At 41.3% G+C, this 57,671-nt stretch carries 44 protein-coding genes and 3 pseudogenes (1 of these 47 running past the window's edge); 36 read left to right on the forward strand and 11 right to left on the reverse strand.

The window, feature by feature from the left end:
- Both PAENI_RS30240 and PAENI_RS30245 read left to right on the forward strand, forming a co-directional pair.
- Positions 1-420, forward strand: a pseudogene (locus PAENI_RS30240) (Gfo/Idh/MocA family protein); the annotation flags it as partial.
- Positions 421-866: 446 nt separating this feature from the next.
- A complete protein-coding gene (locus PAENI_RS30245) occupies positions 867-5,549 on the forward strand; it encodes an S-layer homology domain-containing protein (RefSeq protein WP_188114752.1) in 4,683 nt (1,560 codons plus the stop codon).
- Between the two features lie 422 nt (positions 5,550-5,971).
- On the opposite strand, the gene PAENI_RS30250 is transcribed toward PAENI_RS30245, so the two are convergent.
- Positions 5,972-6,103, reverse strand: a complete 132-nt coding sequence (locus tag PAENI_RS30250) for a helix-turn-helix domain-containing protein (RefSeq protein ID WP_149647805.1) — start codon at positions 6,101-6,103, stop codon at positions 5,972-5,974.
- 174 nt (positions 6,104-6,277) lie between these two features.
- Positions 6,278-6,481: a hypothetical protein gene (locus PAENI_RS30255; protein ID WP_149647806.1), complete on the reverse strand. Its 204-nt coding sequence runs from the start codon at positions 6,479-6,481 to the stop codon at positions 6,278-6,280.
- Between the two features lie 167 nt (positions 6,482-6,648).
- Between PAENI_RS30255 and PAENI_RS30260 the strand changes: the two genes are divergently transcribed.
- The 5 genes and pseudogenes from PAENI_RS30260 to PAENI_RS30280 all read left to right on the forward strand — a co-directional run.
- On the forward strand, positions 6,649-8,157 hold the full coding sequence (locus tag PAENI_RS30260; RefSeq protein WP_149647807.1) for a thiol-activated cytolysin family protein: 1,509 nt from the start codon (positions 6,649-6,651) through the stop codon (positions 8,155-8,157).
- Positions 8,158-9,115: 958 nt separating this feature from the next.
- Positions 9,116-10,090, forward strand: a complete 975-nt coding sequence (locus PAENI_RS32125) for a hypothetical protein (protein WP_188114753.1) — start codon at positions 9,116-9,118, stop codon at positions 10,088-10,090.
- A 111-nt stretch (positions 10,091-10,201) separates the two neighbouring features.
- Entirely contained in the window at positions 10,202-10,369 is a 168-nt protein-coding gene (locus PAENI_RS32440; protein WP_223179042.1) for a hypothetical protein, read from the forward strand.
- A gap of 319 nt (positions 10,370-10,688) precedes the next feature.
- A complete protein-coding gene (locus tag PAENI_RS30275) occupies positions 10,689-12,062 on the forward strand; it encodes a GTP pyrophosphokinase (protein ID WP_188114754.1) in 1,374 nt (457 codons plus the stop codon).
- 85 nt (positions 12,063-12,147) lie between these two features.
- Positions 12,148-12,414: pseudogene (locus tag PAENI_RS30280) on the forward strand (sigma factor); the annotation flags it as partial.
- A gap of 38 nt (positions 12,415-12,452) precedes the next feature.
- Here the strand turns inward: PAENI_RS30280 and PAENI_RS30285 are convergent.
- Positions 12,453-12,740, reverse strand: a complete 288-nt coding sequence (locus PAENI_RS30285; protein ID WP_149647810.1) for a transposase — start codon at positions 12,738-12,740, stop codon at positions 12,453-12,455.
- A 188-nt stretch (positions 12,741-12,928) separates the two neighbouring features.
- Positions 12,929-13,846 carry an AraC family transcriptional regulator gene (locus PAENI_RS30290; RefSeq protein ID WP_149647811.1) on the reverse strand — a complete coding sequence of 306 codons (918 nt, stop codon included), beginning with the start codon at positions 13,844-13,846 and terminating at the stop codon, positions 12,929-12,931.
- A 219-nt stretch (positions 13,847-14,065) separates the two neighbouring features.
- On the opposite strand from PAENI_RS30290, the gene PAENI_RS30295 reads away from it, so the two are divergent.
- Both PAENI_RS30295 and PAENI_RS30300 read left to right on the forward strand, forming a co-directional pair.
- Positions 14,066-15,004, forward strand: coding sequence for an ROK family protein (locus PAENI_RS30295; protein WP_149647812.1), 939 nt, complete (start codon positions 14,066-14,068; stop codon positions 15,002-15,004).
- A 4-nt stretch (positions 15,005-15,008) separates the two neighbouring features.
- Positions 15,009-16,757: a class I mannose-6-phosphate isomerase gene (locus tag PAENI_RS30300; RefSeq protein WP_223179043.1), complete on the forward strand. Its 1,749-nt coding sequence runs from the start codon at positions 15,009-15,011 to the stop codon at positions 16,755-16,757.
- 175 nt (positions 16,758-16,932) lie between these two features.
- On the opposite strand, the gene PAENI_RS30305 is transcribed toward PAENI_RS30300, so the two are convergent.
- A complete protein-coding gene (locus PAENI_RS30305; RefSeq protein WP_149647814.1) occupies positions 16,933-18,159 on the reverse strand; it encodes a response regulator transcription factor in 1,227 nt (408 codons plus the stop codon).
- Positions 18,137-19,948: a sensor histidine kinase gene (locus tag PAENI_RS30310; protein ID WP_262495800.1), complete on the reverse strand. Its 1,812-nt coding sequence runs from the start codon at positions 19,946-19,948 to the stop codon at positions 18,137-18,139. The genes PAENI_RS30305 and PAENI_RS30310 overlap by 23 nt, the downstream gene beginning before the upstream one ends.
- 169 nt (positions 19,949-20,117) lie before the next feature.
- Here PAENI_RS30310 and PAENI_RS30315 point away from each other — a divergent pair, with 169 nt between their 5' ends.
- Together PAENI_RS30315 and PAENI_RS30320 are read left to right on the forward strand one after the other, a co-directional pair.
- Positions 20,118-20,495 carry a polysaccharide deacetylase family protein gene (locus PAENI_RS30315; protein ID WP_149647816.1) on the forward strand — a complete coding sequence of 126 codons (378 nt, stop codon included), beginning with the start codon at positions 20,118-20,120 and terminating at the stop codon, positions 20,493-20,495.
- Positions 20,496-20,636: 141 nt separating this feature from the next.
- Positions 20,637-27,002, forward strand: coding sequence for a LamG-like jellyroll fold domain-containing protein (locus tag PAENI_RS30320; protein WP_149647817.1), 6,366 nt, complete (start codon positions 20,637-20,639; stop codon positions 27,000-27,002).
- Between the two features lie 839 nt (positions 27,003-27,841).
- Here PAENI_RS30320 and PAENI_RS30325 read toward each other — a convergent pair.
- Positions 27,842-28,252 (reverse strand): sensor histidine kinase, encoded by a 411-nt coding sequence (locus PAENI_RS30325; RefSeq protein ID WP_149647818.1) that lies wholly within the window; start codon positions 28,250-28,252, stop codon positions 27,842-27,844.
- A gap of 315 nt (positions 28,253-28,567) precedes the next feature.
- Here PAENI_RS30325 and PAENI_RS30330 point away from each other — a divergent pair, with 315 nt between their 5' ends.
- From PAENI_RS30330 to PAENI_RS30355, 6 genes are all read left to right on the forward strand, one after another.
- Positions 28,568-29,494, forward strand: coding sequence for an ABC transporter permease (locus PAENI_RS30330; protein ID WP_149647819.1), 927 nt, complete (start codon positions 28,568-28,570; stop codon positions 29,492-29,494).
- 53 nt (positions 29,495-29,547) lie between these two features.
- The gene (locus tag PAENI_RS30335; RefSeq protein ID WP_223179044.1) at positions 29,548-30,390 is read left to right on the forward strand and encodes a carbohydrate ABC transporter permease; all 843 of its coding nucleotides are present in this window, start codon (positions 29,548-29,550) and stop codon (positions 30,388-30,390) included.
- A 56-nt stretch (positions 30,391-30,446) separates the two neighbouring features.
- Positions 30,447-31,967, forward strand: a complete 1,521-nt coding sequence (locus PAENI_RS30340) for an extracellular solute-binding protein (protein ID WP_149647821.1) — start codon at positions 30,447-30,449, stop codon at positions 31,965-31,967.
- A gap of 72 nt (positions 31,968-32,039) precedes the next feature.
- Positions 32,040-34,130 (forward strand): DUF5054 domain-containing protein, encoded by a 2,091-nt coding sequence (locus PAENI_RS30345; protein ID WP_149647822.1) that lies wholly within the window; start codon positions 32,040-32,042, stop codon positions 34,128-34,130.
- 722 nt (positions 34,131-34,852) lie between these two features.
- On the forward strand, positions 34,853-37,225 hold the full coding sequence (locus tag PAENI_RS30350; RefSeq protein WP_188114755.1) for a glycoside hydrolase family 38 N-terminal domain-containing protein: 2,373 nt from the start codon (positions 34,853-34,855) through the stop codon (positions 37,223-37,225).
- A gap of 286 nt (positions 37,226-37,511) precedes the next feature.
- Positions 37,512-39,698, forward strand: coding sequence for an alpha-galactosidase (locus PAENI_RS30355; RefSeq protein WP_149647824.1), 2,187 nt, complete (start codon positions 37,512-37,514; stop codon positions 39,696-39,698).
- On the opposite strand, the gene PAENI_RS32865 is transcribed toward PAENI_RS30355, so the two are convergent.
- A complete protein-coding gene (locus PAENI_RS32865; RefSeq protein ID WP_262495785.1) occupies positions 39,695-39,838 on the reverse strand; it encodes a hypothetical protein in 144 nt (47 codons plus the stop codon). The genes PAENI_RS30355 and PAENI_RS32865 overlap by 4 nt on opposite strands.
- On the opposite strand from PAENI_RS32865, the gene PAENI_RS33155 reads away from it, so the two are divergent.
- From PAENI_RS33155 to PAENI_RS30420, 13 genes and pseudogenes are all read left to right on the forward strand, one after another.
- Positions 39,785-39,946, forward strand: a complete 162-nt coding sequence (locus PAENI_RS33155) for a GH36 C-terminal domain-containing protein (RefSeq protein ID WP_410477501.1) — start codon at positions 39,785-39,787, stop codon at positions 39,944-39,946. The two genes, PAENI_RS32865 and PAENI_RS33155, sit on opposite strands and share 54 nt — an antisense overlap.
- A 348-nt stretch (positions 39,947-40,294) precedes the next feature.
- A complete protein-coding gene (locus tag PAENI_RS32870) occupies positions 40,295-40,552 on the forward strand; it encodes a tyrosine-type recombinase/integrase (RefSeq protein WP_262495801.1) in 258 nt (85 codons plus the stop codon).
- On the forward strand, positions 40,522-40,782 hold the full coding sequence (locus tag PAENI_RS32875) for a tyrosine-type recombinase/integrase (RefSeq protein WP_262495787.1): 261 nt from the start codon (positions 40,522-40,524) through the stop codon (positions 40,780-40,782). Before PAENI_RS32870 ends, PAENI_RS32875 begins: the two co-directional genes overlap by 31 nt.
- A gap of 360 nt (positions 40,783-41,142) precedes the next feature.
- The gene (locus tag PAENI_RS30370) at positions 41,143-43,176 is read left to right on the forward strand and encodes a DUF5054 domain-containing protein (RefSeq protein WP_149647825.1); all 2,034 of its coding nucleotides are present in this window, start codon (positions 41,143-41,145) and stop codon (positions 43,174-43,176) included.
- 289 nt (positions 43,177-43,465) lie between these two features.
- A complete protein-coding gene (locus PAENI_RS30375; protein WP_149647826.1) occupies positions 43,466-43,858 on the forward strand; it encodes a hypothetical protein in 393 nt (130 codons plus the stop codon).
- Positions 43,859-43,927: 69 nt separating this feature from the next.
- Positions 43,928-44,269 (forward strand): hypothetical protein, encoded by a 342-nt coding sequence (locus PAENI_RS30380; protein WP_076284375.1) that lies wholly within the window; start codon positions 43,928-43,930, stop codon positions 44,267-44,269.
- A 127-nt stretch (positions 44,270-44,396) separates the two neighbouring features.
- Positions 44,397-45,239: a nucleotidyltransferase domain-containing protein gene (locus PAENI_RS30385; RefSeq protein WP_149647827.1), complete on the forward strand. Its 843-nt coding sequence runs from the start codon at positions 44,397-44,399 to the stop codon at positions 45,237-45,239.
- Positions 45,240-45,381: 142 nt separating this feature from the next.
- Positions 45,382-45,753: a hypothetical protein gene (locus tag PAENI_RS30390; RefSeq protein WP_076300643.1), complete on the forward strand. Its 372-nt coding sequence runs from the start codon at positions 45,382-45,384 to the stop codon at positions 45,751-45,753.
- Positions 45,754-46,148: 395 nt separating this feature from the next.
- On the forward strand, positions 46,149-46,685 hold the full coding sequence (gene sigK, locus PAENI_RS30395) for an RNA polymerase sporulation sigma factor SigK (RefSeq protein WP_149647828.1): 537 nt from the start codon (positions 46,149-46,151) through the stop codon (positions 46,683-46,685).
- A gap of 837 nt (positions 46,686-47,522) precedes the next feature.
- On the forward strand, positions 47,523-48,506 hold the full coding sequence (locus tag PAENI_RS30405; protein ID WP_262495802.1) for a Gfo/Idh/MocA family protein: 984 nt from the start codon (positions 47,523-47,525) through the stop codon (positions 48,504-48,506).
- A gap of 9 nt (positions 48,507-48,515) precedes the next feature.
- Positions 48,516-48,841 (forward strand): annotated as a pseudogene (locus PAENI_RS30410) (TIM barrel protein); the annotation flags it as partial.
- A 143-nt stretch (positions 48,842-48,984) separates the two neighbouring features.
- Positions 48,985-49,617 carry a carbohydrate-binding family 9-like protein gene (locus PAENI_RS30415; RefSeq protein ID WP_149647830.1) on the forward strand — a complete coding sequence of 211 codons (633 nt, stop codon included), beginning with the start codon at positions 48,985-48,987 and terminating at the stop codon, positions 49,615-49,617.
- Positions 49,618-50,055: 438 nt separating this feature from the next.
- Positions 50,056-50,451, forward strand: a complete 396-nt coding sequence (locus tag PAENI_RS30420) for a hypothetical protein (RefSeq protein WP_149647831.1) — start codon at positions 50,056-50,058, stop codon at positions 50,449-50,451.
- Positions 50,452-50,777: 326 nt separating this feature from the next.
- Here the strand turns inward: PAENI_RS30420 and PAENI_RS30425 are convergent, their stop codons facing one another.
- Complete coding sequence (locus PAENI_RS30425; RefSeq protein ID WP_076284369.1) at positions 50,778-50,981, reverse strand: hypothetical protein; 204 nt, start codon at positions 50,979-50,981, stop codon at positions 50,778-50,780.
- Between the two features lie 118 nt (positions 50,982-51,099).
- Here PAENI_RS30425 and PAENI_RS30430 point away from each other — a divergent pair, with 118 nt between their 5' ends.
- Positions 51,100-51,738, forward strand: a complete 639-nt coding sequence (locus tag PAENI_RS30430; protein WP_149647832.1) for a YczE/YyaS/YitT family protein — start codon at positions 51,100-51,102, stop codon at positions 51,736-51,738.
- Positions 51,739-51,810: 72 nt separating this feature from the next.
- Here the strand turns inward: PAENI_RS30430 and PAENI_RS30435 are convergent, their stop codons facing one another.
- Complete coding sequence (locus PAENI_RS30435; RefSeq protein WP_149647909.1) at positions 51,811-52,227, reverse strand: MerR family transcriptional regulator; 417 nt, start codon at positions 52,225-52,227, stop codon at positions 51,811-51,813.
- Positions 52,228-52,347: 120 nt separating this feature from the next.
- On the opposite strand from PAENI_RS30435, the gene PAENI_RS30440 reads away from it, so the two are divergent.
- Both PAENI_RS30440 and PAENI_RS32130 read left to right on the forward strand, forming a co-directional pair.
- On the forward strand, positions 52,348-53,397 hold the full coding sequence (locus tag PAENI_RS30440; protein ID WP_149647833.1) for an NAD(P)-dependent alcohol dehydrogenase: 1,050 nt from the start codon (positions 52,348-52,350) through the stop codon (positions 53,395-53,397).
- Between the two features lie 69 nt (positions 53,398-53,466).
- Positions 53,467-53,739 carry a hypothetical protein gene (locus tag PAENI_RS32130; protein ID WP_188114757.1) on the forward strand — a complete coding sequence of 91 codons (273 nt, stop codon included), beginning with the start codon at positions 53,467-53,469 and terminating at the stop codon, positions 53,737-53,739.
- A 141-nt stretch (positions 53,740-53,880) separates the two neighbouring features.
- Here the strand turns inward: PAENI_RS32130 and PAENI_RS30450 are convergent, their stop codons facing one another.
- Positions 53,881-54,918: a LacI family DNA-binding transcriptional regulator gene (locus tag PAENI_RS30450; protein ID WP_149647834.1), complete on the reverse strand. Its 1,038-nt coding sequence runs from the start codon at positions 54,916-54,918 to the stop codon at positions 53,881-53,883.
- Between the two features lie 491 nt (positions 54,919-55,409).
- Between PAENI_RS30450 and PAENI_RS30455 the strand changes: the two genes are divergently transcribed.
- From PAENI_RS30455 to PAENI_RS30465, 3 genes are all read left to right on the forward strand, one after another.
- Positions 55,410-56,303, forward strand: coding sequence for an ABC transporter permease (locus tag PAENI_RS30455; protein ID WP_081382700.1), 894 nt, complete (start codon positions 55,410-55,412; stop codon positions 56,301-56,303).
- Between the two features lie 17 nt (positions 56,304-56,320).
- Positions 56,321-57,202, forward strand: a complete 882-nt coding sequence (locus tag PAENI_RS30460) for a carbohydrate ABC transporter permease (RefSeq protein ID WP_042125286.1) — start codon at positions 56,321-56,323, stop codon at positions 57,200-57,202.
- A 61-nt stretch (positions 57,203-57,263) separates the two neighbouring features.
- Positions 57,264-57,671: the 5' end (the start) of an ABC transporter substrate-binding protein gene (locus tag PAENI_RS30465; RefSeq protein ID WP_042185869.1), read on the forward strand. Its footprint extends 1,203 nt past the window's final position; the window shows 408 of its 1,611 coding nt (coding positions 1-408); its start codon is at positions 57,264-57,266; its stop codon lies off the right edge, out of view.

The raw sequence follows: 57,671 nt of genomic DNA on the forward strand, positions 1-57,671 counted from the left end.
CGTAACGACTATTGCGGCTTTGCGGTAGACACCGGTAACGAAGACTCCGGCAGCATGATTGTGAAATACGAAAGCGGCATGCACGTCATGTATTCGCAGAACTTCTTTGCCCGCAAAGGGGCTGCACGGCGAGGGGCTAGGTTATATGGCTATAAGGGCACCGTGGAATTCGATTTCACCACCAATGAAATCAAAGTATTTGACCATATGAGTGACAAAGTAACCACCGTGCGGCTTGATGACCAAGGCTCGCGTCATGGCGGCGGTGATATTGTACTCATGCGGAATTTTGTACACCTGATGCAGGGCAGAACCACCGAATCTGTTGCCCCACTAAAGGACGGGATTCGTAGCGCCCTTGTATGTCTGCAAGCCAAAGCGTTTTCCGAAAGCGATCAATTTTATTCTGTTACGTTTTAATTGGTAGAAGTCGAAGTCAAATCGTAATCCTAATGCATAAGGCAGATAAGGAATATACCTTATCTGCCTTTATTAACGAACTAATCTAACTTAATCGGCCGATACAACTGGACGATTTCTTCTAGCCTTTTGGTTCAAAAAGTCCACCAAGTAAGTTTCTTTTCTCTATTCTAGCGAATAAACAATTCGGATACTATTTAAAGCGTGAATTAATTAAATATAAACAGAAGTATGAATTTTTTTGCAATGAAATGAAAGCGATTCCAAAATAAAAGAGAGGGATCCGGTAACTGATTTAAGCGATGAGAGGAGGTGGTGTATATGTGATTGCTAAAAAACAGTTAGGAGACGTTTTTAATTTGCAGTTCATTATTATGAATCTATGAAACATGCCTTTTGTTCAGTTAGTCGCTTTGAATGATGACAACATGAAGGGGGAAAACAATATGAATAAAGTTAGAAAAGCTGCTTCTAGCTTGCTTGTGTTTTGTTTGATAGCCACTAGCTTTGCGTTTCCAAAAGATATACATGCTGCTCCTCAGATAGATGAACAATCAAAAGCCGAGGCAGAGTGGGCGGAAGTAAGTTCCATAATAGATAAGTATCCTATCATTTACACTCAATTGCCAACAATTAGCAATGAAACAACTGTATCTCCAGATGGACCTCTAATGGGAAATGGGACCGTTAATGCTTTCATGGGAGGAGATAAGAACAAGCAACAAATTTATATCTCGCATGCAGATTCTTGGGAAAAGAGCTATAGTCTTAGTGCCTTTTCTACTACGACCCATGGGAAAATTACGTATGAGAGACTGGATGAAGGTACGGGTAATAAGCCATTTAGATACGATCAAAGTATGAAAGATGGAATTGTTAAGGCGGTTTCAGAGAAAGGCTTTGAAACCAGCACCTGGCTATCAGCTACAGAAAATTTGATTGTAACTGAAATTACCAATACAACAGATGCAAATATGGAAATTGGTGTAAGTACGGTTGTTCCTACCCATAAATCTGGGACTGTAAGCTCCCATACTACATCAATTGATCCAGTTAACAAGCTGATCTCCTTTAGCAAGCATTTACGTACCGAAGAAGGGTTCGATTATGCTGTAGAACTTTCTACCGTATTGAAAGTTATGGATAAAGATCCTGTATTTAGTCAGGTTGATGACAAAACCTGTATGGCAAAATTTGAACTAGCTGCAGGCGAAACTGTAACTGTTATCGCAGCAACAGAAGGCGGTAAGAGCTCCACGACATCGTTGGAGGAAGCTAAGGCGCATGTTTTAGGCATTGATTCAGAAGCTGCACTGTATACGGTGAAACAGAAGCATCTGGATTGGTGGAAAGAATACTGGTTAAAATCGTACATTAAGCTGGCAGATGAATCCTCTTTAATGGAGAGAATCTATTACGGTCAACTTTATGCTACAGGGGCAGCTTTGGAAGCTCAAAGTGATAATCCTGCAGAAGTATTTGGTGGCAATTTATTTCCTTGGACAGGTAGTACTAACACAGCGTGGAGCGGTGGATTCTTTATGAATATAGATGTTCAACGGGCACCAAATGCAGCCATTGTAGCGAATAGGGTGAATCAAATTGCGTCTTATACCAAATTAATTGATGATTACTGGGAAACGGGGCGGAATATGGCATCCGATCCTAAAGAATTAAATAGGGTTATTGGTAATTCGAATTGGTATCCCAAATTTACTGAAGGAATAAGAGGCGTCTTGTTCCCAACATTTATGCCACCATGGGGATATGCATCTGCCCCTGCTTATGATAGTGCTCCAATCCATGCGGCCATGGCATTAGTTCCAATGGTTAAATACTGGGAATATACGTGCGACGATGAATATTTAGAACAATTCTTATACGACAAGTTGGTCGATTTAACTGAGTTTTTTGAAGACTTTGCTATTGTAGATGAGGTAACAGGGAAATACGTTATAGGCGGATCTACTATTGAAAGCGGAACTCTGTATAAGAATGCGTTTCAGGATCTAGCTGGTACTTACTTTGTATTTGATAAAGCGATTAAGGCGAGTAAGGAACTAGGTATGGATGCTGATAAGCGAGTGAAGTGGCAAGAGTTTCGTAACAATTTATCGCCATTGCCAACGTATGTTATTCCAGAGGGCCAACCTGGCGGAGGACTAACGGTATTCACGGAAGCAGAAGGGGTACCTGCTGTTCCAAGAAACGCTCCAATCATTCATACGACTTACCTTACTGATCTAGTAGGCATGGCAACTGATTCTGAATTGCTCGAGTATACTCGGAATTATCTTAAATATATTGCACCATGGTATGAAGGCCATGACAAAGAAGATCGCACAACAATGATTGCAACTAATGTTGGTTATGACATTGACAAGATTACTGACTTTTTGTCTAAAGGACTTCTTGATCGCCCCGCCGGTGAATGGGTTGGAATACGAAATAATCATACAGTGGGAGCATCCGTTCAGGCTTCTCTGATCTATAATACAATTACCCATTCTCTGATGCAGAGCAATCAAGACTTCATAAATGTATTTGCGAACTGGCATAAAGATCAGCCAGCGGAGTTTACACGGTTGAGAGCGAAAGGTGCATTCTTGGTGGATGCAAAGCAGAATGAGAATGGAATAACGACTTATGTAAATATATTCAGTGAAAAAGGTAAAGATTGCACTGTTCTGAATCCATGGAAAGGTCAAGAATTGGAGGTTTATGAGGACGGAAATCTAATTGAGACTGTTAAGGGTACGAATATATTAGGGGATACTTATAAGTTTGCTACGAAGGCTAATGCATCCTATGAGCTGAAGCCACAGGGTGGTGTGCAAAATCCCACACTTGTAAACATTATAATCCCTGAAGCAGTAACTGATTTTGAAATTGGAATTTCAAAGACAGATTTGATTCCCCAATTGCCGGAATCTGTAAAGTTAGAGACAAGTACACATAATATGAAGGCTGAAGTAATATGGGACATTAGTAACATAAGCTATGATCCTACAATGAAAGAAGGACAGACATTCTTGGTACCTGGTACAGTGACTCTTCCAGAAGTATTAGACAATCCCAACAATGTATCCTTGCAAACATCTATAAATGTAATTGTAAATAAAATCCCACAGTCCAGCATGACAGCAACGGCAACAAGTGAAGAGACAGGAAAAGATGAAGCGCGTTTTGCGATTGATGGAGATCCGCTAACCATGTGGCATACCAAGTGGGATAAGTCTGATGTTCTGCCTCAATCTATTACTTTGAATTTGGGGGATGTTTACAAGGTTAATAGACTTTCCTATCTCCCAAGAAGCACAGGAGGAACAAGCGGCATTATAACTAAGTATAACGTTTATGTCAGTATGGACGGAACTAACTTTACCAAAGTGACAAGTGGAACTTGGCCATTTGATACTAGACTGAAGCAAGTGACGTTTGATCCAATCAAAGCACAGTATATTCAGCTTGAAGCAATAGAGGCATATAATGGATGGGCAACAGCAGCAGAAATCAATATTTATAGTGATTCAGAAACAAAGCCTCAGGATAATACACTTGTGAGCATAAAAACACCAGGGCCAATTACTGGAGTAGCCAATGGAGTAGACAAGACGGCAAAAGTCCTTGGTTTGCCTGAAACCGTAACATTGGTAACAAACTCTGGAGATGTGCCGGCTAACGTAACATGGGATGTAGAGAATTCAAGTTACGATCCAGATGTAAAAACAGAGCAGAAATTCGATGTAGATGGAACAGTCGAATTGCCAGCAGGTGTGGTAAATCCAGGTAGCGTTGAACTAACAACAAGCATTAGTGTTACTGTAAATGGAGAGTCAGATTCAGAACAGGACAAGACTCTAGTGAGCATAACAGCACCAAAAGCGATAACTGGAGTAGTCTACGGAACAGTCAAGACGGCAGAAGCCCTTGGTTTGCCTGAAACCGTAACATTGGTAACAAACTCTGGAGATGTGCGGGCTAACGTAACATGGGATGTAGAGAATTCAAGTTACGATCCAGATGTAAAAACAGAGCAGAAATTCGATGTAGATGGAACAGTCGAATTGCCAGCAGGTGTGGTAAATCCAGGTAGCGTTGAACTAACAACAAGCATTAGTGTTACTGTAAATGGAGAGTCAGATTCAGAACAGGCCAAGACTCTAGTGAGCATAACAGCACCAGAAGCGATAACTGGAGTAGAGAGCGGAACAGCCAAGACAGCAGAAGCCCTTGGATTGCCTGCGACAGTAGAACTAGTCACCGATACTGGCAGAGTAATTGCTAGTGTGACCTGGGATGTAGCTGCTTCAAGCTATGACCCAGCGAAAAGGGCAGCACAGACCTTCACTGTAGTTGGAATAGTAACGTTGCCTATTGGTGTGGTAAATTCAGACAACGTAGACTTGACGACTAAAATTGGTGTAACTGTAAAAGCAGGAACGACGCCAACGCAGGAACCAACACCAACGCCAACACCAACACCAGGTCCAACAGCAACACCAGATCCTAAGCCTACGTCAAAACCAGAAGATGATAAAAAGCCAACTAAGCCAACAGATCCAGTAAAACCAACTGAGCCAGAGATTCCAAAAGTAGATCTGTCTGATATTTCAGATCACTGGGCCAAGGCTTCTATCGAAAAAGCAGTTGAACTAGGTTTTGTCAGTGGCTATGAGGATGGAACCTTCAGACCGAAAGGTACCGTAACTCGTGGTGAGTTTTCAACGATGTTAGCTAGAGCGCTGAAATTGGATGCTGTTGATTCTGAGTTTAGTTTTTCGGATCAAGGCAAAACACCAGTATGGGCTCAGTCATTCATTCAAGCACTTTCAAAAGCAGGTTTCATTTCTGGATACAAAGATGGCACTTTCCGTGCAAATAATGAAATAACTAGAAGCGAATTAGTTGTTCTTATTGTTCGTGTACTTGGTCTTGAAGTGAATCCAAATGCAACACTAGCGTTTGATGATGCAGATCAAATTCCAGCATGGGCAAAACCTTATGTAGCAACAGCAGCTGAAGCAGGATTGATTAAGGGGAATGGGAATGGCAAATTTAATCCGAATGCCTCTTCAACCAGAGCTGAAGCAGTCACTTTGATATTAGCTATGCTAAACACTAAATAACAAACGCTTTGATACGACGCACCGTCCTATATTGGCGGTGCGTTGTTATAACTTTAACTTTCATATGGACAATTTCAGAAGGAAAAGATAATGATATTGGGAAATAAACGAACGCGAGAAAGTTTTGACCAGAACGGAATGTTCCATTTAGGCGATCTACCTATCATGCATGCTGTAAAAGGAGGGATGATAGGTGGGTTTTTCGGTTACTCTTAGATAACTATCAGAAACATATGAGGGTGAGGCCAGACGTATCATTTAAGAACATGGGAAACCACATCTTGAATAAAATGACGAATTAAATAACGTTATCCCTGTTGCTTTTTATCTTTTTTGTGAATCGGATAATCGGGAACTATCTTGTGTGTCGTTACTATTGATTCCTTCAAAAGATGAAGGATCATTGAATCTTTCCTTAATTATTACTGCGATTTACGGTATTCGCTTGGGCTAATCCCAATTAGTTTGCGGAACACCTCTCGGAAATGTGCTGTATCTTGGTAGCCAACACTTTTTGAGATATTGGCCATTTTATTGTCTGTTTCGATTAACAAATGGCAGGCGACTCTATCCTTTTATGCTGCAAGTACTCTGGAAAATTCATTCCTGAATGTTGCCGAAACAATCGTATGAAATTCCGACTGCTCATGCGAGTTTCCGTAGCCAACTGCACTAGAGTTAACGGCTCCGCAATATGGAATTGATATAATCTATCATATTCGACAATTCTACTTGACCCATTCTACCAGGCTGTATACACCCAGTATAAATTCTCGAACGTTATATTGGCTTAACATGGACTTCGTAATATCCGTATAAGCGTTGATCGTGTCTCTCGCTAGCCAAACTGCGTTTGAATCCGCAGAGCTTTGGGTTGTAGGCAGACCTTTTTGCATTAGAGCATCTTTTACTTTTTGGGTTTGACTTGACATACCATTAGCTGGTTTTGTGTTGCTGGTAAAAGATTGTGAGGATTGAGTGAAATGTAATGTAACCCTTGTGATGTTTTTGCTTCAAATACATCACCTTTTCTACCAAAAAAACCGTTATATATATTGTAGGGTCCTACTGCTTTACAAAAAAGGAGGGGGATATGTATATGAAATCTCAAAAACGTTTTAAAAGAGCAAAATGGTTAGGAAGTCTATTAGTTTGTGTAAGCGTCTTTACTTTTTCTAGTATTTCATTCGCTGAAGCATACGTGCCAAATGATATTGATACTGGGATCGCAGACCTAAATTATAATCGTCATGAAGTTTTGGCCGTCAATGGCGATCATATTAGTAGTTTTGTTCCCAAAGAAGGCACCCAGTCCAATGGTAAATTTATTGTGGTTGAACGGGATAAAAAATCACTTGCAACCTCACCCGTAGATATTTCCATTATTGATTCGATCACGAATCGCACGTATCCAGGTGCAATACAGCTTGCAAATGAGGATTTTGCGAATAATCAGCCTAATCTGGTTATGGCCGCGAGACAACCATTAGATATTAGCATTGATCTACCTGGGTTGAAGAGTGAAAATAGAATTACGGTTCAAATTCCAAATTTCAGCAGTGTTTCTGGTGCCGTTGATCAGCTCGTGTCGACTTGGGTTGAGAAGTATTCGGATACGCACACCCTGCCTGCAAGATTACAGTATGCAGAATCGATGGTGTACAGCAAAAACCAAATTGCTAGTGCACTTAATGTGAACGCGCAATACCTTAACAATACGCTCGGAATCGATTTTAACGCGGTCGCAAGCGGCGAGAAAAAAGTGATGGTAGCGGCTTATAAGCAAATCTTTTATACCGTAAGTGCGACTCTTCCTAACAATCCATCGGACCTTTTTGACAACAGTGTGACGTTTGCTGAATTAGCCCGTAAAGGGGTAAGTAATGAGGCTCCGCCACTGATGGTATCCAACGTAGCTTATGGCAGAACCATTTACGTGAAATTGGAGACAACCTCGAAGAGCAGTGATGTACAGACGGCATTTAAAGCATTGCTCAATAATCCTAACATACAAACTAGTGGTAGTGGACAGTACAAAGATATTTATGATGAAAGTTCATTTACTGCTGTTGTATTAGGCGGCGATGCACAAACACATAACCAGATCGTCTCGAAAGACTTTAGTGTTATCCAAAATGTAATTAAGGACAATGCACAATTTAGCAGTAAAAATCCAGCTTACCCAATTTCTTATACGAGTGTCTTCTTGAAAGATAATTCCATTGCTGCTGTTCACAACAATACGGAATATATTGAGACCAAAACTACAGAATATACTAAAGGTAAAATAACGCTTGATCACAGCGGTGCATACGTGGCTCAGTTTGACATATCTTGGGATGAATTTACATTTGATGCGAATGGACAAGAAATCATTACACATAAAACGTGGGAAGGAAGTGGTCGAGATAAAACAGCGCATTTCTCGACAGAGATTCCACTTCCTCCTAATGCCAAGAACATCAAAATTTCCGCCAAAGAGTGTACAGGTCTTGCGTGGGATTGGTGGAGAACCGTGATTGATGAAACGAACGTTCCATTATCCAGCAATATCAAAGTTTCGATTGGTGGAACGACGTTATACCCAACAGCTTCGATTAGTCAATAATGATTTATGAAAGGGGCCGTCTCAAAGCCATGAAAATGGCCGAGGGACAGCCCCTTTCGTTTTAGGGTTGATCTCCTTTGGTAATCGTTCCCCACCAGAACAGAGCACAGAAGAGAATCAAAGAAGGCGCCGTATACATCGATTCCATATGAGACATACAAAATTACTTTCATACCCGGTATAAGGTCGATAGTAATAATTGCTTGACTGCCAACTTTGAATTTTGGGTTAGACGCTTCCTTTAATCCTTGTGGGACTTTCTCGAACCCGAATGGTCCAACACTGAATGATTCATGTTTGAGTCGACACTCTCGCTGTTTGCACTATATCCATATCCACTTCTTACGCATACATACTGCCGTGGGCTATCTACTGAGATGCCCAAACACATATGTCAGCACAGTCACGAAGAATATTGAAATAGTGGACTCTAGCTTTGCTGCAAGCGTCAATTCACATTTGGAATGGTTGAACAGAAGAATTTACAACCGCTGGCATAGTTACTTTCCATAGTATTTCCTTGTAAAATAATCAGGATTTTCCATGAGTATGTTCTCCTGCGAACCAAATTCTATGCATGTCGTTTCCTTCACATACAAAAACGGTTGGGTATACATCAACTCATCTGGAGCGGGATGATGTTTATCGTGCTTGCTCTCTTCACGACCCTGTTAAAATCAAAAATAACCAAATCGAACGCAGAGAAAGTAAACGTACATTTACGTACGAGGAACGAAACGATCATATAGGACAGATAACTGTAGATTGGAATCAGAAAACCAAAACTGTGACAGTTCGAAAATGGTCGGAGAAAGTTATGCTAAATTAAGGAAAAAAGACAGCTTCAGTTGAGAGCGATATAAGAAAAATCTTCGCCAACCCAGAAACAAACTTTTTAGGTTACCTCATACGTCTTACTTACGTAAGAGACAAACAAGAATAAACGGAGGTTTGGAAGATGAAAAAACAGTTTACAAAAAAAATTCCTTATTTAGTACTGGCGGGTTTCATTTGTGCGGTTGGAATCGGGGCGCCACAAATTTCATTAGCAAAACAGGCAACCTCAGCTCCAAAAGTGGTGAATCAGCAGTCCAAAAAAACATTGCCAAAAATAGAAATTGGTCAAAAAATTAAAGTACCCGAACTTAAACTGAAGGAAAATACGTATGTACTTGATTACAAAAAATCCGATGTTACCGGTGACTCCGTTAAAGACCAAGTGATTTTGGTCGGGACAAAAGAAAAAATTGATGGAAAACTGGATGCGTATGCGAGTAATTTATCCGTCATCGTGCAAGATGGAAAAACCAACAGATACGATAAATATGATTGGGTGTACGAAGGAACGGACGGGAAATTGTACGGAGAACTTGGAAGAGAACCGAATTTGATTATCGGTGACTATACAGGTAACAAAGTGAACGATATTATCACAACAGCCCCTCAAGGAGGAAATGGTGGATACGTGGATCATCTGATCTTAACATGGGAAGGGAATAAACTTAAAGATGTTTTGGCAAAAGATGTTGTGGCGGATAGCCAAGAACTATACACTAATTCTCAGGCAAACTTCAGTTTGAAATTGCCCGCTTCATGGAAGGGACATTACAAGGCAAGCCAATATGCAGGTGAAAGTGCAAATAAAATCATACCGTTGGCTAAGCATGTAGTGCAGTTCGATTATACGTCAAAAGATCGAAAAGATGCTGAAATGCTACTGATGATCTCTGTATTCTCCAAAAATGATTGGAGCTACCTCTCCAGTGAACAAGGTCCACCTGTAGGGAGTGTAATTACGGAAGCCAACGGAATGGTGTATGTGTATACAACTCCGCAGTCCAATCCGTTTGATCCCCAGTCGAAGGACGGCAAGCTGTTTGACCAACTCTATGGTGATTTGAACATTGGGAAATCTTTCAAACTACTAAAATAGGTTTTTGTAGATTCAAGTTGACCGATAGTTCAATACTTATATTAGAAACGATATGAAAAAGGATCTATATAGATATAAATAACATGATACGAGCATAATTCTTTATTTTCTGTGTCACTTCGTAACGTTTATGGTTATATCGACAATGTGTCTGAACTGATTAAGCCCCCCTTTGACAAGCCGCAGAGCTTCATCAAGCTGTTTGACGGTACGAAGCAACGAAAACTTGTAGAGATGGTTACACAGATTAAAGAGAATGCGATTAAGATTATTGGGTGAGGTAGGAATGAGTATAAAAAAATAAGTGCCAGAGCACGATCTTCCGTAGGCTTTCATTTGGTGGGGACTCATCGTATAAACTTTGTTCACTGTTGGTGAGGAATAATTAAAGCAAGGTGCATCGGTGTCTAGACCCTTCCAACATGTATGGAAGGGTCATTTCTTAATCATTTTGTTTCCTGCTAGAAGCGAATTGACTCTCAGGAGATACGTTTATCAGACACCACTTTTTCTTTTGCACCCATCGATGCAGGATGGTATCCTGATTTTAATTCAGGGAAGCTTTAGGCTTGTCATGATAATCATAAGGAGGGGCTTTATGGAATTAAAATTGTTCGATTTTATAGAGAATGTTACAGAGTATCTGGAGGATTCCAGAAATGAATTGAATGTAGCAAGCAGAGATATACGGTTATATTTTGAAAAAGTATTAGAAGATTATAATGAAGGGTCTTTGAACATTAATTCCAGAGTCAAATCTACATCAAGTCTAAAAGAAAAAATCCTTCGAAATGGCTACTACAAAAAATATACATCTCCACAGCAACTGATTTCAGACCTGTCAGATTTAATCGGGATACGAATTGAATGCAGATTTATTGAAGATGAAAAAGAAATATGTGAGCTACTAAAAAAACATTTTCATGAACAAGATGAAGATGGGTATTTTTACAATTCCACGAATAAAAACATAAAATTAAAGTTGGCAGGAGAACAACCTCAACGGCAAAAAAACGGCTTTGAAATATTCAGGATAGACGGGTATTGCCAATATGAGGGTAATAAGATCAGCTTTGAATTGCAAATTAAATCTCTCGTGAATATATTCTGGGGAGAGATTGAGCACAAGGTCATCTACAAAAATAATAATTATACCTTGGGAGACGAATTTATAAAAAACCTAATGACGTCGATTAAGAAAAATCTCTTGATGATTGATAGTCAACTACTGGCAGTAGATAATCAAATCAATAAACTAGATTCGATTAATCCTACCAATCGGAAACGGCAGATCCAGAAGCTGCTGTCAAAGATTATTTATGATATTTATTCATTAAAAATGGAAAATAACATGGGTCTTATTGTGGATTTTAAAGAATCCAGTGATACTATCATGAAATATATTTTTCGATCAAATAATGCGGAAGAACTAGGAGACTACAGTGAAACATTAGTTAAAACATTGAATAGGTTGAATGATGTCAGTCGGAATCATGTTTGCTTTACTAATGAAATAACATTTGAGAAGGATATATATTTTCAAGATGAATTTAGCCATATGATCGGCAGCACAATCTTAAAGTCTATCAATCGTGATTTTAATTGGAACTTATTCTTTCGAGTTTTATTTGAAATACAACCAGGTAATAATGCGGAGGATTTTGAGAATTTTATTGGATTTTTCAAGAATTTATTGGAAGAGAATATCAACTTTGTGAAATTGCGTTCAAAATTTAATAGTGAAGAAGCAGGTTACATTACGAACTTGCTTATGAAGGAAATAGCGTACTGTTTTACGCAAATTGATTCCATTACATTTATATATGACCGTAGCATTGAAGAAATCAAGCATGTTGTAGACAACACCATTGATTTGATCCATAGAAACATCGATTCATACCAGCGATGGGAGAAGGAACATGAAGTTTACCTGGAAATGACCGGTTCAAAATTATTATCAAAGCTCACGTAATGGGCATATCTTGACACGTAGAAAGTGCAGATGAGGTCATGCTTGATATTTAAATAAGAATCTCTAAGTTACATCGCATCATGTCCATAACCTCAAAAAATTCGATAATACCGGAGAAGACATGGAGGATCTGATCTCCATCGGCACGATCGGCTTGATTAAAGCCATCGAGAGCTACCGCCCGAACAAAGGCACAAAGCTGGCCACTTTTGCTGCCCGTTGTATCGAAAACGAAATTCTGATGCACCTAAGATCCTTGAAGAAAACTCGTAAAGATGTATCTCTGCACGATCCGATTGGAACGGACAAAGAGGGTAACGAAATCACGCTCATAGATATCCTTGGCTCCGAAATTATTTTTAGGTCTACCATAGTTTCGTGTAAGTAAACTCATTCCAAATGAAGCGAACGATTCAATATTTCTGAAGGTGACTCCCATGATCGTGCTTCCAAGTTGCCCCTACTGCGGGAAAAATGCGCTAAATCCATAACCACGGCAACCGGATTAAGCAGACCCATCTTAGGATGATTCTCATAATAAGCAAGTAATTCTTTCGATGTCCAGCCTAGAATGATGTCCAGCAAAGAGTCACCACGCAAATCATGCAGCCCCGTATTGCAGGTATGACCTTCCCGGATAGCAAAATCATCAATACCCAACACCCCTCCAAGTTTCACTCGTTCCTCATGATAACATCAGTTTTTTTTGAGTGACTACTTGAAGGGCATACTACCACTTGTCGGTTTTCTTATAAAATTAATATATAAAACAAGTCGAATACGTATATCCCCAAAGTGCTTTGATTTGCTGGTTGAAAACAAAAAAACGCTATTCAGATTCTTGATCAGTTTATAGAAGTGCTCTGTTAATAAGTTTCAGTATATTTTGGTACTAACAGCGTTTGTTGGTTGAGCTTTCTCTTGAACTCCCCAGGCGGCATTCCCATTTCTGCTGAAAAAACAGTGGTAAAATAGTGAACTGTTTTAAAACCTGACATTTCTGAAATTTCTTTGAGGGTAAGGTCGGTATCTGAGAGGAGGATGCTGGCTTTTCTCATTCTCTCTCTTTTAATATAATTTGAAAACGATTGGCCTAATTCATCCTGGAAAATACGTGATAAGTGTCTTTCTGAAATGTGAATAAAATCCGCTACATCGCTCATTTTCAATGATTGAGATAGGTTGTCATGGATGTATAGCTTCGCTTGATATACTAAGGACGAATAAATACGAATTTCTTTATTCTTTTTGTATTTAATTTGTTGTTCATTAAATAAACCAACAATACTTGAATAGAAAGAAGAACATAAGCCTTGAAAGCAGTCGTTGAACAATAGGTAAAAATCACAGGCCATAACGAGGATCGAAGTCCATAGTTTTACAACGGGAGATTGGCTAGCATTATTAATAATGAATTTTTTCGTTTTTTCTAGATTAGTGAAAAGTTCTATTAATTTCTTTGTTGATTTTGTTTTTATAATTTCAAATCCAACAAAAATAATTTCCAATCCAGTTTCGCTTAAAATTTGGTGTTTAACGAAGGGGCGGGAAAGGAAAAGGGACCCACTCGTTATATGAAATGAATGTCCATCATCCATATACTCACCTTCACCGTTGACAATATAACACAGTTCAAAATAAGAATGTTGATGTGGCTTGTTATTGTAATGATCGGGTTGAGCACCCCAATAGTGAATTAGAATGGAAACATCACTTCCATTGACTTGAATAGATTCCTGATTAAGAGCAATTGAACCATCTATAAACAAATCAGTCCATTCCATGGCTGTCTTCCCCTTTCAAAATAATGATGAACCACATTAATGTTCCCGCTTTGATAGTAGCATATTTCTCCACGAGTGTATCACGAATGTCTCGATTTTATAAAAATATGACTGGTTTCTCAAAAGATTAAGGAGAGAACAAGATTTATACTAAAATTAAATATTGAATGATCCAATATAAAAAGGGTGTTTTGCCAAAAAGGGATGTGAAGAGTTGTAATGAATAAATATTCAATCGCATTTGATGTCGGAGGATTGTTTATAAAATCAGCTGTTTTAAATGACGATGGGGAAATAGTTCCTAACTCGTATGCCATCTTCCCCTCGAAATCAAAAGAGACTAAAGAAGGTATCATTGAACATTTGGTGTTCATCATTAAGCAGCAAACAAATGGAATTTTGGATAAAGACTTCGAAATAACTGGAGTTGGCTATGCATTTCCAGGTCCATTTGATTATGAAAGCGGGATAAGTTACATCAAAGGTATCGATAAATTTGAAGAGATATACGAAGTGAACCTTCGTGATCTATTAATAAATCGTCTTAAACAAGAAAGTTCTTTTCATTCAAAGACAAGTAATGAGTTTCAGATTGTTTTTGATAATGATGCTAGCCTGTTTGCTTTAGGAGAACATGTATCCGGCAAGGCTGGAGGTTACAACAAATCCATCTTTTTAACGATTGGTACGGGGGCAGGATCGGCATTTATGGAAAATGGAAAATTGGTAAAAGACAGACAAGATATACCGGAAAATGGATGGATCTATAATCAACCATTTAAGCAATCCATAGTCGATGACTATATTTCTAAAAGAGGTATCTTAAAACTGGCGAATGAATTAGGCCTTAGTACATCAGACAACGAAGTGGAAACATTAGCCGCTATGGGCAAAAATGAAGACCAGAGGGCAAAGATGGCATTCCGAATGTTTGGAGAATATATAGGAAAAGCTTTAAATCCATATATAAAAAGTTTTAAACCAGATGCGATCATTCTTGGCGGTCAAATTACAAAAAGTAAAGATTTGTTTATGAATGGGGTTTATGAAACGCTTGAGAACAAAACGGTAAACATTGAATGTTCTGAAGAAACCTCACTGAGTACATTTAAAGGTGTAGCAAATCTATTAAAGCAATCTATTAGAAGGAAGGAATAAAATAATGGCTAATTTTAATATGTACCCAGAGATACTAGTATCCAATTCAAATGATCATGCTTGGCAAGATTACGGAAACATTAAGAATGAGCTTAATGCGGCAATAATCAGACTAGGAAAGCAAAAGACTATCGTTACCGTCGATTGTTATCCTGGCGTAAGAATGGAAGAACTAAAAGCTAATCTTGTTTCAGTAATGGAACCTGCCTATACAATTTTTGCAGATGATTTATATTATTCTAGCGATAAAGTAACGGATATGATTAAATTTCATCTAACAACGGATAGAGTATTTGGGAAGATATCGCTTCATAATTTTGGGGATTTTTTAGATGATGAACGTTTGGAAGAGGCTAGAAGTGCTATTAGTAACATTGATAGCGGTTTAATCATTATTTATGGTTCTGGTGCTACTCTTGTATGTGATCCTGATATTCTCATATATGCTGATTTGGCAAGGTGGGAAATCCAAAAAAGATATAGTAATAATGAAATTTCAAATTGGAGAGCAGACAACCATAATGAGGATGCGGTTAGAAAGATTAAAAGAGGCTATTTCTTTGAATGGCCAGTTGCGGACAGACATAAAAGGAAGTTGTTTGAAAAAATAGATTATCTATTAGATACGAACTGCAGCAATGAACCAAAGCTGGTAGAGGGGGCAACCTACTTAGCTGGATTAAAGCAAACAGTCAGCCAGCCTTTTAGAGTGATTCCTTACTTTGCCCCTGGAGTATGGGGAGGGCAATGGATGAAAGAAAAGCTTGGTCTTGATCCGTCAGTTGAAAACTATGCTTGGAGCTTTAATGGTGTACCAGAAGAAAATAGTCTTTTTTTAAGATACGGGGACGTAAAAATTGAAGTCCCAGCTATTAATGCTGTTTTTAGACATCCAGTTGATCTTTTGGGTGAAAAGGTATATGGACGTTTTGGCGCGGAGTTCCCGATTCGATTTAACTTTTTAGATACTTTTGGGGGCGGAAATCTTAGTTTACAGGTTCATCCATTGGTTGATTATGCGCAACAAACGTTTGGGGTGCATTATACGCAAGATGAAAGCTATTACATCGTTGATGCAAAAGAAGATGCTATCGTTTATTTGGGTGTCAAGGATGATATAAATTCCAATGAAATGATTCAAGATTTAAAACAATCATATGATGAAGGCAGTAAATTTGACGACCAAAAGTATATTAATCAATTTCCAGCTAAAAAGCATGACCATTTTTTAATACCAGCAGGTACTATTCATTCGCAGGGTAAAGATTCCTTGGTATTAGAAATAAGTGCAACACCCAATTACTTCACGTTTAAATTATGGGATTGGGAACGGTTGGGGATGGATGGGATACCAAGACCTGTCCATCTTGAACACGGAATCAATTCTATTCAATGGGAAAGAGACGAGAAGTGGGTCAGTGAAAATATAATCAATTGTCTAGAACAAATGGGTGAAGGCGATGGATGGATCGAAGAAAAGACAGGCTTACACGACAGGCAGTTTATTGAAACTAGAAGACATTGGTTCTCAGGACCAGTCATCCATAACACTGATGGCGGTGTCAATGTTCTCAATCTAATAGAGGGGGAGGAAGCTATAGTCGAAAGTCCTACAAATGCCTTTGAGCCATTTGTAGTTCATTATGCTGAAACATTTATCATTCCTGCAATGGTCGGCAGCTATTCGGTACGCCCTCATGGTAATAGCGTAGGAAAAAAAATGGGGACAATCAAGGCCTATGTTAGAACATAGCAGAATTTTCGATTAAAGCTGAAGTAAACGCTGTTCGAATTATTAAAGAAAGAGCATTTCGAGAAGAAACATAAGAGATTATTAAAATCCGTCTTACAATAAAGTTGTTTCATTTCTTGGTGATAAAAAAACCGTCCTAGTTCCATCTTAGGACGGTTTTTTTGTTTCTAATCCATTATTTCGTCTGATGCTGCTTGCGATATTCAGCGGGAGTTAATCCGGTCGTCTTCTTAAATATTTTTCCGAAGTGACTTATGTTAAGATAACCGCATTTTTCAGATATTTCCGTTGTTTTCTCGTTGGTGAGAGAAAGAAGCTCTTTGGAATATCCGATACGTAGATCCGTGATATACTCCCAGAAGGTTAAATCAAAGTGCGACTTAAATAAGGTGCAGAAATAGTATTTATTGAGATTTAGGTGATCGGATATCTTTTGCAGACTGATATCCTTCGCAAATTCCTTTTTGCAGTATTCCGCTGCTCTTGTCATAAGTTCGGAATGATAATCTTCTTTTTCATTCGATGTAAGATCGTGATCTGGGAGAGTAATGACTGAACTCGTATAGGACTCGATAAGGTTTTTATCGGCTTCCACATAAGCAAACGATATTTGTTCAAGCGTGAAGTTCATTCTGCAACTACCGGTTAGAATTGTAACTTCCGTATATTTGGATAATGTCTCAAGACAAACCTGTAAGATCGGAATATCGTCCAATTTAGGTGTATGTAGGACAACCAATTCGTATTCTTTTTGAAAAAAACTCACGACGCGGCAACCATGATTCGCAAATAGGCTGTTGATCTCTTCGGACATGCTGATCTTAACGATTTCTTTGAGAATCTCTTTATTTTCGGAGGTGCGATTGAATCGGAAAATCGTTAGAACATATTGGTTCCAGTCGCCGCCCGATAAATTTATTAACAGGTTGAGATCGCCTTGCTTCAGCTTGCCTACAAGCAACTTCCTAATCATATTCTCTTCTACGAAAGGAATGATCTTGGAAATGTCTTGCTTATGCGCGAGTTCTGTTTCGATCTCATTGCATACGCGACTTACTTCCTGAATGAGCTCGTTTTGCATGAAAGGTTTGACCATGTATCCGAAAGCGCCAAGAGAAATAGCTCTCCTCGCGTATTCGAAATCGTCATAAGCGCTAATTAAGATCACTTTGACGGACAAGCCTGCCTCGCGTATCCTCTCCATTAATTGCAGCCCATCCATATGGGGCATGCGAATATCGCTAATGATGAAATCCGGCGTTCTCCTCAGAATAGAATCCCAGGCTTTATCACCGTTCGTTACTTCTCCAATAATATCGATCGATGGAAAGTGAACTTGAAGAATTTGACGAATGGCTTGGGTAGTTAGCGGTTCATCATCAATTAGTAGTACCGTCGTCATGTTGATCGCCTCTTTCAGTATAATGCTGGGGTATCGTCAGAACGATGATTGTCCCCTCATGTTGTATGCTATCGATTTCCAGAGTTGCGCTTGGGCCGAATTTGAGCTCTAAACGATCTGCTACACTGAATAATCCGATACTTCCTGTACGCAAATTCTTATTGGATAATTGGGATCGTAAATCAAGAAGCCGTTCAGGCGTCATTCCAATGCCATTGTCGGATATTTTAATTCTCACTTCTTCGGATTGTTTGGTAATACGAATACTGATTAACCAATCTCCATCGATTCCTTCGACCCCGTGATAAATTGCGTTTTCAATAAGAGGTTGAAGCGTGAATTTATTGATGGAATAGTAGAGGACGCCATCGTCGGCATGAAATTCGAAGCGAATTTTGCCATCATATCGAATATTTTGGATGTTTAGATAGTTTTCTACGGAACGAACCTCGGATTGAATGGGTACCATATCATTTTGACGATATAGCGAATAATGCAACATGTCCCGCAAGGCGTACGTGACTTTTTCTATGTCTGCATTACGACCTAGAATAGAGAGAGATGAAATGGATTGCAACGTATTGTAAAGAAAATGCGGATCCATTTTGGACTGGAGTGCATCATATTCGGCTTCTTTTTGGAGTAGCTGGCGTTTCACGGATTCCTCGATCAGTTCATTGATTCTATCCAACATATCGTTGATTCCTCGATTTAGCACCGAGAATTCTTCGTATTTCGTTTTCCTTTCCAGACGGAGATTAAGGTTACCTTTGCCGACGTTCTTGATGAATTTCACAAGAACCAATATCGGCTTATTCGTTCGAATCGTCATTGCCGATGCGAATAAAATCGTGAGCGTAACCATTATGGCAAGTAGAGTAAGCGTTGTATTACGGATAAGCTTTAAATTTTGGTCGAGTTGCGCGAAGGAGAGCAGGCTAACGGTCTTCCAACCGGTTACATCTGAGGTGGAATAGGAAATCAAACTCTTGCCGCCTCCGATATTCTCCGTCCAGTAACCGGAGGAATGCTCGAATAGTTTCTCCATGGAAGAGCTCGATAAAGTAAGAGACGGATCGGTCTGATAGATAAATTGTTGCTGGTCATCGACGATAATAGATTCAATGCCTGTTTGGGTTTGAATTTGGTCATAGATGCGTTTGAGCTTGCTAATGTTGTAATCGAATATGGCGACCCCATATAACGTAGAGTTCGAAGGGTCGTAAGCATCCTTAATATTGGCGGCTATCGTAATAACGTTACCATCGGTTTTATTGTAACTGCTCTCATAGTAATCGGGCTTATGGGAGCCATAAAAGCGGGTTTGTAACGCATACTGAGTATTCTTGAAATCAGCCCATACCTTGTTAAGAAAAGGAGAATCGTATCCAATCAGCGCTTTGTTATTAATAAAGGAAATCTTATAGTCGTTATTATAAATAAAGTATCCGCGAATATCGCTCTTCTCGGCAAATATGTTGTACAGGATCTCGGTTATTCTTACCCGGATTTGATCGTGCTCTATGGCATAACTGTTTTTGGATATAGAACTTTGCAGATTAGAGATTAAATCCTTATCGACGGAAAGAAAATGCAAGGAGTCTTTGATTTCGCTTAAATAGAGATCTAGACTTTGATTCGTCTGCGCCGTTACGGAGGTGACGTATTTAATCATGTCATTTTTAGTGAATCTCGAGAAGATTTGATAACTGATAACGCCTAAGCTGATTAGGGATAATCCAATTACGAGAGAGAGAGAGAGGATGATCCTGGCATTGATCGATTTCATTATTTTCAATAGAATCTCTCCTTGTAGTACTAAATATAACGCTTTCAATAATGGCTGACAATAGAATAGTGATATATCCCAATATTAGAACACTACATCAACATTTGACCATGTTCAGAAAATTGAATGACCGTTATAGTGTGGAGGGGCAGCACCTTCTGAAGCGCCTGTGACCGGGGAACAGACGTCCTCAGGTGAAAAAGTACATGTTGTTTTTAAAACGCATTTGGACATTAGGTTTACTGATCTTGCGGCTAATGTGGTTGATGAGTACTTGACTACGTTTATTCTGAAAGCGTTGCCATTGTCTGAACGTATGCAAGGCGAGGACGGACAGTCGAAATTTATTTGGACAGTGGGGTCTTGGCTAATCGAGGAATATTTGCAATCTGCGCCTGAAGAGCAGCGGATGCATAGACACAGCGTCCGATCCGCTCAAAGTAGCACCTTATCGGGAATTACTTCAGATCATTGGGTGGATACGGGTTCTCTAGATCCAAATGGCGAAAGTTACGCCAAGTTTTGGAATCGACTTATGTTGATGTAGAAATGAAGCAACAGCTTTACCGACGCATCTGACATTGCAACCTATGCGGTAGATGCAGTAGCGACAATATTCCACGATGGCATTATTACAGGTAAAGGCTTCAGGAAATCCAAATTGTAAGTAAAAGAAGGGAGAGTTAACATGAAAATAAATGGAAAAAAATTATTAAGTTTGGTCTTAGTACTAGTGATGTTTACAATTATTACCGTTATCTCTTTGCCGAAATCTGTTTTCGCGACTGATCAAAATCAACTTGATGTATATCCTGATCCGCCGGCAGGAACTGCAAGCTATTCAGCCTTTACAGCAGAGGTTAGCAGTCCAGGGGGATCTTGGAACAAATTATTTACACATTCAGCAAAAATGTTTAATGGTGATTCGGGTGATCCAGGTAATAGCAATATGCCTACAGGTTTTGTAATGTTTGACTCTGCAGGTACAGTGGAAATGAAGGTTACGTATCATGGCGGTCCATTAACATCAGCAAAGGTTTGGCCTCAGGCATACGGAATAACGCCAACAATTGAGGGCAATGTGATGACGTTTTCAGTGACCGGAGCTAAAAACATCGTACTTGAGGTAAATGATAATATCTATAGTGCGCTTCATATATTTGCAAATCCTATCGATACGGACATTCCGTCAGAGGGTGATCCGAACGTCATGTACTTTGGCCCTGGAGTTCATGAGTATGGAACCTCTGACTACATAAAGAGGCAGAAAATAGGTGCTCATACAAATGGCAACTACAAGGCAGATATGGATTATATAGATGTACCGAGTGGAAAAACAGTCTATTTAGCGCCAGGTGCTATAGTAAAGGCGCAAATTAGAACCAATCCGTATTTGAATGAGCCCAATTGGGATAAGAGTCCTATTAAAGAGAACATTACCATTAGAGGACGAGGCATACTTGAGTTGTCTAAGTGGAGCGGTGATTTTACGGATGCTGCTAGAGCTAAGAACCCCGAAATGCCAGGTATTGTCGCATTCTACTCGAAAAATGTCAAAATTGAGGGATTAGTTATCGTCAATCCTGAAAGGCAGTCTGTCAATGTAATCGGCAGTACTGATGTAATAATAGACAATATTAAAGGGTTTACCAGTATGCATGAAGGTGACGGCATTGTGCTTGTAATGGACAATAATAATGTGACAGTGAAGAATAGCTTTATTAGAAGTTCTGACGATGGTCTTGTGACTGGCAATAGAAGTAGTAACATCTTATGGGAGAATAACGTGGTTGCTAGCATGAGAGTGCATAGTATTATGATTAACGCTGGTGATACTACAAACTATGTAGCTAGAGATATCTACATTATTAACTCTAATGCATATCCTGGCATAAGAGGTACTATTGGAGTTTATTCCGCCGGAGGTTTAGTTGATAATGTGCTCTTAGAGAATATTGAAATAGAACGTACAAGATACGGGAGCATGCTGGAAGTATATCCCTATCAAATGTGGAATCATGCAACTGGAAGGATGAGTAATATAACATTAAAGAATATCAATTATGCTTCCAATCCATATGATTTCGGGTCGCAGATAGGCGGGATAAGTGAGAATGAGTATGTCGACGGAGTACATTTTGAAAATGTGAAAGTTGATGGGAAGCTTGTTACAGATAGCGCAAGTGGAAACTTGTCTATAGGTAGTTATGTTACAAACGTCACATTTAATGGGGAGCCTTATTCAGGAAACCTTTCACTCCCGACGAGTATTGTCCCTGCGGACTCCGACGGTAAGTATTATCAAATCTATAATCGCAAGCAGATAGGTAAAAGCCTTTTTGATGATTCCGGAACAGTAAGTTATGGAGATGGAACAGGATATGAATATCAATGGGCTCTAGAAAATAGTGATGGATTTATCCGTTTCAGAAACCGGTTAACCGGAAACTATATGAATTTTGAAGCTAATAACGGTCGAATTAAGACTGGACCCGCTATAGAATGGAATGCGGATTGGATGCCAGTCGGCTCTGAATATGGATATTTCCAACTCAGAAACCGCAAGCATGGGCTAATGCATATCCACACACAGAACGGTTATGTACAATCCAGTATGGTAGGTGGGGGGGATTGGACGAGCGATCAGTGGAAATTTGTGGAACAAAATAATTATGAGGCAGAGGATGCTTCACTATCGGGCGGTGCAGAGGTAGGTAACGACCAACTGAATTATTCCGGAAGTGGTTTCACAGCTGGATACGATTCTATCGGTGCAACGACTACCTTTACAGTAAATACTGCGTCAGAAGGACGTTATAATCTGGATCTTAGGTATGCGAATACTACAGGTGGAACAAAGACACTCAGCCTGTATGTGAACGGTAGCAAGATAAAGCAGATTAGTCTACCGAGCTTGGCAAATGGAGATACATGGGGCGACAAGGTTGAGACGATAAACCTGAATGCAGGGGACAATACGATAGCATATAAGTATGAATCAGGCGACAGCGGCAATGTTAGTCTCGATTATATTACAGTAACAGCATATAACATGTATGAGGCTGAGAATGCCGTACTCTCGGACAAAGCAGAGATAGGTAGCAGCGGCCTGAATTATTCCGGGGATGGTTATGTGACCGGATACGGGGAATTCGGTGCAACGACTACCTTTACAGTAAATAATTCATCAGCGTTAACGCGTAGTTATTATCTAGATCTCAGATATGCAAATTCTACGGGTGCAACACAGACAGTCAGCCTGTATGTGAACGGCATCAAGTTAAGACAGATTAGTCTACGGAGCTTGGAAAATTCGGATACATGGAGCGACCAGGTTGAGCTTGTAACGCTAAAATCCGGAATTAATACGATATCTTATAAATACGATGATGGAGATAGCGGCAACGTAAAACTTGACTACATTATACTGCACTCAACAACAGATAATGGCGTAACGGTTAGCCCTGCCGAACTAGTGGCCCATTGGAAGTTCGATGAGGAATCTGGTACAGCGATCAATGATTCTTCTGGCAAGGGCAATATTGGAAAGCTCGTTAACAACCCAGCTTGGAACAGCTTGGGCAAGTTCGAGGGATCACTTGCTTTCAATGGCGGCTCAAGGGCCGAGATTAACGCTTTCTCATTTTTGGAGCAAACAGGTGATGAGGCGGTGTCATTATGGTTCAACACTTCTCAGCCTTCCAATGGCTACTACAACATTTTCAAACAAGAAAATCGTTTCACAGCTCTTCAGATGGAAGGAGGAAACAAGGCTCGCGTGGTTTATTGGCCGGGCGGTGCATCTCAACCTAAAACATTATCATTTCCATGGACCTACAATGATAACAAATGGCATCATTATGTCGCTTCTTACGGTCAGAAAACGGGATTGAAAATCTATGTCGACGGTAAAGTAGTGGCAAGCGATGCAACGAATCTCGGTCCGCTTCCGCGAGTAACAAGTAAGATTCTACTTGGAGCCGATGTGTCTGGCGGGGAAGCATACAATGGACAACTAGATGACGTTCGCATATTTAACGGTCCGTTGACTCAGAATGAAGTATTGCAATTGATGCATGGTGTTCAGGAATTGACGTTGCAGAGCATAAAAGCGCCTGCGACAATAACAAGGGTAGCGAGCGGTACGGCAAAGACTGCGGCGGCACTTGGATTACCCGCAACCGTAGAATTGGTTACTAATGTAGGAAATATAAATGCTAATGTGACATGGGATGTTAACGCCTCAAGCTACGATCCGAATGTTGAGACAGTACAGAATTTCACGGTCGCTGGAATCGTAACACTGCCAGAATTTGTGAAGAATACGAGCAACGTGTCATTGACAACAAGCATTAGCGTAACGGTTAGGCCTATCGAACTAGTAGCTCACTGGAAGTTCAATGAAGGCTCCGGTACAACCGCTGTCGATTCTTCAGGCAAAGGCAACAACGGAACTTTGATTAACAATCCAACTTGGAACAATTCAGGCAAGATCGACGGAGCGCTTGAATTCAGCGGTGGCTCATCAAAGGCAAGAGTAGAGGTTGCTCCTTTCGCAACGGTGAACCAAACAGGTGACCAGACAGTGTCGCTGTGGTTCAAAACTTCGAAGCCTGCAAACGGCTACTATAGCGTTTTCCGTCAAGATAATCGTTTCACAGCTCTACAGTTGACCGACAAGGGTACAGCTCAAGTGGCCTATTGGCCCAATGGATCATCTAGTAATAAATCGCTGTCGTTCCCATGGACCTACAGCAATAACCAATGGCATCATTATGTAGCTTCCTACAGTCAGAAGATTGGGATGAAGATCTATGTAGACGGTGTACTGGTGGCAAGCGATGCAACGAATCTCGGGCCGCTTCCGAGCGTAACGAGTAAAATCATGTTGGGATCCGCTGACTACGGAGAATCCTATACTGGACTGCTAGACGACGTTCGCATATTTAACGGTCCGTTGACTCAGGCTCAAGTCACGCAATTGATGAATATCGGGCTAGGTATGAAGTTGCAGAGTATACCAACGCCTGCAGCGATTACAGGTCTAGTGAACGGAACGGCGAAGACAGCAGCGGATCTTAGATTGCCTGCAACCGTAGAATTGGTAACGGATCTTGCAAGCATGAACGCTGATGTGACATGGGATGTCTCCGGTTCCGACTATGATCAAGCTGTTAAGGAGGAACAGACCTTCACTGTAAATGGAACCATAACACTACCAGAAGGTGTGACGAATCCGAACAACGTACCATTGACAACGACCATTAGCGTGACGGTGTTAGAGAAAACAAACGTAGCAGCCACTGGAGTTACGTTGAACAAAACAACGGCTTCGCTAAATGTAGGAGCTATTGATCAATTGATAGCGACGGTAACACCAACGAATGCAAGCAATAAGAAAGTAACTTTCACGGTAGACAATGACCAAGTAGTTGAATTGACTGATGTGGTCTTCAACGCTGACGGAACGACAAGCGCAACAGTGAAGGCGCTGTCTGTAGGTGAAGCCAAGATTACGGTAGAAACCGAAGATGGACATTACAGAGATTACCATAATGTGACGGTTAACGACGTTCAAGTGCCTGCAGAAGGCGTTTCACTGAATAAGATTTCCTCGACTATGATCGTTGGAGCTACGGATGAATTGACCGCAACGGTCAGTCCGGCTGATGCAACCGATAAGACCGTAACTTTTGCGGTAGAAGGAAATGCGGTCACCGTCTCAAGTGCTGTGTACGATGAGGTAAGTGGAACGACAAGCGTAACGGTAAGCGCCGTGTCGACTGGCTATGCGAAAGTAACAGCGACTGCGGTAGACGGCAGCAAGGCCGAATATGAAGTGACGGTGGTTGCTTCACCAGTCACGGCAACGGGTGTTACCCTGAATAAATCGTCTGCGGTGTTGGACATTGGCGTTTTGGATACCTTGATCGCAGAGGTTAATCCGGCGGATGCAACCGATAAAATGGTAACCTTTGCGGTAGAAGGAAATGCAGTGTCGGTTACAGATGCGGTGTACGATGTAGCGACCGGTACAACAAGCATTAGGGTAACGGCTGTATCTGCTGGAAGCGCGAAGATCACGGCTACGACAGCAGACGGCGGTCACCAAGCGGTGTATAACGTTACTGTAAACTCCGGTAATACCGGAAATCCTGGAAATCCTGGAAATGTGGCCGTGCTCACGGGAATCAGTCTCGATTCTGCGTCCTCTTCGCTGGAAGTAGGCAAAACCCAGGCGATTCAGGTTACGGCAATCTATAGCGACGGAACCAAGGAGAACGTAACAGGTAAAGCGTCGTACGCCACTTCGGATGCATCTGTGATTGCGGTAAGTGCGAACGGGATCTTAGAAGCGGTCGGTAAGGGAAGCGCCGCCGTAACGGTAAGCTATCAAGGGAAAACAGCGGTTATCGCAGTAACGGGAGTCCTGAAGAAATCCGGGGGAGACAGCGATGGAGACGGTTCTTCCACGAATCCGGAACCAGGCACTCCGATCTTCACGGATATTGGCAAACATGCATGGGCTGAAGAAGCGATCCAGGCATTGGCCAAACTAGGTATCATTAAAGGCACTTCGGCAACGACGTTTGAGCCTGGTAAAGAGATCACAAGAGCGGATTTCGTGACGTTGCTGGTCAGAGCACTGGGCTTAAAAGCAGACATCAGCGGCAACTTCCAGGATGTCGTTCAAGGTGATTACTACTATGAAGCGCTAGGCATTGTGAAGGCACTGGGAATCGCTAAGGGAACTGGGGATGGGATGTTCAATCCGAAAGAGAAAATTTCCAGGCAGGATATGATGGTGCTAGTCGTAAGGGCACTACAAGCTGGCGGTAAATGGGAATCTCATGGAATGGCATCTGATTTGAATCGCTTTACTGACGCATCTGGCATTTCAGTGTATGCCGTAGATGCAGTGGCGGCACTAGTCCACGATGGCATTATTACAGGTAAAGGAGCAGGTAAGATCAGCCCGAATGCGACAACAACAAGAGCAGAAGTGGCAGTTATTATGTATCGATTGATGAACCAAATATTAAAGGTTGAATAATCAATAAGACGAAGGCCACAAGTAACGGCCTTTCCAAAAGCAGAACGATTACTTTCCCATTCACCAAGAGCAGCATGAGTGAAGAAGAATAACAATAACTGGTGAGCTGTAAATTTCGTTGCTGTATCTTATAATCTAAATCCTCTAGGATCCTCTTCACATCGTATGAACATATGTAACAAAAAAATTAAGGGACATAGCCTTGGGGCTATGTCCCTTTTACGTGCTGGTATATGTTCGATTTGGCGGCAGATTCAATCGTTTGAATCAATCGCTATTCAAAAGAAGAGAACGTCTAATACCACCGTTGATCTCGGAAGTTAAGTGGACTGGATTCGGGTGAAAGTCGATTGACGTGACCCAAGGAGAGCCCTACCGTCCCCGCAGAAGCGGTGACCCATGGTCAAGATCGCGTAGGTCAAGACTGAGGCTATGGATGGCGAGCAGTCATAAGAAGGGATAGAAGCGAAAAAGCTTGCAGGAAAAGCCGCAATGGCAAGTGACCCGACACAAGCGTTGCCGGGGCGCCCCCGACCCAAAAGGCGGGAGAATCGTGCGAAGCCTGGAAACGTGGAAGAAAAGAAGACTCAGCACGAAAATGACACGCAACAGAAAAAAACAGTGAGACACGAACGCCGTAGAATTGAGGTCGAACATAAGGGGAGACCGTCTGGGTCAAGAGGATAACCAACCGATTGCCGTTACATGGGCTAGGACACGGAGAAACTTATCCCAAATTGCGTGGATAATCAGGCGATGAGCTGTTTTCGTGTGGGAGTTACAGAGAGAAGAACGAAGGGTGGACAGGGCACGAGGCTAGAGAACAACACGTGAGTTCTCTAGTAATCACTCTGATCAGCAGCATAAAGAAAATGTGGATCCATTTTGGACTGGGGCGCATCATATTCGGCTTCTTTTTGAAGTAGCTGGCGTTTCACGGATTCCTCAGTCAGTTCATTGATTTTGTCTAACATATCGTTGATTCCGCGATTCAGCACCGAGAATTCTTCATAGGTCGATTTCCTTTTCAGGCGGAGATTAAGGTTACCATTGCCGACCTCCTTGATGAATTTCACAAGAGCCAATATCGGCCTATTCGTTCGAATCGTCATTGCTGAAGTGAATAATATCATGAGCGTAACCATTATCGCAAATAGAGTAATCGTTGTATTACGGATAAGCATTAAACTTTTGTTACCTTCAATGTCCTCCGTCCAGTAACCGGAGGAATGCTCGAATAGGTTCTCCATGGAAGAGTTCGATAAACTAAGAGATGAATCAGTCTGATAAATAAATTTGATAACTGATAAAGCCTAAGCTGATTGTGGGATAGTCCAATGATGAGTGAGAGATAGAGAATGATCTTAGGATTGATCGATTTCATTATTTTCAATAGAATCTCTCCTTGTAGTTCTAAATATAACGCTTTCATTAATAGCTGGCAAGTGAATGGAGACAATTCACAACATTAGAATATGACCTCAATATTTGACGATATTCAGAAAATTGAATGACCGTTATAGTGTAGGAAATGAACACAATAACGAAGATAACAGGTGAAGCTAATGAACATGAAGAGCGGTATACTAGCTGAATTATGGAAGAACAGATCTTATTATTTAATGGCGGTACCGGGTTTGGCGTTGTTGATCGTTATTTCGTATTTTCCCTACCCGGGAATGATTCTCGCATTCAAGAACTTCAATCCTATGGACGGAATCTATGGAAGTCCATGGGCAGGATTCGAGAACTTTAAGTTTTTCTTGGATAACGGAGATTTCTTGCGGATTACCATGAACACGTTATGGATTAACTTCAATAACATCTTTTGGGGAACGATGCTAGCCGTCGTATTCGCACTTATGCTCAATGAGTTGAGGAATCGAACGATGAAAAGGGTGTTTCAAAGCATCATGTTTATCCCTTATTTCTTCTCCTTCGCCATTGTAGGGAAGATTGTCCTATTGTTGTTTAGCAGTGAATATGGTCTCGTAAACGAGCTCATTCATGCTTTTAATGGACATTCGATTCAATGGTATACGGATCCCGCACCTTGGGTGAAGATCCTCGTATCAATGAACATATGGAAAAATGTTGGTTATTCTGTAATTATCTATCTTTCCGTAATAACCGGTATAGACGAAGAAATGCTTGAAGCGGCATCTCTCGACGGAGCTTCCCGCGTGCAGAAGATACGTTATATCTTAATTCCGAATCTAATCCCTACTATTATTATTTTGACTTTAATGTCCATAGGCAGAATCTTCTTTGGTGACTTTGCGTTAATCTATGCCGTTATTGAGAATAACGGATTGTTATTCGAGACGACAGATGTTATCGACACCTATATCTATCGGTCGATGATTACTGGAGGAGGAGATTACGGTATGATAACCGCAATTGGTCTGTGTCAATCCGTTGTAGGCTTTATCGTTGTATTAGGGAGCAACTGGATGGCCAAAAGATATGATAAAGACTCAGCATTGTTCTAATCAGAAGCGAGGTGAATGGAATGAAAAGCAATACTATTAACAAATTGAGTGTAATGGATTTTCTAATTTACGGTAGCCTTATTCTATTTAGTTTATTGACGATAGTCCCATTTGTCTTGGCTGTCGTCGTGTCATTCTCGAGTGAACAGTCGGTTGTCATGAATGGGTATCAATTTTTCCCGGATGCATTCTCACTATCAGCATATAAAGTTATATTCATGGACGGGATTGTGTTAAAGGCTTATTCAATTACAATTTTTGTCACGGTAGTTGGAACGATATTCTCATTGGTCATCTCAACGTTGCTTGGATATTCAATCTCCATACCGAAAGTAAGATACCGCAACGTAATTGCTCTTATTATCTTCATTCCGATGATATTCGGCGCAGGGCTCGTGCCCTGGTACTTGAATATGACGAAGGTGCTTGACTTGAGGAATTCGTTACTTGCTTATATTATTCCGCTTGCAATAAGTCCCTTCAATATTTTCTTGCTTCGAAATTATTATAAATCGATTCCAACGGCATTATCGGAATCAGCCGAAATTGATGGAGCTGGACCATGGTACGTGTTCCTCAAGATCATTACGCCATTATCGGGACCGATCCTGGCGACAATTGGCTTGTTTGCTTCCTTGGCATATTGGAACGATTACACAACGCCTCTCTGGTTGATAGATGATCACAGCTTATTCTCAGTACAATTTTTGTTATACCGAATTAGTTCGATGATTCAGTATATGAGCATGAATACGAATATGGCAACCGTTGAACTACCATCCGAAACGTTGGTATTCGCCATGTTCCTTGTGGCAATAGGCCCGATTATTCTCGTATATCCATATGTACAGAAGTATTTCGTCAAAGGAATTATGATTGGATCTGTGAAAGGTTGATCCCGACGGCAAAGTTGGTCAACATACATAACACTTAGACAAAGGGAGCGATAGTTATGAAGAGCAGAAAAAGCAAGATTACTAGCATTGTTCTTACGACAATTCTAGCAATAACGATGCTTGCAGGTTGTGGAAGTAATAACAATAAAAATGGAGGAGCAGCACCTTCTGAAGCCCCTGTGACCGGCGAACAAACGCCCTCAGGCGAAGAAGTAACGTTGAAAATTCTATTCCCAGGAGATCCACCGAAAGATTTGGATGCAGTATCAGCTGCGATTGCAGAGAAAATGAAAGCCGACGGCCTTAACATTAAGCTTAACTATACTTTTGTTCCATGGGATGCGTATTGGAATAAACAAAGCTTAGTCGTCGCTGGCGGAGAAGATTTCGATTTGACTTGGTCCCAGGTTGCATATCTGCCGTCAAGTGTAGCCAAGAACATTTTATTGCCGTTAGATGAGTATTTGGATAGCGATGGACAACAATTAAAGGAGAACACGCCAGACTATGTCTGGAAGGGCGTCCAATTTGACGGAAAAACCTATGCGATACCTCGGGTAGTACCAACCGCGCAAAATAATGATACTTACCAGATTCGTGGCGACTTGCGTAAGAAATACAACCTACCGGAAATCAAAACGCTCGAAGATTTCGAGAAATACTTGGAAGCCGTGAAAGCGAACGAACCGACAATGACCCCATTAGGCGCCGTAACAACTGGACTTGGCCGGGAATACATGCCTAGTTATTACGCGAACGGAGATCTATTCAATAGCTTCTTCTACATTGATGCTACGCAACAGCCTTTAACGTTCGAAAATCTTTTTGAATCCGAAGCATTCAGTAATTTAGTTAACAAGGCGCATGAATGGTATAAAAAAGGATACACTCCGAAAGATCCTATCGCAAAGGGTGAAGAATTCGGTAAAGGCAAAACTGCTGCCATAGCATCGAATTTATTCCGTCCAACAGAGAGCATTGATGGTTTAGTGGCGAGTGTACCTGGAGCGGAAATCGAATTCGTTCAATTCCAAGCTAATCAACCGAAGTATATCTTCAACTCTGTAGATAACTTATTGGCCGTATTTACGACGAGCAAGCATCCTAAAGAGGCTGTTCAATTCGTGAACTGGTTTCACAGCAACGAAGAAAACTATAATCTGATGTCCCTTGGCGTAGAAGGCATCAACTATAAATTAGACGGCAAAAGCGCTTCTTACGACGGAATCGCAGTTGACAAGCAATACTTGCCGATCAGTTGGGCTTGGACGGATATGAGATTCGCTAAGTTCAGCAAGAACATAACTCCAGCGCAATTGGATATTATTAAGAACTGGGATAACGATGCCGTTAAAACAGATTTAATCGGCTTTAGCGTAGATTCCGAGCCAGTGAAGGGCGACTTGGCCAAAGTAAACGCTATCGTTAAAGAATATCAGCTCCCATTGTATAGTGGTCTAGTAGAATACTCCTCTATTAAAGAAAAAATGCTAAAGCGATTGAAAGATGCCGGAATCGACAATGTTCTTGCAGAATATCAAAGACAACTGGATGCGTACTTGGCTGAACAGAAATAAATGAAATGAATATGACCCGAGTCTGGTTTTCTGGACTCGGGCTCAATTATATGAAAGAAGGAAGTTGAATTTATGACTACAGTTAAAAAAGTGCATGTTATTTTTAAAACACATTTAGATATTGGATTTACCGATCTTGCAGCTAATGTGGTTGACAAGTATATGACTACGTTTATTCCACAAGCCTTATCATTGTCTCAACGTTTGGCAAGTGAAGACGGACGGTCGAAATTTATTTGGACAGTTGGGTCTTGGCTGATCGAGGAATACTTACAATCCGCGCCTGAGGAGCAGCGGATCCAAATGGAGAATGCGGTTAGCAGAGGAGAAATTGCATGGCATGGTCTTCCTTTTACAACCCATACGGAATTGATGGATAAAACACTGCTTGAATATGGCTTGTCGATTTCCAAAAAGTTGGATCAACGATTCGGGAAAAATACCATTGCCGCGAAAATGACAGATGTCCCTGGACATACGATCGGCATCGTACCAATATTGGCTAGTTACGGAATTCGTTATTTGCATATAGGAGTAAATCCTTCCAGCAAGGCTCCGTGCGTTCCGCAAGCGTTTGTTTGGAGAGCAAGCGATGGCTCTGAACTGATCGTCAACTATGCCGGTGATTATGGTGAAGCTCTGGAAGTGGAGGGACTTGAGGATGTGCTTTATTTTGCCCACACAGGCGATAATAACGGTCCTTCATCCTTAGAAGAGATAGAATTATTGTATCAACAATTACAATCGGAATACCCGGGTGCAGAAATTGTCGCGTCAACACTGGATGCCTTCGCCGAAAAGATGCTTGAATGTAAGCATGTGCTTCCGGTCGTAAGCGAGGAAATAGGTGATTCGTGGATCCAGGGTACGGCTACCGATCCGCTCAAAGTAGCACGCTACCGGGAACTGCTTCGATTAAGGGATAAATGGGTGAGCGCAGGTTCCCTGGATCCAAATGGCGAAAGCTACGGCAAGTTCTGCAATCGTCTCTTATTGGTGGCAGAGCATACTTGGGGGTTGGATGAGAAAACATATTTAGCGGATTACGTCAATTACTCTGCGGCAGATTTTACGGCGGCAAGATTGAAGGATCAGTTCAGGGATGAAGCGGTTCAAGGTCCACATTATGATACATTTAATCGTCTTAAACGAAAGGAAGAGCGCAGTTACTCGCACTTTGAAAGCTCGTGGGAGGAGCAACGCGCATATCTGGATCAGGCAATATCAGCGCTAAGTACGGAATTGCAAATCGAAGCCAAGAAAGTGTTAGACAACCTGAACCCACTTAGTTCAGATCATTCCAATGATGCTACAAACATTGAAAATCTTGAAATGAACCGATGCTATACGATAGGTAAATTTCGAGTTAGCTTCGATTCTGATGGTTCTATCAATCAACTGGTTGATAGAAATGGGAAAGTATGGGCAAATGATGGAAATAGGTTAGCTGCCTACCGATATGAAACGTTCGGCAAAGAAAACTATGACCGCTATATTAAGGAATATACGATTGACATGAAAAAGAATTATATTTGGGCAATTCCAGATCACAGCAAGCCCGGAATTGAATATGCAGACCCTGCTCCGGAACATAAGCAGTACTGTCCGATTCTAAGAAATCTTCAATTGGAACGGCGAGCGGACGACGACAAAGTTTGGGCTCAATTGGAAATGCCTGCCGATGCTTGCGAGGAATATGGCGCACCTCATCAGCTTGAGATTGTATACACGTTCAATCATAACGATTTTAACATCGATGTAGAGTTGAGCTGGACGGATAAATCGGCATGCCGTTTGCCGGAAGCGAGCTGGTTCTCGTTTGTCCCTTGCGTTGACAGTCCGAACATGTGGACGATGGATAAACTGGGTACACGGATTTCGCCGTTATCGGTAGTAAAGAACGGCAATCGGAATATGCACGCTGTTAATTCTGGACTTTATTATGAAGGTGCGGATGGAAGTGTCGTGATTGAGACGCTGGATGCGCCTGTAGTTTGCCCGGGTGAAAGACGATTGCTGCAATTTGACAACACGTTTGCTCCACTTGCGGGTGGCTTTCATTTTAATCTACACAATAATACTTGGGGCACCAACTTCCCGATGTGGTTCGAGGATGATATGAAGTATCGATTCCGTTTGACTTTGCAGTCGAATCGGATGTAATAGGATAAAAGACGTGGAAGGTAAAGTCCGAAATCCTCTTGGCCTCGGCATTTTGCACTATATGCCGCAATGTGGATACAGACTAACTGTACGGCGTTGACGGGCTCATGTATGCGGGACTTGCTTTACCGCTCTAACATGGAGATTTCCAAAGCAATTTCTTCCGTTTCCACATAATACGTTAAATACGATTCAATGGATCACGCGCATAAACAGACAGCATGAAATCGACTGTGAAGTCCTTTTTGCGCGTGTCTGCACTATAGGCTTAGTTACTTATTCCGCTTAGCCCGATTATGGAGAGATACGCTAGAGTAGGAATTCAGTCGGAGGAGGTATGAAAATGGTCGGCGATCACACACATAAGAAACGGAGGATCAAATTCTACCTGCGATCGACTGTTTTCGCTCCTACCTAGGACAAGAAGCAAAGTACAATAGCTATGTAAAAGTATTATTATCCCAATTGAGAGAGGCGTATCATGCTGCATGAACGCTTGTTTGATTTAAGTACAGCGAAGAAATGTTCGTGTCGGAAAGTCGATCTGAGCCAAAGGGATGATCAGAAAATATTTTATTCACGGGATTGTGCTCGGTTTTGCAAAAGAATGAATGAAGGCCGAAGCCATAGCATTGTCTGAAGGTATGACAAGAGAAGACAGACGGTTGGACAGTTGAGTGGTTATGATAAACAATCTTTTTAGAGAGCAGGAGGAACTCAAAATGCAACGCAGAGACCCATTCACGTTTTTTATCATTCAGCATTCACATATTGATATAGGATATACGGAACGTCAAGAAGTGATCACCGAGTATCAAACGCAGTTTGTAGAGCAAGCAGTTGAACTGGCGCTTTCCCCAGAACAATTATCCAGGGACGACAATGCCAAATTCAAATTTATGCTTGAAGGATTCTGGGCGGTTGAGAAATATTTAAGTAAAACCGGATCCTCAGGAAGGGCCAAACTGGTTGAAGCTTTAAAAAGCGGAAACATAGAACTGACGGCATTCTATCTCCATTTAACCGAGCTGCTTGATGAGGGCCATTTGAGAGACACGTTAAAACCAGCGCTCGAGTTTGCAACAGAAGAAGGCATTCCCTTGGTCAGTGCCATGTCTTGCGATGTGAACGGGTTCTCATGGGGAATGGTTGACGCTTTGTATGATGCGGGAGTGAAATATTTATCTACAAATATTAATACCCATCATGGCGGCTGTCCTTTCGGCAAACCGAATGTGCCGTTCTATTGGGAGTCGCCGCAAGGAAATCGTATTTTGGTCTGGCAAGGCTTGACGTATCACAAAGCGAACTTATTGGGGATCATTCCCGGATACAATATGGTCGGTAATCCGTATATTCCCGGACTTTCCGTTGAAGATACTCATAGATATGTCGATGTTCAGGATATGGAGTACGCCGAGAAATCCTTGTTTCCACTCGCGGAGGGGCTCCGAAATGACGGCTATGAATACGAATTTATACCGATAATGGGTTCCGGATTATACACCGACAACAGTCCTCCGACAGACTCCTATTGTGAATTGATCCGGCAGTGGAACGATAAACATGGAGATCAGATTGAATTGCGCACCGCAACGTTAGCGGAATATTTTGCATACTTGGAATCCGCGGTGCCTGATATTCCTGTCTACCGTGGCGATTGGAACGATTGGTGGACGGATGGCGTCATCTCTACTGCTCTGGAAACGTCTTTATTTCGCAACGCACAGCGTACGAAACGGGTGGCTGAACGGTTTGATCCGGAGCGAAAGTATGTAACTGAAGAAGAATGGAAGTCCGTTACTAGTGCGCTTGTCCTGTATGCCGAACATACTTGGGGTCACTCCGCCTCTTTGCATAGACCTTATGATTTTCGCGTGCAGCAGTTGCTTTTACGCAAAACCAAGTATGCGGTTGAGGCGGATGAACTGTCATGCATAGCATTAGATAAAGTGCTTGCCGGCAAAGGCCAAGGTGATTTTACTGCCCGGAGGACTTTTACTTACAAGGTCATGAATCCTTCGATCGAAACGAGAATGTCGCTTGCCTATTTGTCGCTTGATTACTGGGAATCCCCTATTTTTGAAGATACGATCCGAGTGGTAGATTTGCAGGGGCGCCAATATCCCTATGTACGTGTGAATCATTCCCTGCGGGGACAAGAATTATGCATCCAGCTCCAAATGGAACCTTTGGAAGAGATAGAATTAAAACTCGAGTTCTTGACCGTAACCGATGAATCCCATAAGGCAGAAGTAAAATCTGTAATAGGAGAGGCAAAGGGGACGGGATGCTTCGAGAATGACTTGTTGCGCGTAGAGTGGGACGATAAGAAGGGTGTGCACACCCTCATCCATAAACCAAGCGAAAAGTCACTCTTAGTGGACGGGGCATCAGGCCTAGGCGCACCTCTGTACCAGCTATTTGAAGGAGTTAATCGTTGGGACCCGGCAGGCTTTGGTTATAAAGCTCGTATGATTCCGAAAGGTGAAGTTTTTAACGGACAAATCAAGCGAATTACAAATACAGGAAGCAATTACTTCTATGAGACATGGGAATTTGAATACGATGTTCGCGGCGCGCACGCTTATGCTTTTGAAATCAAATTCTACCGTACTGGCTCCCGTTTCGACCTGTCAGTAAGATTGAACAAGGAAAACATCTTGGACCCTGAGGGCATGTATACGTCATTCCCTTTCCAAACCGAGCAAGGGATATGGTATTTGGATAAAGCGGGTGCAGCAATACGGCCGTGCATAGATCAGCTTCCAAATGCGTGTGGCGACTATTATTCTGTTCAAAGTGGAGCATCGTTGGTAGGTAATGACCTGGGAATTTCAATCACTACGTTGGATGCCCCTATGGTGCATATCGGGAAGCTTCGATTATGGGACTATACAGAACAAATTGAACCTACAGGGCCTTTATATTCATGGCTAACCAACAATAAGTGGGATACGAATTTTAAGGCCTCTTGTGGCGGCTTTTACGAGTTCCGCTATACGATAGATGTAAATCAAGCGTATACCGATTCCACTAAAGCCATACGCGCCTGTCAGGAAAATAGTTATGATTTTCTGGCGATAAGAAAATAGGATCAAGCGGGAAACTTCTTCCTCCGTCATGTCGGCCCCGTTACTGAAGCCATTACATTGATTCCAGCTATATTGGACAATAAAAAATAAGATTTAACCAATCAAAAGATGACTCCTGATTTTGTCATGAGTCATCTTTTTGCCCCTCATATGGCGACTTAATCAGATCGCCATATCATTAATTTTTTTGATGAGGTTAAGAAATTAACTAGTAACTGAAGAAAACTTCAAAAGTTGTGCTTTGATTCGTTTTAAAATATTTAATATTCGTTATGGAGGTATTTTTATGAGCATTTCATATGATGCATCGACTCGTGTATTTAACCTACAAGCTAATCAAACAAGCTATATGATTAAAATTTTGGATGGAGGTTACCTTGCCCACTTTTATTGGGGGCGTAAGCTTCGTCGTCAAACACAAGATCTTCGATATTTCGATCACCCATCATTCTCCCCAACGCCTGAAGGATCGGATGGAAGATTTACATTAGATATGACTCCTATTGAATATCCTGCATACGGAAGTGGAGATCTTCGTGTGCCAGCATACCAAATTCAATTGGAGAACGGATCGACGATTAGTGATTTGCGTTATGATTCACATACTATTATGTCTGGAAAGCCACGTCTTGAGGGTCTTCCTGCAACCTATACAGAAAAGGACAGTGAAGCAGAAACGCTTGAAATTACACTTCGCGATGCAGTGACTGGATTGAAGGTAGTACTGTCTTATACGGCATTTGTGTATTACGACGCCATTGCACGTTCAGTTCGATTTGTGAATGAAGGTCAAGCACCACTCAAGCTGCTTCGAGTTCTCAGCGCTAGTGTTGATTTTCCGAATAATCGATTTGATATGCTAGACTTAGCCGGTTCATGGTCACGTGAGCGGCATGTTCAGGTAAGACCGTTGATGATGGGTGTGCAGTCAGTTGAGAGCCGCCGCGGATCCAGTTCGCATCAACATAATCCGTTTATCGCGCTGCTCTCCAAAGATGCTACAGAGGATAACGGCGATGTGTATGGGTTCAATCTAGTCTATAGCGGGAATTTTATCGCTCAGGCTGAGGTTGATCAGTTTAACAACACGCGCGTGTCAATTGGTATTAATCCATTCGATTTTAGTTGGCATCTTGACCCTGGAGAAGCTTTCCAAACACCAGAAGCAGTGCTTGTTTATTCGGATAAAGGTCTTGGTGGTATGTCACGTACGTATCATAAGTTGTACCGCTCGCGCATTTGTCGTGGATTGTTCCGAGATGAGCCACGCCCTGTTCTGGTGAATAACTGGGAAGCGACGTATTTCGATTTCACTGCAGAGAAGATTGAAGCGATTGCTGAAGTAGGGAAAGAACTTGGTATCGAACTGTTTGTACTCGATGATGGTTGGTTTGGCAAACGCGATAATGACCAAAGCTCGTTAGGGGATTGGTTTGTCAATCGTAAGAAGCTGCCGAATGGTCTCGAAGATTTGGTTGAGCGTGTGCACAAGCTTGACTTGCAATTCGGTATATGGTTCGAGCCGGAGATGATTTCGCCTGACAGCGACTTGTATCGCAGCCACCCAGATTGGTGTCTTCATGTACCAGATCGTGGACGGTCACTCGGACGTAACCAACTTATTCTTGATTTTTCACGTCAGGATGTCTGTGATGAAATCATTCAGATGCTGTCGGACATTTTGAGCAGTGCGCCGATTTCATACGTAAAGTGGGACATGAATCGTAACATGTCGGAGATTGGTTCGGCGATGCTGCCACCGCATCGTCAACGGGAAACTGCCCATCGTTACATACTGGGCCTCTACTACGTACTGGAAACGATCACTACGAAGTTTCCGCATGTTCTTTTTGAAAGCTGCTCTGGTGGTGGTGGTCGCTTCGATCCGGGCATGCTCTATTATATGCCGCAAACTTGGACAAGCGATAACACTGATGCTGTAGAGCGTTTGAAAATTCAGTACGGAACAAGCATTGTTTACCCTATCAGTGCCATGGGGGCACACGTATCAGCGGCGCCGAATCATCAAGTTGGGCGGTTAACTTCGCTTAAGACACGTGGCGACATCGCGATGTCCGGCAATTTTGGCTATGAGCTGGATCTGTCCAAGTTCACCGATGAAGAGAAGGAGCTTGCCAAGCATCAGGTTGCCCTGTATAAGGAAATTCGTTCGCTTGTTCAATTCGGTGATTATTACCGCTTGCTGAACCCTTTCGAAGGCAATGAGGCTGCGTGGATGTTCGTAGGCGAGGATCAGAGTGAGGCTATTGTTGTATATAGCCGTGTTCTGGCGGTTCCGTTCGAGCCTTTTGATTCTCTACGCCTAAAAGGACTAGACGCGGATGCGGACTATGTTGTTGTAGAAACCGGACAACAGCTTGGTGGTGACGAACTGATGTACAACGGCATTCACACACCAAGACTTCATGGGGATTTTCAAAGCTGGCTGCTTAGATTGAAACGTGTGAATTAAGGCTTTAGAGAAGGATATTTGTATAGGAAGACAGGAAAGAAGCCTTTTCCGCTTACTTTAGGATCCTTACCGAGCCGAATCCACCGCTGTGCAGATTTCGTCTGAAAGGACTCGATCCCGACAAAACGTACTGTCTTCAATATAATGGCGAGGTGTATAAGGGATATGAGTTGCTGTATTTTGGACTCTCTCTTCCACACTTGGAGGGGGATTTCAGAAGTTTCCTCGTGGTATTAGAAGAGATTTGAGGCTGACAAACGCATTCAAGTGTTCAGTCCAAAAACATTAAAAGCATACGCCTTACAGCACAAGATGTTAGTGATGGAGCTAGGCACTCTCGATGTCACAGAGGTAACGTTAACCATACTGAAGGAGTACTTGGCAAAGCAAGCAGGTCGTTTAAAGCCAACCAGCCTAGGTCATAGAATTCGTTTTCTTCGTTCTCTTTCCCGCAATGCTTATGAAGAGACGTATCTGACTTCAAATCCTTCTCTAAAATTGAGAGAACCCAAATTAGATAAGCGCATTCCTAAGTTTTTGATTGAGGAAGACGTCATACACTTGAAAATTTCATTCAGTCACTCAGGGAAAGAGCACTGCTTGAGTTCCTCTGCAGCACCGGCTGCCGGGTTGGGGAGGTAGAAAAGATCAACATCGAAGATCTAAACTGGGAGAACTGCTCAGCAATCGTAAATGGCAAGGGATCGAAGCAAAGAGAAGTTTACTTTACGACAGAGTGCAAAGTATGGTTAAAGAAGTGCCTGGCCAGCCGTGAGGATTCCTGCAAAGCCTTATTGTTACCGATACGACTCCAACAAAACGAATGGCTATACCTACGATTAGGTGGGCAATAAAACGGCTTGCAGATCGGGGAGAATTTGAAGTGAACGTGTACCCACATCGCTTTGGACATACTTATGCATGCCAACTCCTTGATAATGGTGCTCCATTAGATTTCATTCAAGGAATGCTAGGTCATGAGAAGGCATCGACCACTCAAGTCTACGCACGTCTCCGCGGCGAACGTCGGAGAGAACTTTATCGACGATACTTTTTGTTTGTAATGGCGACGGATCAGCTTTAGAATCCGTCGCTATTCAACTAAAGAGCAGTTTAATTAAACAATTAAATTAGAGTATTAATGACTTTTTCGCGATTGATTTGGTTTTATCAGATTTTATCGTATGAAACAGGTGGTAGACACATTAAAATGTCAGGATTTTATAAAGATATGTCTTTATAAAATAAATACTAGACGTATGGAATGATCTATTATTACTTCGAATACCCCACAATATGCGGAGATGTTAAGTGAAATACCAATAGTTAATTATTAAGAGGTTTTTTATGAGAGATCATGATTCAGAGTCCGAATTGGAATGGCCGAACCTTGTAGAAACAAAAGTGGAGTAAAAGCCTGAAATTAATTATTTCACGACGTATTATGACTAAGAAAGGCGTGATTATAGAAATGAAAAAAATCTATGTGGTAAACAAAACTCATTTTGATATTGGTTTTACCGATTTAGCAGAAAATGTCTTGCACAAGTATTGCCATGATTACATTCAAAACGCAATCAGTTTAGCTGAAGACTTAAGAAAAGAGGGCAAAGACTTTGTTTGGACAACAGGTAGCTTTATTATTGAATATTACTTCAAAAACATGGATGAAGAAGCTTGTAAAAAGCTAGACGACGCCATAAAGAAAGGTTACATTCGCTGGCACGCAATCCCGTGTACGTTTGAATCTGAAACTATGACACCTCAAACTTTACATTACATGACTTCAATCTCAAAGAAGTTAGATGCTCGTTATGGATACAAAACAACAAGCGCAAAGATGACTGACGTCCCAGGACATACTATCGGGATTGTTGATGAGTTATATCGTCAAGGAATTAAATTCCTACACATTGGTGTAAATGGCTCGAGCTCAATTCCAGAAGTTCCAGATACATTTCTATGGAAGAATGGCGAAAGTGAGATAATTGTCTCTTATTCAGACGACTATGGTGGCGTAATCGGAATTGATTGCATAGATAACAAGCTGGCGTTTATGCATACTCATGATAATAGTGGTCCAGGAACAAAAGAGAAAATAAACGTCTTTTTGTCAAAAATGGCGAATGAGTATCCAGACTATGAGCTTGAATTGACTTCAATGGATCAGTTTGCAAATGAAATTTGGGAAGTACGTGACCAACTGCCAGTTATTACAGAGGAGATTGGGGACACATGGATTCATGGAATGATGTCTGATCCGAAAATCATTCGTGATTATCGGATTTTAACTAATTACATGTTTGATAACAAAATAGAAAATGATGATGCTAATTTCTATGCGATGTTAGTTCCAGAGCATACTTGGGGAATGGATATCAAACGCTATTTCAGTGACTATATGAATTATGAAAAGAAAGACTTCCAACGAGCGCGTAGTTTAGACCAAATTACGGATCTTGATTTAACCTACGCTTATGGAATTGTTAAAGATGCAACTGTTGGCGAAATGCAATTTACTTATAATGAGTGGACTGATCGTTCGTACAAATTTTATGAGTCTTCATGGAAAGAACAACGCAAGAACGTTGATCGTGCAATAGCTTGTTTGGAGCCTAAAGATCAAAATAACATTAAAAAACTTATCGAAGTTCCATATCATATCTTTGAAAACCAAGGTATTGAATGTGGTTTGGAAGAATTGATTTCGGTAAACGGGTATCAAGTTATGTTTGCTAGCGATGGTTCAATTAACCACTTAGAAAAGGATGGAACACTTTACTTTGATCAGGACAACAAACTCGGGGTTCTGAACTATACAATTGCTGGGCAAAATGACTATGATAACCTGCGTTACAACTATTTGCGTGAATTACAACATAATTGGTGGGCAATTGACTTCTTAAAGCCAGGAATGGAAATTCAAAAACGAATTCAATTGAATGAAAATTTCACACCACATGTTGTGAAATTAGTTATGGAAAATGATTCGATTATTGCAACTTTAAAGTATAGCCAAAGAGCTGTGGAGGAGTATGGTGCTCCAAGAGTTGTAAAGGTTAAATATCAATTTGGAGATAAAGTTGAAATTGCACTATTATTAAAGGATAAAGATGCAATTCGTTATCCGGAAATTTATTCTTTTGACATTACACCACGTTTGAATTCGCCGTACTTAACTAAGATTCGTAAAATTGATACCGTTATTTCACCTTTTGAAGTGGTAGGTCACGGAAATAAGTTGCAACACATGATTGAAGAGTTAATTTACGATGGCAGCGATAAAAAAATCAATATTAAACCTATGGATGCCCCTCTTTTGGGAATCGGAACAAATAACAATCTAAGTTATAACAACAAATACCATCAAGACAACAATAAATTTACGTTTACACTATTGAACACAACATGGGGAACTAATTTCACGATGTGGTATGAAGAAGATATTTTTGCTCGTTTTGAGTTAGTGTTGGGATAACAATTTCCTGCGAACATAATGGGCATACGCCGATGCCTCTTCATCAAAAAAACAGTTTATTCTCTTATCTAGACTGTTTTTTAGGTGCATTTAGACCGTTTAAACGATATTCCTTCAAGATGTGTTTGATAAAGTATTCTCAGGCTAGGTCATCATCACGCTAACGGGACACGATAGCTCAATAACGACACAAAGGCAATCGATCAGTGGATCGGCTGCCTTTGTTCAGCTAACGGGCAGGATTGCGGAACAAGGGCTTAAATGAAATCTGAATAGAGGAGGTAAAAAAGTGAAAAGACCTTTAGGAGTGATTTTAATTAGTTGTTTTTACATAATTGGTGCATTAGTATTAATTTTCACAGCAATATTCTTTAATGCAGATGCAGATGCAGATGGATTTGGCATAGCCTATAGGTTTGGTTTACCAAACTTTCCAGAACAAATATTTAGGGTTATATTGGCTGTTGCTTCCCTTATCCTCATCTATGGTTATATGGGTTTAAAAAAATGGGGATTTTGGTTAATGATTATTTACTCATTTGGATTCGGTTTAATAAGTTATAATCTATTATCATCGCATAATCAACAACCATTCATAGGGAATGTCAGTTGGTCAGTAATTGTATTGATTTATACGTTTTTTGTTAGAAAGTCCTTTTTCCTCACAAAAAAGGATGAATAATTCATTGAATATATTCAACTAACGGGACACGTTAGTTCAGTGAACTAAGAAAATGAGGAGATATTTTAAATGGGACAAGGATATATTTTAGTCAATAAAAGCAAAGGAGAAATAATAAGCTTTGCCCATCTCCCAGCAAGTAAAGCAAAGGAATTAACCGGAAATCCCGTAACAGCAGCTATGACGACCTGGTACCTTTTGAGTAATATAGGCGATCAAATTAGTTTTATTGAAGAGGAAAATGTATTGGACGATTATCACGATGTAACCGATCTGCTCATTGACGATTTGATTAAAAGACAGCTTATAAAAGACGACGGGATTGAGGTGTTTGACCCAAATGAACCTGAGATATTCATTCGGCGGCTGAGGAACACGTGGATGGATTGTGAAGCTAACGAGGAACGTTAGCTCAAACACGATCGGCTACCTTTATTCAACTAACGGGCAGGATAGTTTAATAAATCCTTTCTCTTGAAACCAAGAACAGTGATTTATTATCATAGACATAAACGAACAAAAGACTGGAGTGAGAACTATGAACGTAAAATACGTCATTTCGAATATTGTTGACAGCTTAAAACATATCACCGGAATAAGTGCTATCGTTCTCGGCGGTTCAAGAGCCAGAGGGACAGAAAGCCACAACTCTGATATTGATATTGGTATCTACTACGACTCCTCAAAAGGGTTGGACATAACTCAGCTTCGTCGGGTTGCTGCTGCAATTGATGACGACCATAGAGAAGATTTAGTGACTGAAATAGGTGACTGGGGACCATGGATTAATGGCGGAGGCTGGTTGAAAGTTAATCAAATTCCAGTTGATTTTTTATTTCGTGATCAGAATAAAGTGTCACATGTCATTGAAGAATGTATCATGGGAGGTATCACAATTGATTACCAACCAGGACATCCCCATGGATTTGCCAACTCGATTTATTTGGCGGAGATAGCTTTGTGTAAAGTGTTGTGGGATCCTTCGGGAATTGTAGGAAAACTGAAAAGTAGAATATTTCCATACCCACCCGTTTTTCAAGAATCTACCGTCCAAAAGTTTTTTTGGGAGGCAACCTTTACTTTAGAAAATGGATATAAAGGTATATACAAAAAAGATTTATCTTATATGGCTGGATGTTTTTTTAGGTCAGTATCCTGCTTGAATCAGGTTTTATTTGCAATTAATGAAACTTTTTTGATGAATGAAAAGGGTGCTACTGCAATTGCCGATTCATTTAGCATAGTGCCAAGCAAATACTCCCAGAGAATAAATGAGATTTTTACTTTGATCACAGAAGATCAAGAGAATTTAAAGAAAGCTATTTACATGATGCGTGAGCTTATTCAGGAAACTGAAAAACTAATAAAATCCAAATTGTAATTGAACTAACGGGACACGATAGCTCAATAACGACACAAAGGCAATCGATCAGTGGATCGGCTGCCTTTGTTCAGCTAACGGGCAGGATAACGCGACAAATTTACTGTTCCTACGTATAGGATATAATTGGAAAACCAACTCTATGAGAATTGTAGCCAAGGGGCAACAATTTGCAGGGGAGCGAAATGAAGTGACAATAAAAAGATCATTTGGTACTGGGTCATTTGCAATAGTTGTTCTTATTTTAGGTTTTTTATTTAATTTTAAATTTCAAAACGACTTCATGTTGAGCCATTATCTTTTTAAGTTATTCAATTGGAATATATATACGAATGAAACCGAGGGGTATCACATTCCATTTATGGCTGCTATCGTATTTTGGTTACCAGCAGTGATAATTTCGAAAAAATATCCAAATAATTTTGGAACTACTTTCTGTTATAGGGTGGGAGGAGTTATGTTGGTTCTTAGTATTACTGTGTTTGCAGTTTATTTGTTTGGGACTCTTGTATAGAAACAAGCGATGATTAAGGTTCGTCGTTTGGTTAAGCTAACGGGGAACGTTAGTTGAACGACAACAGCGGCAGTCTAATACTTTATTTTCACCGAACATAAATAACACTGTGCTGGTCATTTAACAAGTTAATTATGGAAATATATATTAAATAATGCATCCAGACTTGAGTGAACACAAATTGCACTTTGCTGTTCTTTACTAAGCTATAAGATAAAAAGAAGTGTTTATATAAATGATGAATCTTACGCAGGATATTGCTAAGCTGAAGGACAAATTGTCCAAGAATATAGCACAGATGAAATTGAGAAAAAACGAATAGGAACTTAACGTATGAATGAGACAATTGCACCGATGTTTGTGTTCCTGGAAAATTGGGAACGATCGTATTTGGTATGTTTTTTACATCGTATCGTGTCCATAACCTCAAGAAATTTGATAACACCGGAGAAGACATGGAGGATCTGATCTCCATCGGCACCATTGGCTTGATCAAAGCCATCGAGAGCTATCGCCCGAACAAAGGGACAAAACTGGCCACATTTGCGGCTCGTTGTATTGAAAATGAAATCCTGATGTACCTTAGATCCTTGAAGAAAACACGGAAAGACGTATCTCTGCACGATCCAATTGGGACAGACAAGGAAGGAAATGAAATCACGCTGATCGATATCCTTGGCTCCGAGGCTGATGATGTCATTAAAGAGGTCGATCTGAAGATTGAGAAGAGCAAGATTTATCGAAATCTCGATATTTTGGATGACAGGGAAAAAGAAGTTGTCGTTGGTCGGTTTGGATTGGATACAGGCGGGGAAGAGAGGACACAGAGGGAGATTGCGAAGGAGCTTGGCATTTCGCGGAGTTATGTTTCGCGGATAGAGAAGAGGGCGCTGATGAAGCTGTATCATGAGTTTTATAAGGCTAAGCGCTAGGATCTTAAATAATAACTAAAGATTCACTATAGAGTGTTTTAAAAGCGACTTGCCAACAAGGGAGTTGCTTTTTTGTTAATTTAAGTAGTTGGGCTAATTGAACATAAAAAAAGCATATTCAGAAAATTAACTTTGTAACTGCTGAGGGCGGGGGGGCGAACCCGTACGGTACTCACGTACCGCAAGATTTTAAGTTCTGCGCTTCTACCTACTGCAATTCACCGTGATCCCGATCAGTTTGGTGGTCGGATCAGCCTCCTTTGCCTTCCGGTGGTAGACGCCGGAAAGCAGAACAGTAAGCTGCCCGGGTAACACCGTGTAGGTTCGCTCCTCCATCGCAATGGCATACATAGAGCAGCTCGAAATCGTACAGCCTCCTTCTCGGGAACAAGCGAGGTGCGACCCTCTGGAACTGCGCGTAATGGATGGAGGGAGTCCACTCCTGGAAGGGGACTCGCTTGTGGACCAGCATTGGAGAGGGGGGGGGCTTAGCGGGACAGCTCCCTTACATAGTATTAGACGGAATAACGGAATCGTGCAAAAAGTAACTTTCTTAGCTAAATAAAACTCTCCATCATTCTTATATAATAAAGGTAACAAGGTATCATAACTAGATAAAAGTTATTCTGTTGTAATCCGGTATAATACAAATGTAATAGAAGGATATGCATGAAGAATGGTAAGTCATCAATACCCAAGAAGACTAGACGCTGTAGGGAGACTTCGGATTCTCCCAACAAGGAGCTTGGATTAACATAAAATAACCTCCGCGAGTGAGAAGGATAGGATGGATGCATCATGAAAAGGTACGGGGCGGTCGTGATAGGCTGTGGTTATATGGGCTCTCTCCACTTGGACGCGATATCACGACAGGAGCGGGTCCGGTTGATCGGCGTGGCGGATTGGAACCGGGACAGGGCCTCCTTAGTGGCAAGCCAATACGGAGCCGAGTGTTGGAGCACGGATTACCGGGTCTTGATCGAGCGTGACGATGTGGATCTGGTCATTATCGCCACGTACCCGTCATCCCATCTGGAGATCGCAAAAGATTGTCTCGCTGCAGGGAAGCATATCCTATGCGAGAAGCCGATGGCGGGTAATGCACGGGAAACACAGGAATTCATGAAGCTGGCCCGTGGAGCCAAAACCAAGGTCCTGATCGGTCACATCCTTCGCCATAACACCACGTACCAGGCGGTTATGAAGATGATCCGGGAGGGCGCTATCGGCTTCCCCTTGGTCATCCGGTTATCCCAATTGAAGCCCTCCAAAAATTGGGATTCCCAATTGTCCCTGCTCCGGGACGTCTCGCCGATCGTGGATTGCGGCGTCCATTATATCGATGTGATGCGTTGGGCTACAGGGGCGGAAGTGGTAAGCGTCAACGGGATCGGGCAGCGTCTCTATGAAGAAGTCCCGCCGTACACTTACAATTACGGACTCATGACCCTCCGTCTGTCGGACGGCTCCATCGGTTACTTTGAGACGGGGTGGGGTAAGGGGCTTCCGACTGATAACCGGAAGGAATTCATCGGACCGGCAGGCCGGATCCGCATCATCTACAAGAACGATCGACCGCGAGAGGATCAGCATCTGGGAAATCTGGTTGAGGTCGAAGACCACCGGAAAGGAACGGTTCGGCAGATCAATATGGACTTCTCCGTGAAGCCTACGGGTGCCCAACTGGACTATTTCCTGTCCATGCTGGAGAACAACTTGCCCGCTATACCGACAATGGAGGATGCATGCCGGGCGATGGATATCGCTCTCCTGGCCGACCGGGCAATCCATGAAGGAATTACGTTACCTTGCGCGAAATAAGAGTGGACCAACATGGTGATGGTAACAGGGGATGACCCGGTGTATGGTATACACCTGCTGAAGGACTATATCGTCCACATCCATGTGAAGGACAGCATCCGACATCAGCCGGTCGATCCGAGGGATGTGTACGGTGCCATCGGATACCAGCCGCTGGATCATCAACGGATTGCAGAGCTTGTAAGCTCCGGAGTCATATTCCAGGAGGTTCCGTTGGGCGAGGGGAAGGTAGATTTTGACGCCTACTTCGCCGCCTTGCAGGAGAGCGGATACGGGGGGATGCGCCCGAGAGGGATATAGAGAGGGCGGTCTCCTTCATCCTCCAATACAGGTAACGGCAGACGGCCGTGCGAAATCTCGGGGATCGAAACTGCGTATTGGAAAACCGGGGAATCGCGGGTCTAAATAATCAAGTTAATTAATGGGGTTGTTTTGCTGTGTTAGCCCCAATGGGATTCCGAACAGAAGGGAATGAACCATGGAAAGAAAATCAGAAACCTTAGTAATTTCCCGCCTGACAAATCAGACGGATGGTTCAGATACAGAAGAAGTCCAGATCATCAAGCAGTATCAATGGCTTAAAGGGTATAACCCGGTCGTTACAGCAAGATTAAATTACAGTCAGGAGGATCTGAAGCTTCAGTTTAAGGTTTATGAAAAGAATCCCATACGAACATATAGAAACATGAATGATCCCGTGTATAAGGATAGCTGCATCGAGTTCTTTTTTCAGCCTACTCCGGATTCGGACCAGCGCTATATGAATTTCGAATTTAATGCGAATGGCGCAATTCTCTTGCAGATAGGAGTGGATCGGTATGATCGCTTCCCAATCACTATCAATCCGGCACTTTTCCACGTCCTATGCACCACGGATCAAATCAATGTTAAAGGAGAAGTGTATTGGGAATTAAGCTTTTCGATCTCATGGGCTTGGGTACAATCTTATTTTTCGGATTTTCGGGCAGTACCGGGAAAAAGGATAAGAGGTAACTTTTACAAGTGCGGCGACGATACGACCTATCCGCATTTTGGAACATGGAGCAAAGTTCATTCGAACAAACCAGATTTTCATAGAAGCTGTGATTTTGGGATTCTGTACTTAGAGTAACTGCGAAATGCAGCGTCAATGAATAACTTCCGAAGCCGCATATACGGGGTTGGAGGTTTTTTATATTTTTTAGGGAAATTAGTCAAATAGAAACAGATTGATATCATGTCAACTTATACATAGGTTTAGGATGTCGGCAATAGCAGGGATTTTGTAATGTTCGATTATTTTCTTGGGACACTAGTCCAGACGGGCTGATCTATCTAAAGAGCACTCGTAGCAACCATACCCAGGTGAACTATAATTATAACGCCGAGGTTCTGACTGAAGACAAGCTGAGTGGCAACAGTATCATCCAACAATCCGCGTTTGTGCGCGGAGATCGAGTACTCGTGAAAAGGAGAAGACGGCCAATAAAGATTACTATTACTTATACAATGGTCATGGTGATGTGGTACAGATTGTGGATACTAGGATGGCTAACAAAGAAGGGCGATTATGTCAACGTCAGCGTCGATTCGTATTTGTTTAAGCGAGCGTAGTCGTGCAATTTTATCAGTACCCAATTTAATTCAGCACTTTGTAAATGAAGGTTGGGATTACGTCGATAGTAAGGGGATTGTTACATTTCTACCGATAGGTGATGATGATTTCAATTGGTTATGTGAAACTATTGGAATTCAATTGTTACGAAAAGATTCTAAAGCCGGATGCGATTTGCTTATATTTAATACGAATGAGATGGTTTTCAGTTTATCAATATATAGGAATAAAATTGTAGTTGAAAGTGATATTGATATTACCGACTTCACTTGGTATTTGGAAAAAATATTGCCTGTTTTTAAAAATTCAAGTTTGCAGGTTGAACAAATCATATGTGAACAAGTAGTATAAGCATTTAGAGTCATTAGGTTTTTACAATTTTGACAATGATGATATTGTCCCAAAAGAAGTTGGTCAGTCATGGTGTTTGATGCTGTTGTCACAGGAAGAGTTGGACTTGATAATGTTGTAAGCGTTGAGCTTAAAGTCATAAAGTAGATCTGTTGACATTAAAGTATTAAAAGGCGACTTGTCTGCGGATAAGTTGCTTTGTTTTTTTTGAAAGGTGATTAGATAACAAAGTATCCCGGATCCTGGAATATTAAAAAACGGGATACCTCATTAGCTGTAATAATATCGGACAGCCTCTTTCCTGGAATGTTCCCTTCAAATAATGTTCAGTCCGTTGTTTCTGTATTTTTTTGTTTATCAGGAGAAATGCCGGGAGCTGTGATCTCTGGTTCGTCGCCCTGCAAAGCACCCACGATTTCTTCCAGCTTACCTGTTGCTCCCATATCGCCAGCCAGGCTTGAATCGGGTTCGGTTATAGGATCAACACCCGGGCCGCGTCCATCAAGCGGAGCTTTCTTGTCGTCCTTCATTTAATCGTCTCCTTTCTGTGTAGTCTTTGTATTTCTTTCCAATCCCAATCAAGAAAATATGATATAATGACGTCGTTATTGTAAGTTGCATTTTTAATATGAAAATAGGATGGACAATATGAGGGGATATATTCATAACGTCGATAAAAAACGATTGCTTATTATGATTATCGGCAATGTATTTCTGGGCATGGGAATTAGTATTTTCAAGCTGTCCGGTATGGGGAATGATCCCTTCAGCGGTATGGCAATGGCACTTGCAGAGAGCGTCGGTATAACATATGCGAATTTTTTGATCTTACTGAACCTTGTATTGTTTGTAATCGAATTCATAACAGGACGAAAGTTTATTGGAGTCGGGACTTTCGTAAACGCAATTCTTTTAGGATATATTGCTACTTTCTTTCATAATAATTGGCTATCTCTGTTCGGCGAACCTCAGTTGTTATGGCAGCGAGTGGTTATCGTAGCAATTGGTGTGGTGGTATGCAGTTTTGGGGTATCTCTGTATCAGACATCGAAGGTGGGAGTAGCTCCCTACGACAGCTTGTCCCTGATTATGAGAGAGAACTTCCCTAAAATATCTTATTTTTGGCACCGGATGTTTACGGATGCTCTTTGTGCTCTGATTTGTTTCCTGGCAGGAGGCATTGTAGGCTTAGGAACTTTGGTGTCAGCACTTGGTCTGGGACCCATCATTCATTTTTTTGATGTGAATTTTACGGAGAAGCTTCTGGCAAAAAGGCGTACCAATTAAAAAGTTTATGAATTAAAGAAAGGCGGGGCAGATCAATCTGCCCCGCCTTTACTGTAATTTGAAGGTACATTCCTAATGAGCGGATAAACTTTTTATTTTATTATTTTTATGGATATCTTCCGTACCACTATCCAAGGCAGTCTTGTAGTAGAAGCATTTGTGTTCTATGACTTCCATCGTTTTTTTCAATTCTTCCATCTGCGCTTCTACGGAAGCTTTCCGCTCCAGAAACATGTCATATCTTTGCTGTAAGGTGGAATCCCCCTCAGAGCACCACTCAATGAAATGTTTTATTTCTTTAATTGGCATCCCGGATGACTTCAGGCATTCAATTACCTTTAAAGCGTCCATATCGGATTGTTTGAATATACGTTTACCGCCGGAGGTTCTTTCTATAGAAGGGAAAAGACCTTCCTTGTCATAGTAACGTAGGGTATGTGGTGTCATGTTAAAGGACTCTGCAACTTCACTTATGGAGTATGTCTTCATCATCTATCTCCAATCTCAAATATATTTTGTGCTTGACTTAGAGTTAACTTTAAGTAATAACATATGTTTTGTAAAGCTGACGTTTTAGATTTTATTATTAACCAGAAGAGAGGTTTCACTATGATAGAAGTTAATGCACGCGCTACATTCAGTCAGGAAGGTCCATTTAAGCTAACCACAATCGAACGCCGAGAACTGCAGCCGCACGATGTTCTTATTGAGATTAAATACGCTGGTATTTGCCACTCGGACATTCATACTGCCCGCGGGGAGTGGGGACCGGTCAACTATCCACTCGTTCCGGGACATGAGATCGCCGGAATTGTCAGCCAGATTGGTTCTGAAGTCACAAAGTACTCAGTGGGCGACCGGGTAGGGGTAGGTTGTATGGTTGACTCCTGTGGAGAGTGCAGTAATTGCCATAAAGGTGAGGAGCAATATTGCCTGAGTGGAAATACGGGCACCTATGGAGCTATCGATCGGTACGGGCAGTATACGCAAGGTGGCTACTCCACTCATATCGTCGTAACCGAGGATTTTGTGGTTCGGATCCCTGACAGTATTCCGCTTGATGCTGCTGCACCGCTTCTGTGTGCAGGAATCACCACCTATTCACCTCTGCGTCATTGGGGAGCAGCTCCCGGTAAAAAAGTAGCTGTAGTGGGTCTTGGCGGGCTTGGACATATGGCTGTGAAGATCGCTCATGCCATGGGGGCTGAGGTTACTGTTTTATCACAGTCCCTGAAGAAGAAGGAAGACGGATTACAATTAGGGGCGGATCATTATTATGCCACTAGCGATCCGGAGACATTTAAACAGCTTGCCGGTTCGTTCGATCTAATCGTAAATACTGTAAGCGCACAGATTAATATCGATGCCTATCTTTCGCTCTTGGCGCTGGATGGTACATTAGTCAATGTCGGTGCGCCTGCTGATCCATTGGCAGTTAACGTATTCTCGCTGATCGGCCACCGCCGCTCGTTTGCCGGATCGATGATTGGTGGAATTCGTGAAACGCAGGAAATGCTTGATTTCTGTGCTGAACATAATATTGCATCTGAAATCGAGGTCATTTCTGCTGACCGGATTGATGAAGCCTGGGAGCGTGTGCTTGCTTCAGATGTCCGTTACCGGTTCGTCATCGACATCAGCACGATGGGGAATGAATAAGAGACTTCCTCTTTGTTGAAATCGGTTCGCGTCCAGAACCTCTGAAAATTCGATAATACCTGAGAAGATATGGAGGATCTGATCTCCATTGGCACAATCGGGACGGACAAAAATTGTAGAGATCCTCAAAGTAGGCGTCAATATGTCGAACTGTTAATCAATGATTTTGAAAGAGAAGCTGGGTTGATGGAGGAGGCCTGCGAGCGTCTTTCCGGTTGCAGTTTTGCTGATATTGAACAAATTGTTCTAAAAGCGAAACGCAAGGCGATCATAGAGCATTGTCCGCTAAAACGAGAGCATATTGCTCTTTCTTATGAAGAATACTATCCTTCCATAAACTAATTGTGGGCGTTTATTAATACAGGGACATTGTAATTAGAACAATTGAATGAAAATAAAGAACCCAAGCGATTGAATTTTAAATCGCTTGGGTTCTTTACTTCATTTTCATAGGTTTTTTATTATCTCAAAATGATGAATTCATCAACTGATATTAGGTGTAGAGTCTCTTATGATAAGTTTGGTATAAATATGAGAAACCTGATAGGGTTGCTTCGGATCATTAATTCGGGAAAGTAGCATTTCGGCTGCTTTGACACCCATCTCATTACTATAAATATGAACCGTAGTAAGATGGGGTTCTACAATGCTTGATTCAGGACCGTTATCAAAACCACAAATGACGATGTCGTTAGGAATGGAAAGCACATTTTTGAGTGACTTCATAAAGGTAACCGCAATATAATCGTTAGCACACACGAAAGCAGAAGGGAGCTCATTTATTTGACTTAGTCTAGTATCTGCCCACTCTGGACTTGAGAAAAATAGTTGATCGTCATCGAGGATGCATTGTGTGAGATCAAGCTGAATCCCGGATTCTATTAGTGCGCGATTAAAGCCCACCCATCTTTCATTAAAACTCCTACAGTGATTATAGTCCCCGATGAACCCCAGTGAGTTGTAACCGCCCTCAATTAACTTTTTGGTAAGTTGGTATGTGCTGTGTTCGTTCTCCATGAGAAGTACATCTGCTTGGAATTCAGGGTAACAGACATCTGCAGAGCAGTCGATGAAAATAGTTGGAATACCTAGACTTGTAATCAACTTACTATATTCCGAATTGAACAACTCAATACAAATAATTCCGTCTACATTGGAGACATCAAAATTATTTGGAAGAGACAGGGACTCTTGATCAATGTCTCTAATAATGTGCATGGATAAATTATATCCCTCGGCACTGATTCTTTTTTCCATGCCACTGATCAGTTTCGACCCAAAATGGGAAGTGTTAGGTAAGTTTTCTGTTAATAAAGTGATGTTTCCAGAGTTTTTGGATTGAACACTCTCGGTGTCCATAAAAGCAAATTGTTTATATTTTAACTCTATTGCTTTCTTAATTACTTTGTTTCTGGTTTCATCAGGTATACCGTTCGTTCCATTTAGGGCTTTAGAAGCTGTATTTCTGGAGATTCCTAAAGCATCCGCGATATCTTGTATGGTTACTTTTTCTCTGGCCACCTATGTAATTCACCTCTATATTCTTGTTCTTAATATTCGCCACAAATAGTGTACTATTTGCCATTATTCCAACTCTCTTAAATGTATATTAGTTTGCTAAAAATAGCAATATGATATTTACAAATGCACAATTTAGTTTACATTTTATTAGGATGTGGATGTGCGAAAAAATAGCTTTGTTTTCATTTTTTTGAGAAAATGATGAGATTAAAGTATATATCCTTATTTAATTGGCTGTATTTGTAATTATGTAAAATAGTATACGTCATTTATGAACATAATAATTTGTCATATGCACATAAATATTTTTACAAAATGTATTGACGGACGATTAAGTGTTTGGTAAATTGTAAAAGCAGCAGGACATAAGTGAGATTGAAAGCCCTTACTGCATCAAGATGTAAACATTGATAAGAACGGAGGTAAAGGCATTGCATAACCCAATAGAAGCCGAACACGGAATAACGGTGACGCGACATAAGAGTTCCTTAATGGATTATTTAAAGAAGCACTACTTTCTTTATATTTTGCTCGCACCAGCTGTGATTCTGACCCTTATTTTTAAATACGGTCCTATGTATGGTGCGATTATAGCCTTTAAAGATTTCAGCCCAATCAAAGGAATCATGGGGAGTGAATGGGTAGGCTTGTACAACTTCGAGAAATTCCTTTCTTCTCCCAATTTCGAAGTAATCTTTTTGAATACGCTTAAATTAAGTTTCTTCGGATTAATTCTGAGTTTTCCAATTCCGATCCTGCTTGCCTTGATGTTGAATCAAATTCGCCGTGCAGGCGTCAAAAAGAACATTCAATTGTTCTTGTATGCACCTAACTTTATTTCTGTTGTCGTTGTGGTCGGGATGTTGTTTATCTTCTTGTCCCCAACGGGACCGATTAACCAGTTTTTTACCTGGCTTACAGGTGAACCAATTATGTTCATGTCTCGTCCCGAGTACTTCCGTTCGATCTACATTTTATCTGATATTTGGACCGGAGCCGGTTGGGCATCCATTATTTATGTAGCAGCGCTTGCTAATGTCGATCCTGAGTTACATAATGCAGCCAATCTCGATGGCGCTAATCTTCTACAAAGAATACGCCATATCGATCTGCCAACCATTCGTCCAATTATGGCTATCGTATTTATCCTTGCAGCTGGTGGGATTATGTCCATTGGCTTCGAAAAAGCTTATCTCATGCAAACGGCGATGAACTTACCAACCTCAGAAATCATTCCGACTTACGTTTATAAAATTGGTTTGCAGTCGGGCGATTATGCCTATTCAGCCGCAGTAGGATTGTTTAACTCTATCATCAACATCGTCTTGCTCCTCACAGTTAACTTCACCGTGAAGAAACTGAATGAGGGTGAAGGTCTTTACTAAGAAAGGAGCAACAAGCTATGCCTATTAAACATTCCGGATTAGATCGCTTTATCGTCGTGCTGAACGCGATCTTCCTGACACTGGCCGTACTTATCATCGTACTTCCTTTGATTTATGTAGTGATTGCTTCTTTTATGGATCCATCTGTGCTGCTCAGTAAAGGATTATCATTCAATCTTTCGGACTGGTCATTAGAAGGGTATAAAAAAATTCTTTCTAATCCGGCCATGATCCGAGGTTTTGGAAACTCTGTTTTATACTCTGTTTCATTTGCTATGATTACCGTTCTCGTCTCAATCTGTGCCGGTTACGCACTGTCCGATGACAGGCTCAAAGGAAAAGGGTTCTTCATGACCTTGTTTATTATCACCATGTTCTTTGGGGGCGGGCTTATACCTACATATCTGCTCGTTAAGAACCTTGGTCTGCTTGATACAGTATGGGCGGTGATCATTCCAGGGGCAGTCAATGTTTGGAACATCATTCTCTCTAGAACTTTCTTCAAAGGAGTTCCGAATGAAATGAAGGAAGCCGCTAATGTAGACGGGGCTTCGGAGATGCGGATTTTCTTCAGTGTCGTATTACCGCTCTCCAAACCGATTGTTTTTGTACTCGCTCTTTATGCCTTTGTTGGCCAGTGGAATTCCTACTTTGACGCTATGATCTATTTAGATAATCCGAATCTTCATCCACTGCAACTCGTGTTGCGTTCCATCTTGATCCAGAATCAGGTAGATCCGGGCATGATCAGCGACCAACTCGCCATGGCGGAAATGAAGCGATTGTCTGAAATCATCAAGTATGCTGCCATTGTTGTTTCCAGTTTGCCACTCATTGTTATGTATCCGTTCTTCCAGAAGTACTTTGAAAAAGGTGTTATGGTCGGTTCCCTTAAGTAGGAAACAGGCTGCACATAGATAAAGATTAATTCATTCATATCTAATTTGGAGGTCATACCCTATGAAAAGAATTAAGAAATCAAGAGTTTCGACGAAAGCAGCTTCTGTAACTGTACTTGCTTCACTTATGTTCCTTAGTGCATGCGGTGGAGGAGGAGGGGGAAGTGCAGCTAGTAAAGAACAGGACGCCAGCGGTAAAGTAACTTTGAACTTTATTACGCAAAGCTCTCCACTTGCACCAACTGATCCAAATGAAAAACTGATTAATAAACGTCTTGAAGAAAAGACGAATGTTCATATTAATTGGAAGAATTTTACGAAAGACGTATTTGTTGAAAAAAGAAACTTGGCTGTGGCAAGTGGTGATCTTCCTGATGCTATTTTTAATGCGGACTATAGTGACTATGAGCTGCTCAAGCTTGCTAAAGATGGTGCCATCGTTCCGCTGAATGATCTCATCGAGAACAAT

Origin of the sequence: Paenibacillus sp. B2(2019) (genome assembly GCF_008370385.1) — a bacterium.
GTDB lineage: Bacteria > Bacillota > Bacilli > Paenibacillales > Paenibacillaceae > Paenibacillus_AQ.

What these genes read in the sequence shown, in the direction of transcription:
- PAENI_RS30245 (WP_188114752.1), top strand. Translation starts at nt 867, where the DNA reads ATGAATAAAGTTAGAAAAGCTGCTTCTAGCTTGCTTGTGTTTTGTTTG.
- PAENI_RS30255 (WP_149647806.1), bottom strand. Translation starts at nt 6,481, where the DNA reads ATGTCAAGTCAAACCCAAAAAGTAAAAGATGCTCTAATGCAAAAAGGT.
- PAENI_RS30260 (WP_149647807.1), top strand. Translation starts at nt 6,649, where the DNA reads ATGAAATCTCAAAAACGTTTTAAAAGAGCAAAATGGTTAGGAAGTCTA.
- PAENI_RS32125 (WP_188114753.1), top strand. Translation starts at nt 9,116, where the DNA reads ATGAAAAAACAGTTTACAAAAAAAATTCCTTATTTAGTACTGGCGGGT.
- PAENI_RS30275 (WP_188114754.1), top strand. Translation starts at nt 10,689, where the DNA reads ATGGAATTAAAATTGTTCGATTTTATAGAGAATGTTACAGAGTATCTG.
- PAENI_RS30290 (WP_149647811.1), bottom strand. Translation starts at nt 13,846, where the DNA reads ATGGAATGGACTGATTTGTTTATAGATGGTTCAATTGCTCTTAATCAG.
- PAENI_RS30295 (WP_149647812.1), top strand. Translation starts at nt 14,066, where the DNA reads ATGAATAAATATTCAATCGCATTTGATGTCGGAGGATTGTTTATAAAA.
- PAENI_RS30300 (WP_223179043.1), top strand. Translation starts at nt 15,009, where the DNA reads ATGGCTAATTTTAATATGTACCCAGAGATACTAGTATCCAATTCAAAT.
- PAENI_RS30305 (WP_149647814.1), bottom strand. Translation starts at nt 18,159, where the DNA reads ATGACGACGGTACTACTAATTGATGATGAACCGCTAACTACCCAAGCC.
- PAENI_RS30310 (WP_262495800.1), bottom strand. Translation starts at nt 19,948, where the DNA reads ATGAAATCGATCAATGCCAGGATCATCCTCTCTCTCTCTCTCGTAATT.
- PAENI_RS30320 (WP_149647817.1), top strand. Translation starts at nt 20,637, where the DNA reads ATGAAAATAAATGGAAAAAAATTATTAAGTTTGGTCTTAGTACTAGTG.
- PAENI_RS30325 (WP_149647818.1), bottom strand. Translation starts at nt 28,252, where the DNA reads ATGGAGAACCTATTCGAGCATTCCTCCGGTTACTGGACGGAGGACATT.
- PAENI_RS30330 (WP_149647819.1), top strand. Translation starts at nt 28,568, where the DNA reads ATGAACATGAAGAGCGGTATACTAGCTGAATTATGGAAGAACAGATCT.
- PAENI_RS30335 (WP_223179044.1), top strand. Translation starts at nt 29,548, where the DNA reads ATGGATTTTCTAATTTACGGTAGCCTTATTCTATTTAGTTTATTGACG.
- PAENI_RS30340 (WP_149647821.1), top strand. Translation starts at nt 30,447, where the DNA reads ATGAAGAGCAGAAAAAGCAAGATTACTAGCATTGTTCTTACGACAATT.
- PAENI_RS30345 (WP_149647822.1), top strand. Translation starts at nt 32,040, where the DNA reads ATGACTACAGTTAAAAAAGTGCATGTTATTTTTAAAACACATTTAGAT.
- PAENI_RS30350 (WP_188114755.1), top strand. Translation starts at nt 34,853, where the DNA reads ATGCAACGCAGAGACCCATTCACGTTTTTTATCATTCAGCATTCACAT.
- PAENI_RS30355 (WP_149647824.1), top strand. Translation starts at nt 37,512, where the DNA reads ATGAGCATTTCATATGATGCATCGACTCGTGTATTTAACCTACAAGCT.
- PAENI_RS32875 (WP_262495787.1), top strand. Translation starts at nt 40,522, where the DNA reads ATGGCTATACCTACGATTAGGTGGGCAATAAAACGGCTTGCAGATCGG.
- PAENI_RS30370 (WP_149647825.1), top strand. Translation starts at nt 41,143, where the DNA reads ATGACTAAGAAAGGCGTGATTATAGAAATGAAAAAAATCTATGTGGTA.
- PAENI_RS30380 (WP_076284375.1), top strand. Translation starts at nt 43,928, where the DNA reads ATGGGACAAGGATATATTTTAGTCAATAAAAGCAAAGGAGAAATAATA.
- PAENI_RS30385 (WP_149647827.1), top strand. Translation starts at nt 44,397, where the DNA reads ATGAACGTAAAATACGTCATTTCGAATATTGTTGACAGCTTAAAACAT.
- PAENI_RS30390 (WP_076300643.1), top strand. Translation starts at nt 45,382, where the DNA reads ATGAGAATTGTAGCCAAGGGGCAACAATTTGCAGGGGAGCGAAATGAA.
- sigK (WP_149647828.1), top strand. Translation starts at nt 46,149, where the DNA reads ATGTTTTTTACATCGTATCGTGTCCATAACCTCAAGAAATTTGATAAC.
- PAENI_RS30405 (WP_262495802.1), top strand. Translation starts at nt 47,523, where the DNA reads ATGGGCTCTCTCCACTTGGACGCGATATCACGACAGGAGCGGGTCCGG.
- PAENI_RS30415 (WP_149647830.1), top strand. Translation starts at nt 48,985, where the DNA reads ATGGAAAGAAAATCAGAAACCTTAGTAATTTCCCGCCTGACAAATCAG.
- PAENI_RS30420 (WP_149647831.1), top strand. Translation starts at nt 50,056, where the DNA reads ATGTCAACGTCAGCGTCGATTCGTATTTGTTTAAGCGAGCGTAGTCGT.
- PAENI_RS30425 (WP_076284369.1), bottom strand. Translation starts at nt 50,981, where the DNA reads ATGAAGGACGACAAGAAAGCTCCGCTTGATGGACGCGGCCCGGGTGTT.
- PAENI_RS30430 (WP_149647832.1), top strand. Translation starts at nt 51,100, where the DNA reads ATGAGGGGATATATTCATAACGTCGATAAAAAACGATTGCTTATTATG.
- PAENI_RS30435 (WP_149647909.1), bottom strand. Translation starts at nt 52,227, where the DNA reads ATGAAGACATACTCCATAAGTGAAGTTGCAGAGTCCTTTAACATGACA.
- PAENI_RS30440 (WP_149647833.1), top strand. Translation starts at nt 52,348, where the DNA reads ATGATAGAAGTTAATGCACGCGCTACATTCAGTCAGGAAGGTCCATTT.
- PAENI_RS32130 (WP_188114757.1), top strand. Translation starts at nt 53,467, where the DNA reads ATGGAGGATCTGATCTCCATTGGCACAATCGGGACGGACAAAAATTGT.
- PAENI_RS30455 (WP_081382700.1), top strand. Translation starts at nt 55,410, where the DNA reads ATGGATTATTTAAAGAAGCACTACTTTCTTTATATTTTGCTCGCACCA.
- PAENI_RS30460 (WP_042125286.1), top strand. Translation starts at nt 56,321, where the DNA reads ATGCCTATTAAACATTCCGGATTAGATCGCTTTATCGTCGTGCTGAAC.